The sequence below is a fragment of the Comamonas sp. JNW genome (genome assembly GCF_003105075.1).
Lineage (GTDB): Bacteria > Pseudomonadota > Gammaproteobacteria > Burkholderiales > Burkholderiaceae_C > Comamonas > Comamonas squillarum.
Window position 1 is genome coordinate 111,844 of sequence record NZ_QETI01000008.1, and the last position, 56,040, is coordinate 167,883.

At 63.4% G+C, this 56,040-nt stretch carries 53 protein-coding genes and 2 tRNA genes (1 of these 55 only partly in view); 41 read left to right on the top strand and 14 right to left on the bottom strand.

Annotated elements, in window-relative coordinates; all coding sequences use genetic code 11:
• Window positions 1–40: 40 nt before the first annotated feature.
• Complete coding sequence (locus DCO45_RS13365) at window positions 41–388, top strand: FHA domain-containing protein (protein ID WP_116926303.1); 348 nt, start codon at window positions 41–43, stop codon at window positions 386–388.
• A gap of 36 nt (window positions 389–424) precedes the next feature.
• On the opposite strand, the gene queA is transcribed toward DCO45_RS13365, so the two are convergent.
• Window positions 425–1,570, bottom strand: a complete 1,146-nt coding sequence (gene queA / locus DCO45_RS13370) for a tRNA preQ1(34) S-adenosylmethionine ribosyltransferase-isomerase QueA (protein ID WP_116926304.1) — start codon at window positions 1,568–1,570, stop codon at window positions 425–427.
• 179 nt (window positions 1,571–1,749) lie between these two features.
• Between queA and DCO45_RS13375 the strand changes: the two genes are divergently transcribed.
• From DCO45_RS13375 to DCO45_RS13400, 6 genes are all read left to right on the top strand, one after another.
• Window positions 1,750–3,285, top strand: coding sequence for a glycine betaine ABC transporter substrate-binding protein (locus DCO45_RS13375; protein WP_232539460.1), 1,536 nt, complete (start codon window positions 1,750–1,752; stop codon window positions 3,283–3,285).
• 87 nt (window positions 3,286–3,372) lie between these two features.
• Window positions 3,373–5,595 carry an ATP-dependent DNA helicase RecG gene (recG, locus tag DCO45_RS13380; RefSeq protein ID WP_116926397.1) on the top strand — a complete coding sequence of 741 codons (2,223 nt, stop codon included), beginning with the start codon at window positions 3,373–3,375 and terminating at the stop codon, window positions 5,593–5,595.
• A gap of 502 nt (window positions 5,596–6,097) precedes the next feature.
• Window positions 6,098–7,066, top strand: a complete 969-nt coding sequence (locus DCO45_RS13385) for a LysR substrate-binding domain-containing protein (RefSeq protein WP_021028298.1) — start codon at window positions 6,098–6,100, stop codon at window positions 7,064–7,066.
• 193 nt (window positions 7,067–7,259) lie between these two features.
• Complete coding sequence (locus tag DCO45_RS13390; protein WP_165841198.1) at window positions 7,260–8,060, top strand: phosphatase PAP2 family protein; 801 nt, start codon at window positions 7,260–7,262, stop codon at window positions 8,058–8,060.
• Between the two features lie 46 nt (window positions 8,061–8,106).
• A complete protein-coding gene (gene ubiA, locus DCO45_RS13395) occupies window positions 8,107–8,991 on the top strand; it encodes a 4-hydroxybenzoate octaprenyltransferase (protein WP_116926307.1) in 885 nt (294 codons plus the stop codon).
• A gap of 129 nt (window positions 8,992–9,120) precedes the next feature.
• Window positions 9,121–14,205, top strand: a complete 5,085-nt coding sequence (locus tag DCO45_RS13400; RefSeq protein WP_116926308.1) for an ExeM/NucH family extracellular endonuclease — start codon at window positions 9,121–9,123, stop codon at window positions 14,203–14,205.
• Between the two features lie 253 nt (window positions 14,206–14,458).
• Here the strand turns inward: DCO45_RS13400 and DCO45_RS13405 are convergent, their stop codons facing one another.
• The 3 genes from DCO45_RS13405 to DCO45_RS13415 form a co-directional block, all read right to left on the bottom strand.
• Window positions 14,459–15,739, bottom strand: a complete 1,281-nt coding sequence (locus DCO45_RS13405) for an aspartate carbamoyltransferase (protein ID WP_021028302.1) — start codon at window positions 15,737–15,739, stop codon at window positions 14,459–14,461.
• Between the two features lie 298 nt (window positions 15,740–16,037).
• Window positions 16,038–16,871: a pyrroline-5-carboxylate reductase gene (gene proC, locus DCO45_RS13410; RefSeq protein WP_116926398.1), complete on the bottom strand. Its 834-nt coding sequence runs from the start codon at window positions 16,869–16,871 to the stop codon at window positions 16,038–16,040.
• Between the two features lie 138 nt (window positions 16,872–17,009).
• A complete protein-coding gene (locus tag DCO45_RS13415) occupies window positions 17,010–18,284 on the bottom strand; it encodes an esterase-like activity of phytase family protein (RefSeq protein ID WP_116926309.1) in 1,275 nt (424 codons plus the stop codon).
• Window positions 18,285–18,430: 146 nt separating this feature from the next.
• Here DCO45_RS13415 and aqpZ point away from each other — a divergent pair, with 146 nt between their 5' ends.
• Window positions 18,431–19,132, top strand: a complete 702-nt coding sequence (gene aqpZ / locus DCO45_RS13420; RefSeq protein ID WP_021028304.1) for an aquaporin Z — start codon at window positions 18,431–18,433, stop codon at window positions 19,130–19,132.
• 68 nt (window positions 19,133–19,200) lie between these two features.
• Here aqpZ and glpK read toward each other — a convergent pair whose 3' ends face one another.
• Window positions 19,201–20,694 (bottom strand): glycerol kinase GlpK, encoded by a 1,494-nt coding sequence (glpK, locus tag DCO45_RS13425; protein WP_116926310.1) that lies wholly within the window; start codon window positions 20,692–20,694, stop codon window positions 19,201–19,203.
• Between the two features lie 68 nt (window positions 20,695–20,762).
• Window positions 20,763–21,536, bottom strand: a complete 774-nt coding sequence (locus tag DCO45_RS13430) for a DeoR/GlpR family DNA-binding transcription regulator (protein WP_116926311.1) — start codon at window positions 21,534–21,536, stop codon at window positions 20,763–20,765.
• Between the two features lie 346 nt (window positions 21,537–21,882).
• Between DCO45_RS13430 and DCO45_RS13435 the strand changes: the two genes are divergently transcribed.
• The 20 genes from DCO45_RS13435 (at window position 21,883) to DCO45_RS13530 (ending at window position 32,999) form a co-directional block, all read left to right on the top strand.
• The gene (locus DCO45_RS13435) at window positions 21,883–23,481 is read left to right on the top strand and encodes a glycerol-3-phosphate dehydrogenase/oxidase (RefSeq protein ID WP_116926312.1); all 1,599 of its coding nucleotides are present in this window, start codon (window positions 21,883–21,885) and stop codon (window positions 23,479–23,481) included.
• Between the two features lie 226 nt (window positions 23,482–23,707).
• Window positions 23,708–24,076, top strand: a complete 369-nt coding sequence (gene rplN / locus DCO45_RS13440) for a 50S ribosomal protein L14 (RefSeq protein WP_027016133.1) — start codon at window positions 23,708–23,710, stop codon at window positions 24,074–24,076.
• 12 nt (window positions 24,077–24,088) lie between these two features.
• Window positions 24,089–24,406: a 50S ribosomal protein L24 gene (rplX, locus tag DCO45_RS13445; RefSeq protein ID WP_021028307.1), complete on the top strand. Its 318-nt coding sequence runs from the start codon at window positions 24,089–24,091 to the stop codon at window positions 24,404–24,406.
• A gap of 10 nt (window positions 24,407–24,416) precedes the next feature.
• A complete protein-coding gene (gene rplE / locus DCO45_RS13450; RefSeq protein ID WP_021028308.1) occupies window positions 24,417–24,965 on the top strand; it encodes a 50S ribosomal protein L5 in 549 nt (182 codons plus the stop codon).
• Between the two features lie 8 nt (window positions 24,966–24,973).
• Window positions 24,974–25,279 carry a 30S ribosomal protein S14 gene (gene rpsN / locus DCO45_RS13455; protein WP_021028309.1) on the top strand — a complete coding sequence of 102 codons (306 nt, stop codon included), beginning with the start codon at window positions 24,974–24,976 and terminating at the stop codon, window positions 25,277–25,279.
• A gap of 18 nt (window positions 25,280–25,297) precedes the next feature.
• Complete coding sequence (gene rpsH / locus DCO45_RS13460; protein ID WP_021028310.1) at window positions 25,298–25,693, top strand: 30S ribosomal protein S8; 396 nt, start codon at window positions 25,298–25,300, stop codon at window positions 25,691–25,693.
• Between the two features lie 26 nt (window positions 25,694–25,719).
• A complete protein-coding gene (rplF, locus tag DCO45_RS13465) occupies window positions 25,720–26,253 on the top strand; it encodes a 50S ribosomal protein L6 (RefSeq protein ID WP_116926313.1) in 534 nt (177 codons plus the stop codon).
• 11 nt (window positions 26,254–26,264) lie between these two features.
• Window positions 26,265–26,630 (top strand): 50S ribosomal protein L18, encoded by a 366-nt coding sequence (gene rplR, locus DCO45_RS13470; RefSeq protein WP_021028312.1) that lies wholly within the window; start codon window positions 26,265–26,267, stop codon window positions 26,628–26,630.
• Between the two features lie 15 nt (window positions 26,631–26,645).
• Complete coding sequence (gene rpsE, locus DCO45_RS13475) at window positions 26,646–27,164, top strand: 30S ribosomal protein S5 (protein ID WP_027011217.1); 519 nt, start codon at window positions 26,646–26,648, stop codon at window positions 27,162–27,164.
• A gap of 11 nt (window positions 27,165–27,175) precedes the next feature.
• Window positions 27,176–27,358, top strand: a complete 183-nt coding sequence (gene rpmD / locus DCO45_RS13480; RefSeq protein ID WP_021028314.1) for a 50S ribosomal protein L30 — start codon at window positions 27,176–27,178, stop codon at window positions 27,356–27,358.
• A gap of 11 nt (window positions 27,359–27,369) precedes the next feature.
• On the top strand, window positions 27,370–27,801 hold the full coding sequence (gene rplO, locus DCO45_RS13485; RefSeq protein WP_027011218.1) for a 50S ribosomal protein L15: 432 nt from the start codon (window positions 27,370–27,372) through the stop codon (window positions 27,799–27,801).
• A gap of 21 nt (window positions 27,802–27,822) precedes the next feature.
• Entirely contained in the window at window positions 27,823–29,142 is a 1,320-nt protein-coding gene (gene secY, locus DCO45_RS13490; RefSeq protein WP_021028316.1) for a preprotein translocase subunit SecY, read from the top strand.
• Window positions 29,143–29,235: 93 nt separating this feature from the next.
• Window positions 29,236–29,349 carry a 50S ribosomal protein L36 gene (gene rpmJ / locus DCO45_RS13495; protein WP_003050535.1) on the top strand — a complete coding sequence of 38 codons (114 nt, stop codon included), beginning with the start codon at window positions 29,236–29,238 and terminating at the stop codon, window positions 29,347–29,349.
• A gap of 22 nt (window positions 29,350–29,371) precedes the next feature.
• Window positions 29,372–29,737 (top strand): 30S ribosomal protein S13, encoded by a 366-nt coding sequence (gene rpsM / locus DCO45_RS13500; RefSeq protein ID WP_021028317.1) that lies wholly within the window; start codon window positions 29,372–29,374, stop codon window positions 29,735–29,737.
• Window positions 29,738–29,755: 18 nt separating this feature from the next.
• Entirely contained in the window at window positions 29,756–30,157 is a 402-nt protein-coding gene (gene rpsK / locus DCO45_RS13505) for a 30S ribosomal protein S11 (protein ID WP_021028318.1), read from the top strand.
• An 82-nt stretch (window positions 30,158–30,239) separates the two neighbouring features.
• On the top strand, window positions 30,240–30,863 hold the full coding sequence (rpsD, locus tag DCO45_RS13510) for a 30S ribosomal protein S4 (RefSeq protein WP_021028319.1): 624 nt from the start codon (window positions 30,240–30,242) through the stop codon (window positions 30,861–30,863).
• Between the two features lie 119 nt (window positions 30,864–30,982).
• Complete coding sequence (gene rpoA / locus DCO45_RS13515) at window positions 30,983–31,978, top strand: DNA-directed RNA polymerase subunit alpha (protein ID WP_116926314.1); 996 nt, start codon at window positions 30,983–30,985, stop codon at window positions 31,976–31,978.
• 104 nt (window positions 31,979–32,082) lie between these two features.
• On the top strand, window positions 32,083–32,469 hold the full coding sequence (rplQ, locus tag DCO45_RS13520; RefSeq protein WP_021028321.1) for a 50S ribosomal protein L17: 387 nt from the start codon (window positions 32,083–32,085) through the stop codon (window positions 32,467–32,469).
• 167 nt (window positions 32,470–32,636) lie between these two features.
• A tRNA-Met gene (locus tag DCO45_RS13525) sits at window positions 32,637–32,713 on the top strand.
• 209 nt (window positions 32,714–32,922) lie between these two features.
• Window positions 32,923–32,999: transfer RNA gene (locus tag DCO45_RS13530), tRNA-Met, on the top strand.
• Window positions 33,000–33,153: 154 nt separating this feature from the next.
• On the opposite strand, the gene DCO45_RS13535 is transcribed toward DCO45_RS13530, so the two are convergent.
• Window positions 33,154–33,567 (bottom strand): VOC family protein, encoded by a 414-nt coding sequence (locus tag DCO45_RS13535; protein WP_116926315.1) that lies wholly within the window; start codon window positions 33,565–33,567, stop codon window positions 33,154–33,156.
• A 154-nt stretch (window positions 33,568–33,721) separates the two neighbouring features.
• Here DCO45_RS13535 and DCO45_RS13540 point away from each other — a divergent pair, with 154 nt between their 5' ends.
• Together DCO45_RS13540 and DCO45_RS13545 are read left to right on the top strand one after the other, a co-directional pair.
• Window positions 33,722–34,660, top strand: coding sequence for a PhaM family polyhydroxyalkanoate granule multifunctional regulatory protein (locus DCO45_RS13540; RefSeq protein ID WP_116926316.1), 939 nt, complete (start codon window positions 33,722–33,724; stop codon window positions 34,658–34,660).
• Between the two features lie 112 nt (window positions 34,661–34,772).
• Entirely contained in the window at window positions 34,773–35,993 is a 1,221-nt protein-coding gene (locus DCO45_RS13545) for an FIST N-terminal domain-containing protein (RefSeq protein WP_232539459.1), read from the top strand.
• Here the strand turns inward: DCO45_RS13545 and DCO45_RS13550 are convergent.
• The gene (locus DCO45_RS13550; RefSeq protein ID WP_116926318.1) at window positions 35,990–36,742 is read right to left on the bottom strand and encodes a helix-turn-helix transcriptional regulator; all 753 of its coding nucleotides are present in this window, start codon (window positions 36,740–36,742) and stop codon (window positions 35,990–35,992) included. The genes DCO45_RS13545 and DCO45_RS13550 overlap by 4 nt on opposite strands.
• A 91-nt stretch (window positions 36,743–36,833) precedes the next feature.
• Here DCO45_RS13550 and DCO45_RS13555 point away from each other — a divergent pair, with 91 nt between their 5' ends.
• Genes DCO45_RS13555 through DCO45_RS13565 form a run of 3 tightly spaced genes read left to right on the top strand, consistent with a single transcriptional unit; the run spans window position 36,834 to window position 40,042 of the window.
• Complete coding sequence (locus tag DCO45_RS13555; RefSeq protein ID WP_133248159.1) at window positions 36,834–37,688, top strand: hypothetical protein; 855 nt, start codon at window positions 36,834–36,836, stop codon at window positions 37,686–37,688.
• A 55-nt stretch (window positions 37,689–37,743) separates the two neighbouring features.
• Window positions 37,744–39,720, top strand: coding sequence for an MFS transporter (locus DCO45_RS13560; protein WP_116926320.1), 1,977 nt, complete (start codon window positions 37,744–37,746; stop codon window positions 39,718–39,720).
• A gap of 28 nt (window positions 39,721–39,748) precedes the next feature.
• Window positions 39,749–40,042, top strand: a complete 294-nt coding sequence (locus tag DCO45_RS13565) for a DUF333 domain-containing protein (protein WP_165841199.1) — start codon at window positions 39,749–39,751, stop codon at window positions 40,040–40,042.
• Between the two features lie 98 nt (window positions 40,043–40,140).
• On the opposite strand, the gene DCO45_RS13570 is transcribed toward DCO45_RS13565, so the two are convergent.
• From DCO45_RS13570 to mdeB, 3 genes are all read right to left on the bottom strand, one after another.
• Window positions 40,141–41,049 (bottom strand): dienelactone hydrolase family protein, encoded by a 909-nt coding sequence (locus DCO45_RS13570; protein WP_116926322.1) that lies wholly within the window; start codon window positions 41,047–41,049, stop codon window positions 40,141–40,143.
• Between the two features lie 151 nt (window positions 41,050–41,200).
• Window positions 41,201–42,343, bottom strand: a complete 1,143-nt coding sequence (locus DCO45_RS13575) for an ABC transporter substrate-binding protein (protein WP_232539710.1) — start codon at window positions 42,341–42,343, stop codon at window positions 41,201–41,203.
• A gap of 318 nt (window positions 42,344–42,661) precedes the next feature.
• Complete coding sequence (mdeB, locus tag DCO45_RS13580; protein ID WP_116926323.1) at window positions 42,662–45,301, bottom strand: alpha-ketoglutarate dehydrogenase; 2,640 nt, start codon at window positions 45,299–45,301, stop codon at window positions 42,662–42,664.
• Between the two features lie 226 nt (window positions 45,302–45,527).
• Between mdeB and DCO45_RS13585 the strand changes: the two genes are divergently transcribed.
• The 3 genes from DCO45_RS13585 to DCO45_RS13595 are packed head-to-tail and all read left to right on the top strand — an operon-like array spanning window position 45,528 to window position 47,346.
• The gene (locus DCO45_RS13585) at window positions 45,528–46,028 is read left to right on the top strand and encodes a YiaA/YiaB family inner membrane protein (RefSeq protein WP_116926324.1); all 501 of its coding nucleotides are present in this window, start codon (window positions 45,528–45,530) and stop codon (window positions 46,026–46,028) included.
• 38 nt (window positions 46,029–46,066) lie between these two features.
• Window positions 46,067–46,543 (top strand): hypothetical protein, encoded by a 477-nt coding sequence (locus DCO45_RS13590; RefSeq protein WP_116926325.1) that lies wholly within the window; start codon window positions 46,067–46,069, stop codon window positions 46,541–46,543.
• A gap of 17 nt (window positions 46,544–46,560) precedes the next feature.
• Window positions 46,561–47,346, top strand: coding sequence for a DUF2145 domain-containing protein (locus DCO45_RS13595; protein WP_232539458.1), 786 nt, complete (start codon window positions 46,561–46,563; stop codon window positions 47,344–47,346).
• On the opposite strand, the gene DCO45_RS13600 is transcribed toward DCO45_RS13595, so the two are convergent.
• Both DCO45_RS13600 and tgt read right to left on the bottom strand, forming a co-directional pair.
• The gene (locus DCO45_RS13600) at window positions 47,343–48,764 is read right to left on the bottom strand and encodes a GGDEF domain-containing protein (RefSeq protein ID WP_116926326.1); all 1,422 of its coding nucleotides are present in this window, start codon (window positions 48,762–48,764) and stop codon (window positions 47,343–47,345) included. The genes DCO45_RS13595 and DCO45_RS13600 overlap by 4 nt on opposite strands.
• A gap of 368 nt (window positions 48,765–49,132) precedes the next feature.
• Window positions 49,133–50,305, bottom strand: a complete 1,173-nt coding sequence (gene tgt / locus DCO45_RS13605) for a tRNA guanosine(34) transglycosylase Tgt (protein ID WP_116926327.1) — start codon at window positions 50,303–50,305, stop codon at window positions 49,133–49,135.
• Window positions 50,306–50,430: 125 nt separating this feature from the next.
• Between tgt and DCO45_RS13610 the strand changes: the two genes are divergently transcribed.
• Window positions 50,431–50,916 carry a universal stress protein gene (locus DCO45_RS13610; RefSeq protein WP_021029012.1) on the top strand — a complete coding sequence of 162 codons (486 nt, stop codon included), beginning with the start codon at window positions 50,431–50,433 and terminating at the stop codon, window positions 50,914–50,916.
• Window positions 50,917–50,996: 80 nt separating this feature from the next.
• Here the strand turns inward: DCO45_RS13610 and DCO45_RS13615 are convergent, their stop codons facing one another.
• On the bottom strand, window positions 50,997–51,479 hold the full coding sequence (locus DCO45_RS13615; protein ID WP_243419357.1) for a MarR family transcriptional regulator: 483 nt from the start codon (window positions 51,477–51,479) through the stop codon (window positions 50,997–50,999).
• A 167-nt stretch (window positions 51,480–51,646) separates the two neighbouring features.
• Here DCO45_RS13615 and DCO45_RS13620 point away from each other — a divergent pair, with 167 nt between their 5' ends.
• The 4 genes in view from DCO45_RS13620 to DCO45_RS13635 are tightly spaced (at most 23 nt apart) and all read left to right on the top strand, a layout consistent with a single transcriptional unit that may run on beyond the window.
• A complete protein-coding gene (locus tag DCO45_RS13620; RefSeq protein WP_116926400.1) occupies window positions 51,647–53,974 on the top strand; it encodes a bifunctional salicylyl-CoA 5-hydroxylase/oxidoreductase in 2,328 nt (775 codons plus the stop codon).
• A gap of 12 nt (window positions 53,975–53,986) precedes the next feature.
• A complete protein-coding gene (locus tag DCO45_RS13625) occupies window positions 53,987–54,760 on the top strand; it encodes an SDR family NAD(P)-dependent oxidoreductase (RefSeq protein ID WP_116926329.1) in 774 nt (257 codons plus the stop codon).
• 23 nt (window positions 54,761–54,783) lie between these two features.
• Window positions 54,784–55,638, top strand: a complete 855-nt coding sequence (locus DCO45_RS13630; protein WP_116926401.1) for an enoyl-CoA hydratase family protein — start codon at window positions 54,784–54,786, stop codon at window positions 55,636–55,638.
• A gap of 1 nt (window position 55,639) precedes the next feature.
• On the top strand, window positions 55,640–56,040 hold the 5' portion of the coding sequence (locus DCO45_RS13635; RefSeq protein ID WP_116926330.1) for an acyl-CoA dehydrogenase family protein. The gene runs 775 nt beyond the window's last position; 401 of the gene's 1,176 nt are visible here — the first part of the coding sequence; the start codon lies at window positions 55,640–55,642; its stop codon lies beyond the right edge, outside the window.

The following is a 56,040-nucleotide window of genomic DNA, read 5'->3' on the forward strand; positions in this document are numbered from 1 at the left end:
GCATGCCACCTTGCAACGGCAACCACAGAAGGCACCTGCGATGGCAAAAGATATTCTGGTCAAGGACAAGAAGCGACTGAGCCTGCACACCTGGAGCGTGGAGGAGGGCTTCTCGACCATTGGCCGCGACCCCGGCAGCCGCTTTATGCTGGACCACCCCAGTGTGAGCCGCAGTCACGGCGCGTTTTTTCTGCGCGAACGCGCCGGCGTGCTGACCATCGAGGACCATGGCAGTACCAATGGCACCTTGGTCAACGGCGTGCCGGTCAAACGCAAGATTCTCTTCGCCGGCGATGTGGTGCAGATCGGCGATTTCCAGCTCTATATCCTGCAGGGATCGGCCGCGCAGGGGCAGCCCGGGCCTGCGCTGGGCAGTGGCCGGGCTTGAGTCGGCCTGGGCCCGGCTGGAGCCTGGCCATGGGCGTCAGAACGCAGCAGGCAGCTGCTCGGTGGCCGCGTCGGCCGCGGCCGGCTCCTTTTGGCGCTGCAGCAGCATCGAGTCACCATAGCTGAAGAAGCGGTACTGCTGCGCAATCGCGTGCTGGTACAGGCCCATGATGTGCTCGTAGCCGGCAAAGGCGCTGACCAGCATCATCAGGCTGCTCTTGGGCAGGTGGAAGTTGGTGACCAGCATGTCGACCACGCGGAACGGGAAGCCGGGCGTGATGAAGATATTGGTGTCGTCCGAGAGCTGGCCGGTGCGGGCCCAGGACTCCAGGGTGCGCACCGTGGTGGTGCCTACCGCGATGACCCGGCCACCGCGCAGGCGGCAACGCTCCAGCGCCGCCAGGGTGGGCAGTGGAATGTTGTACCACTCGCTGTGCATCTGGTGGTCTTTGAGGTTCTCGGTCTTGACCGGCTGGAAAGTGCCTGCGCCCACATGCAAGGTGACGCTGGCGCGCTCCACGCCCTTGGCCTCCAGGGCCGCCAGCACCTTCTCGTCAAAGTGCAGCGCGGCGGTGGGGGCGGCCACGGCGCCGGGGTTCTTGGCAAACACGGTCTGGTAGCGCTGCTCGTCCTCGGCCTGGTTGGGATCCTGGCCGGTCTGCTGCTCGCGCTCTATATAAGGGGGCAGGGGGATGTGGCCGTGCTGCTGCATCAGCTCCCAGGGCGATTCGCCGTTGGGGCCGCTCAGGCGCAGGCGAAACAGTGCGCCCATCTCGTTGGGCCAGCGGCCCAGCAAGGTGGCGTCAAAGCCGCCGGCCTTCTTGCCGCCCATCATGTGCAGCACGCCGCCCACGGCCGGCTTTTTGCTGACCTTCATGTGCGCGACGACTTCGTTGTCCTGCAGCACGCGCTCGATCAGCAGCTCGATCTTGCCGCCGCTGGACTTCTCGCCAAAGATGCGCGCCTTGATCACCTCGGTGTCGTTGAAGACCAACAGATCACCGGCCTGCAGCAGATCGGGCAGCTCGTGGAAGCGGCGGTCCACCAGGCCGGGCTCGCGCGCATCCAGCAGGCGGGAGCCGCTGCGCTCGGCAGCCGGGTGTTGGGCAATCAGTGCTTCTGGTAGCTCGAAATCGAAATCGCTCAGTTGAAAAGTGCGGCGGGCACCGGAGAAGGCAGTCATCGTTGGCTCATGCAGGCGGAACACACCCGCAGCTCACAGGGATCAAAACAAGGGGGCGATTGTGCCACTGTGGCAGAGGCGCAGCAGGCTGCGCGGGCTTGGGGCCGTTGGTGGTGGCCTCCTACGTGGCTGGGCGATGCGCTTGCTATAGTGGCCCGATGCAACGTCTTTGCCACTTGATGACCTTAGCGCTGGTCTGGGTTCTGGGCATCCTCGCGGCACCGGCTGCCGGGGCCGCGCAGGAGGAGAGCCTGCGCGTGGGCTCCAAGCGTTTTACCGAATCCTATGTGCTGGCCGAGATCATGGCCCAGCAGGCCCAGGCCGCTGGCGTCCAGACCCAGGTACGCCAGGGCTTGGGCAATACTGCCATCGTCTACGAGGCGCTGCGCTCCGGCCAGATCGATGTCTATGCCGAGTACAGCGGCACCATTGCGCTGGAGATTGCCAAGCATGCCAAGGGTAGCGACCTGGCGTCGCTGAACGAAGCGCTGGCGCCGCTGGGCCTGGCGGTGGGTGTGCCCTTGGGCTTTAACGACGGCTATGCGCTGGCGATGCGCCGCAAGCAGGCCGAGGAGCTGGGCATCCGAAGCTTGAGCGACCTGGCGCGCCACAGTCAGCTGCGCTATGGCCTGTCCAACGAATTCATTGGCCGGGGTGACGGCTGGCCGGGCCTGGCCCAGCGCTACCGCCTGCAGGCCAAGCCCCAGGGGCTGGACCATGGCCTCGCTTATGAGGCCATCACGCAGCAGCACATCGATGTGATGGATATCTACACCACCGATGCCAAGATCGACCATTTGGGCCTCTTGGTGCTGGAGGACGACCTGGCGTACTTTCCGCGCTATGACGCGCTGCTGCTCTACCGCCAGGAGCTGCCCCAGCAAAAGCCGGTGGCCTGGGCCGCGCTGCAAAAGCTGCAGGGCCGGATCAGCGAAGAGGCGATGATCGGCATGAATGCCCAGGCGGAGCTGCAGGGCCAGGGCTTCGCCGAGATTGCCAAGCAGTTTCTGGCAGGTGGGGCGCCGCAAGCGGCTGGCGCTACCTCGGCCGATGCCAAAGCCGCTGGCCAGCCCAGTTTTGCTGCGCGGCTGTGGACGCGTCTGGTGGCCCCCGATCTGTGGCGGTTGACGGCGCAGCATCTGGCGCTGGTGCTCATTTCGGTAGGGGTGGCGGCGCTGATGGCGGTGCCCGCCGGCATTGTGCTGTTTCCGCATGCACGCTCGCGCGCGTTGGCGCTGGGCGCGGCTGGGGTGCTGCAGACAATTCCGTCGCTGGCGCTGCTGGCGGTGTTGATTGCCTGGTTTGGCGTGATCGGGCGGCTGCCGGCGCTGGTGGCACTGACGGCTTATTCGATCTTGCCGATTTTGAGCAACACCTGCGCGGGCTTGGCGGAGGTATCGCCGGGTTTGCGCAGCGCGGGCTCGGCCCTGGGCATGACACGGCCGCAGCGCATGCGCTGGGTGGAGCTGCCGATTGCAATGCCCACGGTGGTGGCGGGTATCCGCACCGCCTGCGCGATCGGCATTGGCACGGCCACGATTGCGGCTTTCATTGGTGCAGGTGGCCTGGGCGAGCGCATTGTGACCGGTCTGGCCTTGAACGACAGCGCGTTGATGATGGCTGGCGCCTTGCCCGCTGCGGCGCTGGCGCTGCTGTCTGAGCTGGTGTTCGAGCTCTGGGAGCGCTATCTGCGGCGCCGTCGCGTGCGGCGCTGATGCTGCGGGCGGCCTGCAGAGGCACTGTCTTTTTAACCAGTCGTGCGGCAAAGCATGCCAGAATGCAGCATTGCTGAAACTGCCTCCATGTCCGCTGCCACGCCCGCCAACTCCGCTGATGATGCCGCGCCCGCCAAGGGGCGTAAGCCTGGCCGGCCGCGCAAGGTAACGGGCGCGACGCCTGAGGTGGCGCCTGCAGCCAGCGCCGCCAAGAGTCCTGCCAAGAACCCGGCCCAGCAAGCGCTGACCAAGTTGGGGCTGACGCGCGACATCGATCTGGCCCTGCACCTGCCGCTGCGCTACGAGGACGAGACGCGCATCATTGCGCTGCGCAATGCGCGTGACGGCGAGGTCGCGCAGATCGAGGCGACGGTGGTGTCGGCCGATGTGCAGCTGCGCCCGCGCAGGCAGTTGGTGGTTCGGGTGGAGGACGCCCATGGCGACCCCTGCGAACTGCGCTTTTTCAGCTTCTACCCCTCGCACCAAAAGACCATGGCCGTGGGCACTACCTTGCGCATCCGTGGCGAGGTCAAGGGGGGCTTTTGGGGCCGGCAAATGCTGCATCCGGCCTTTCGCCTGGCCGGTGGCGAGCTGCCTCAGTCGCTGACGCCCGTCTATCCCACCACGGCAGGGCTGCCCCAGCCCTATCTGCGCCGCGCGGTGATCAGCGGCGTGCAGCGCGCCGACCTGAGCGAGACCCTGCCGCCCGGTCTGGACCTGCCCTACGCCCGCTACCAGGGTGAGGGCGGCCTGGGCCGGGCCTACACCTTGCGCGAGGCGCTACATTTTTTGCACCACCCCACGCCCGATGTGGCGCTGGCAACGCTGGAGGACCATAGCCACCCGGCCTGGCAGCGCCTCAAGGCCGAAGAGCTGCTGGCCCAGCAGCTGTCGCAACTGACGGCCAAGCGCGAGCGCGACCGCCTGCGCGCACCGGCGCTGGCGGCGCAGCGCATGGCTGATGGCAGCCTGAACCTGCATGAGCAGTTTCTGGCCGCGCTGCCCTTTGCGCTGACCGGGGCGCAGCGCCGGGTCTGCGAGGAAATCGCCCGCGACCTGGGGCGCAACATACCGATGCACCGCTTGCTGCAAGGCGATGTGGGCTCGGGCAAGACCATTGTGGCGGCGCTGTCGGCGGTGATCGCCATCGATGCGGGCTGGCAGTGCGCGCTGATGGCGCCCACCGAAATCCTGGCCGAGCAGCATTTTGCCAAGCTGGTGGGCTGGCTCGAGCCCCTGCTCGCGCCGCGCGGCCTCAAGGTGGCCTGGCTGGCCGGTGCGCAAAAGAAAAAACAGCGCACCGAGATGCTGGCCCTGGTCGAGAGCGGCGAGGCCGCGCTGGTGGTGGGCACGCATGCCGTCATCCAGGACCAGGTGCAGTTCCAAAAGCTGGGGCTGGCCGTCATCGACGAGCAGCACCGCTTTGGTGTGGCCCAGCGCCTGGCGCTGCGGCAAAAGCTGCTGTCCACCGGCATGGAGCCGCATATGCTGATGATGAGCGCCACGCCCATCCCGCGCACCTTGGCGATGAGCTATTACGCCGACCTGGATGTCTCCACCATCGATGAGCTGCCCCCGGGCCGCACGCCGGTGGTCACCAAGCTGATCAGCGACAGCCGGCGCGATGAGGTGGTCTCGCGCATTGCCGACCAGATTGCCCAGGGGCGCCAGGTCTACTGGGTCTGCCCCTTGATCGAGGAGAGCGAGGCGCTGGACCTGTCCAATGCCACTGCGACCCATACCGACCTGAGCGAGGCGCTGCCCGGGGTCATGGTGGGTCTCTTGCATTCGCGCATGCCGACCGCCGAGAAAAAAGCCGTCATGGCTTTGTTCAGCGAAGGCGTGATGGGCGTGCTGGTCTCCACCACGGTGATTGAGGTGGGCGTCGATGTGCCCAATGCCAGCCTGATGGTGATCGAACATGCCGAGCGTTTTGGCCTGAGCCAGCTGCACCAGCTGCGCGGGCGGGTGGGGCGAGGCGCTGCCGCATCGGCCTGTGTGCTGCTGTACGCGGTGGGGGACAACGGCAAACTGGGCGAAACGGCCAAAGAGCGCCTGCGGGCGATGGCCGAAACCTCGGATGGTTTCGAGATTGCCCGGCGCGATCTGGAAATCCGGGGGCCGGGCGAGTTTCTGGGCGCACGCCAGTCAGGCGCCCCGTTGCTGCGTTTTGCCGATCTGGAGGCCGACAAGCATTTGTTGGAATGGGCGCGGGAGCTGGCGCCGCATATGCTGGACCGCTGGCCGGATCTGGCGGCCAGCCATGTGCTGCGCTGGTTAGGCGGCAAGGCCGAGTACCTCAAAGCTTGAAAACGGGTACATAGCTACCAGTTACGCTGCATGGCAGCATTGCAAACAAGATTCAAAAGTTGCGAAAACACGACGAAATTTAGGTAAATATTGATTGATTCGTGCTATGAGTGCTGCGCAAAATGATGATGGTGTTGCGTGAATAGAGGATGTTAAACGTATCCTGTAACTGGATTTATGGCGTATCTCGGCGTCAAAAACCGCAAATATGTCTTATGAAACAGGGAGGTAGCGAAGCAAGTAGGTGCATGACTATGTAGCATTATGTAAATGCCGGCATCCATATTTACCTACGTGAGCAGTGAGCAAGCGCTTGCATTTGACGCATAATAGATTAATGCTATTTTTGTTGTCGCTCATTGGTACCCATGGTGCTCTGGAATAGAGTACAACTCATAGCTTGCGGTTCTGATGAAACACAGTGTGGCACTTTGTCCTCTTGGCGCTCTAGCCAGGCGGTGCACAGGCCATGCACAATACGCGATTCGCACTAAAAACTGACATGACACTTACAGAGCTCAAATATATTGTTGCTGTCGCCCGTGAAAGGCATTTCGGCCGCGCCGCTGATGCCTGCTACGTGTCGCAACCTACCTTGTCTGTCGCCATCAAAAAGCTGGAGGAAGAACTCGAGGTCAAGCTGTTTGAACGCAGTGCCTCGGAAGTGTCGGTCACCAGTCTGGGTGACCAGATCGTGCGCCAGGCGCAAATCGTGCTGGACCAGGCTGCCGCGATCAAGGAAATTGCCAAGCGCGGCAAGGACCCGCTCGCCGGTGTGCTGACCCTGGGTGTGATCTATACCATCGGCCCCTATCTGCTGCCCGAGCTGGTGCGCCAGTCGATCGAGCGCACGCCGCAGATGCCGTTGATGATCAACGAGAACATGACCGCCAAGCTGCTGGAAATGCTGCGTACCGGTGAGATCGACTGCGCCATCGTGGCCGAGCCCTTCCCCGATACCGGTCTGGCCATGGCACCGCTGTATGACGAGCCCTTCTTTGCGGCCGTGCCCAGCGTGCACCCGCTGGCTACGCGTGACAGCATCTCGGCCAGCGAGCTGAAGAACGAAACCATGCTGCTGTTGGGCGCTGGTCACTGCTTCCGTGACCATGTGCTCGAAGTCTGTCCCGAGTTCGCGCGCTACTCCAGCAACACCGAAGGCATCCGCCGCACCTTTGAAGGCTCGTCGCTCGAGACCATCAAGCACATGGTGGCTGCCGGCATGGGTGTGACCTTGGTGCCGCGTCTGTCGGTGCCCAAGGATGCGCTGGAAAAGGGTGTGCGCCGCCGCAAGTCGGACGAGACCCATATCCGCTACATTCCGCTGACCGACGAGATCAACGACGAAGCACCCAAGCGCCGCGTGGTGCTGGTGTGGCGCCGCAGCTTCACCCGCTACGAAGCCATTGCCGCGCTGCGCAATGCCATCTTTGCCTGCAACCTGCCAGGCGTGACCATGCTGCAAGCCTAAACCGCGCTGCACGGTTTCTTTTGGACCCCATGCATGGCATGCCTGCATGGGGTTTTGTATTTTCTGGGGTGTTGTGAACGTGTTGTCTGTGTTGTTGCCGCTTCGGTGGCTGTTGTCGTTGGCCGCTGGCCGGGGCCTGTGCCGCCAGGGTCTGTGCTTGGCTGCTCTGATGCTTTTCGGTGCCGAGCAAACAATGGCCCAGAGCAGTCAGCTGCCTGGGGGATCGGGCATCGTCTTTCAAGGCTTGGCGATGTTGGATGCCTGGATGCCGGCGCTGCTCGTCACCTGGTTGCTTGCAGGGGCGCTGGTTCGGCGCTGGCTGCCGCGCAGGCAGGCCGCCGTGCTGTATGCCGCCAAGCGGCCTGTGGCGATGCCGCTGGGCGTGGCAGCGGGCTGCTTGCTGGTGTTTGCGATGCTCGCCTGGGTGGTGGTCTACCCGGAGCATGCCGGCCATGCCCGCTTGATGGCGGCCGATGCGGGGGCCCAGCAATGGGCGCAAGACCATGTCTCGGCGCCGGTGCGTGAGGTTTTGCATGTGCTGACCGCTGCGGGCGATGTGCGCTGGCTGGCGGTCATGGTGCTGCTGGTGGCGGGCTGGTTGGCGCTGGGCGCGCAGTGGCAGGCCTTGTGGGCCTGGGTGTTTTTCATCGGCCTCAATGGCCTGGCGGTGCGCCTTTTGAAAAACCTGCTGGACCGCGCCCGCCCCGAGGTGCTCCATGAGATGCTGACATCGGGCGCCAGTTTCCCCAGTGGCCACACCTCGGGCGCTGTGGTGGTCTATGGCCTGCTGTGGCTGGCGCTGCGCGGCCGCCTCTCGCCGACGGCGAGCCGGGCCTTGGCCTGGTTCTGCGCTCTGTTGGTCGCCACCATTGCGCTCAGCCGCATCCTGCTGCAGGCGCACTTTGCCAGCGATGTGCTCGCTGGCGCGCTGCTGGGCCTGGCCTGGTGCGCGCTGGCGGCCCTGGTGCTGGGGTGGGGCGGGCGCCAAAATTGACAAAGACAGGGCACAGGGTAGACCTGTGACGCTATGCTTGCCCCCTATGTCTGCTGCTGCCCATCCCTCCATCTCGCTGTCTGAGCGCTTTGCGCTGTACCTGGATCTGATCCGCTTCAACCGCCCTGCCGGCTGGCTGGTGCTGGTCTGGCCCACCTTGGTGGCGCTGTGGGCCGCGTCGGGGGGCTTTCCGGGCTGGCACCTGGTGCTGGTGTTTGTGCTGGGCACTTTTCTGATGCGCAGCGCAGGCTGCTGCATCAATGACATTGCCGACCGCAAGTTCGACCGCCATGTCAAACGCACGGCGCAGCGCCCCATCACCACCGGCAAGATTTCGGTGTTCGAGGCGGCGATGGTCGGCGTGGTGCTGACCCTGCTGTCGCTGGCGCTGGTGTTGACCACGCGCTGGGAAGCGGTGGCCTGGTCGGTGCCTGCCGTGCTGTTCACCATCCTCTACCCCTTTACCAAGCGTTTTTTTGCCATGCCCCAGGCTTTCTTGGGCATTGCCTTCAACTTTGGCGTGCTGATTGCGTTTGCCGCCGTGCAAGGCCAGGTGCCGTTGATGGCCTGGCTCTTGTGGCTGGCCAATATGTGCATGGTGCTGGCCTATGACACCGAGTACGCGATGGTCGACCGCGACGACGATCTGAAAATTGGCATGAAGACCTCGGCCATCACCTTGGGCCGTTTTGATGTCGCCGCCATCATGGCTTTCTTTGTGGTCTGCCTGGGCCTGACGGTGCTGGCGCTGGCACCCTTGCAGCTGGCCTGGCCCTGGTGGCTGGGCGTGGCTGTAGCCGCCGCGCAGATGCTGTGGCACTACAGCCTGATCCGCCAGCGCACGCGCGAAGGCTGTTTTACCGCCTTCAGCAAAAGCCACTGGATCGGTGTGAGCCTGTTTGCTGGCGTGGCGCTTGCCTTTGCACTGTGACCTGGTTGTGACCGGGTGGTGACAAGGGCGGCGATGTCGGTTTTTGGGAACGCTTACAGTTTCTGACACGGAGCTTTCATCGCCAGCGGCGACAAAGAGAGGTTGTTTGCCACTTCCTCCTTAGCTGCCATGTTTGCTCTTCGCTCCATTTCCTCTGCATGCCGCGCCAGCGTGCGTGCATCCCAAGGCCTGTCGCTGGCCGCTGCCTTGCTGCTGGCTGCCAGCGTGCTGCCCGCTTCTGCCCAGACCACGCTTGCCGCTGGCGAAGTGGCGGTGGTCGGTTTTGCGTCGGATACGCCCGATGCCGTCAGCCTGGTGCTGCTGCGCAACATCGAAGCGGGCACCGAGATCCGTGTGACCGACAACGGCTGGACCAATGCCGGCGCGTTTCGCAGCGGCGAGGGTGTGCTGGTGTGGCAAGCGACGGAGGACCTGCCTGCGGGCACCATCGTCAAGATCGGCGCCGCAGATACCAAGACCCCCACGGCCAACTACGGTAGCGTTACCGCCACGGGCAGCTTCAACTTGGCCGCTGGTGGTGACAGCGTGCTGGTCTACCAGGGCTCTGAGGCCACCCCACGGTTCCTGTATGCGCTCAACAATGTGACCGCTGGCACCTGGGACAGCAACGCCAGCAACTCCAATACCTCGGCCTTGCCACCTGGCTTGGTCAATGGCGGCACGGCCATTGCGCTGGTCAAGCAAAACAATTTTGCGTATGACGGCGCCAAGGGCGTCACCGAAGGCACGGCCGCAGAGCTGCTGTCGGCCATCAGCACCGCTGCCAACTGGACGGGCAACGGCACGGCGCCCACGGCGATGACCGTGGTGGATCCGGATGCCGGCGAGACCGCGACCTTCACCCCGCTGCCCACGACCACGGCCGGCAGCTCGGACGCCTCCGCCGGCATTGCACTCGACGCCAGCTACATGGTGGTGGGTGACGACGAAGGCAATGTGCTGCGCGTCTACCCCCGTGGTGGCGGTGTGGCGATCAAGGAATGGGAATTTGGCAGCCTGCTGGGGCTGACCAAGGAGTTGGACCTGGAGGCCGGCACGCGCATCGGCAACACGCTGTATTTCACCGGCTCGCACAGCAACAAGTCTGATGGCAGCGAGGCGGATAACCGCGAGCACCTGTTTGCGGCGGATGTGTCGGGCACCGGCGCCAACACGGAATTTACCTTCAAGGGCTCGTACGGTGGTCTGGAGACGCAGCTGACCACCTGGGACCGCACCAATGCCCATGGCAAGGGCGCCAACTACTACGGCTTTGTGGCCTCGTCGGCTGACAAGGTGCCACCCGAGTCGGCTGCAGGTTTCTCGATCGAAGGCATGGCGGCCACCGCTGACGGCCAGCTGCTGCTGGGCTTCCGCGCGCCGCTGGCCAGCGCCCAGCTGCGCAACCGCGCGTTGATCATCCCGGTCACCAACCCGGCAGCCATGGTGGCGGGCACTGCGCCTGTGCTGGGCGCGCCCATCGAGCTGAACCTGTGCGGGCGCGGCATTCGCGACATGCAGCGTACCGATGACGGCAAGTTCCTGATCCTGGCCGGCCCTCCGGGCAAGGCCGATCCGGCTGTCAACACCAACTTTGCATTCTTTGTCTGGAATGGCCCGGGCACCAGCGACGTGCAGCAACTGGACAACGTACTGGACAACCTGCTGCGCACCACCGGTGGCAGCTTTGAGACCCTGGTCAGCCCCACCAGCACCGCACAAGGCACCACCGTGCAGCTGCTGCAGGACAATGGCGACACCATCTGGCCGGGCAAGGGCTCAGTCTCCAAGGACCTGCCTTTTGCAGACCAGCAGTTCCAGGGCAATACCGTCAAGCTCGGCGGCCCCGTCGCTGCCGACACCACCGCCCCCGTGCTGCAAAGCACCAGCCCCCTGCAAAACGCCGTGGAAGTGGGCAAGACGGCCGTGGTGCGCTTGCAGTTCAGCGAAACGGTGCAGCGCGGCAGCGGCAGCCTCTCGCTGCTGGAAGACGGTGCCGTGATCGCTACCGTGCCGATGACCGATGCGCAAGTGGCCATCAATGGCAGCGCGCTGAGCTTTACGCGCAGCGGCGGCTACCAGCCGGGCAAGCGCTACAGCCTGGTGCTGCCCGCCGGGGCGGTGCAGGACATGGCCGGCAACGCCTTGGCCGCGGAGCAGACGCTGAGCTTTACCGTCAGCAGCGCGGTGGCAGCCACGGCCAAGGTGCTGATCTCCGAGGTCAACTCCAATGCCGACGGCGGCGATTTCTTTGAGCTGTTCAACTACGGCACCAGCCCCGTGGATCTGAGCGGCTGGGGCTGGACTGACAGCAGCGGCGCGGTGCCCAGCGCCTTCCCCGCCGGCACCAGCTTGGCAGCGGGCGCACGTCTGGTGGTGCTCAATGAGACCACACCCGATGCCTTCCGTACCGCCTGGGGCTTGCAGGCCAGCACACCCGTCATCCTGGTCGCCGGACAAGGCCTGGGCAAGGGCGATGCCGTCTTGGTGTACGACGCCAATGGCTACGTGGCGGCCGCCATGAACTACGGCAGCAAGGCGCTGACGGCGACCGATGGCTCGACCGTGGCTCCTGCGAAGAACCCCAGCGGCACAGCCGTTTCCACCAGCGACCACGCCGGTGCGGCGGTGCGCAATGCGGGCACCACGGTCGGCAATGGTGTGTCGGCGGTATGGGATGGCAAGTCCACGTCCGAGCCGCGCTATACCGCTGCTGCGGTCGGCGTGCTCGACGGCTTTGCCCAGCCCTCGACGCCTGCCAATATCGGCTCGCCCGGTTTGGCGCAGAACCTGGCACCGGTGGCCACCACCCCGATCTCTGCGGTGCAGGGCGCAGGTGATGCCTCGCCCCTGGTGGGCCAGAGCGTGACGGTGCGCGGCATTGTGACCGCGTACCTGCCTGACCTCAGTGGCTTCTATATCCAGTCGCTGCCCGAAGACGACGACAACAATGTCGCCACCTCCGAGGCGGTGTTTGTCTACTACGGCAGCACGCCAATTGCCGGTCTGGGCGCCGACAGCGTGGGCCAGGCCGTGCAACTGACCGCCACGGTCAGCGAGTACAAGGGCCTGACCCAGCTGGGCGGCAGCATCCTGAACTTCAGCGTGCTCAATGGCGGCGCCAAGCAGGCGCTGCCTGCGCTGGTGGAGCTGAGCCTGCCCATGCCCGCCTATGCCAACTGGGAGCGCTACGAAGGCATGCGCGTGCGCATCACCGGCAGCACCGGCCCACTGGTCGTGACGGACAACTACTACCTGGGCCGCTATGGCATGGTCACGCTGAGTGACAAGGAAAAGCTGGTGCAGTACACCGAGCTGAATGCGCCCGACATCAATGGCAACAAGGCCTATCTGGAGACGGTCAAGCGCAGCCAGATCATTCTGGACGATGGCAGCAGCAAGCAAAACCCGGCCACCGTGCTGGGCCGCAATGGCCAGGACCTGAGCGCCAGCAACAGCTTGCGTGCGGGAGACAGCACGCCAGCGATTGAAGGCATTCTGGACCACTTCATCGATACGGCTGCGGGCGAGCACCAGACCAGCTACCGGGTGCAGCCGCTGCAAAAGCCGGTCTTCAGCGGTGCCGCGCGCCCCACGGTGGCCGACCTGCAGCAAGCGGTGGGCAGCCCGACGGTCAAGATCGCTTCGGCCAACGTGCTGAATTTCTTCAGCACCCTGGGCACAGCTAAATTTACCAACCCCTACGGCGATTCGCTCGAAGGCCGGGGTGCGGACAATGCCGAGGAACTGACGCGCCAGACCGACAAGATCGTCAGCAATCTGCTGGGGCTGGATGCCGACGTCTACGGCCTGATGGAAATCCAGAACAACGGCTTTGAGACCACCAGCGCCTTGGCGGCGCTGACCCGGGCCCTCAACGCCCAGCATGGCAGCGATGTCTATGACTACGTGAAGGGGCCCTTCCATGCCGGTGGCGGCAAAACGGCAGTCGCTGCAGGCCATGATGCGATCACTGTCGCGGTCATCTACCGCAAGGACCGTGTGACCCCCGTGGGTGTGCCGGCCGTGCCCGATGAGGCGCAGTACGATGCCTTCAACGCCACCTATGGCAACCGCGTGCCCCTGGCCCAGACCTTCGAGAAGACGCTCGCTGGCGGCGGCAAGGACCAGTTCACCGTGGTGGTCAACCACTTGAAGTCCAAGGGAAGTGTCAACGATCCCGACATCGGCGACGGCCAGGGCGCCAACAACCAGTCGCGCAAGCGTGCCGTCGAGCAGCTGCAAGCCTGGCTGCAAGGCAACCCGACGCAAGCGGGCAATGGCAAGAATGTGCTGATGGGTGACTTCAACGCCTATGCCAAGGAAGACCCGATCTCCTTCCTGGAAGGCCATGGCTACCAGAAGCTGGGCGCGGGGCAGTACTCGTACAGCTTCCAGACGCTGTGGGGCTCGCTCGACCATGTGCTGGTCAGCTCGGCGCTCTCCAGCCAGGTGGGAAATGTGGTCAAGTGGCAGATCAATGCGGAAGAGCCGCCGGTCATCGACTACAACACCAACTTCAAGAGCGCCGCGCAAGTCACCTCGTTCTACGCGGCCGATGCCTACCGCTCCAGCGACCACAACCCGATCGTGCTGGGCCTGAACCTGGAAGGCACGCCCGTCGACCCCGATCCGGAGCAGAACTTTGAGGTCGAGCTGCCCGCTGCTGGCGGTGGCGGCAGCGCTGCGGTGCAGTGGACCAGCGCGGACGCCTGCCGCCTGGCGCAAGCGCCGGTCGCTGTTTCGGCTGCCTCGCTGGGCGCCTTGCCCCAAGGCCTGAGCGTTCCCTACGGCGCCCTGCAGTGGACGGCCACGGGCTGCGCGATGGGCGGCAATGGCACGATGAGCATCAGCTACCCCGCAGCCCTGCCCGCCAACGCCAAGTACTGGAAGTTCGGTCCCACCAAGGCCAACACCACGCCGCATTGGTACAACCTGCCATCGGCCGTGAACGGCAATACGCTGACCGTGCAGATCGTCGATGGTGGTGATGGGGATGACGACATGGTCGCCAACGGCCAGATCGCCGATCCCGGTGGTGCTGGCTGGCTGGCCGATGTGCCGGTTGACCCAGGCACTCCCGTCGACCCGGGCACGCCTGGCGCAGGCAGCGCTGTGCCGGTGCCGGCCTTGGGTCTGTGGAGCCTGCTGAGCCTGAGCGGCTTGCTGGGTCTGCTCGCTGCGGGCCGGCGCCGCCTCGGTCTGGGCCGCTAAGCGCAACCAGCCCTTGCGGCTCAGGGCCGCAGGGGCCTGACACTTCTGTCCAGGACTTGCTTGCAAGTCCTTTTTTCATGCCGGGCTGAGCGTAGTGGAGAGACGAAAAATGCACTACACGCAGACAAAAAAGCGGCCATCGATAGATGGCCGCTAACACTGGAGTCGCAGGAAAAAAACGTTAATTCTTTCGAAGCAAGTAGTGGGCGCTTCGAAAAAATGTCTCAAATCATGGTGTTGTGTAAGGCAGAGTTTAATCCAAAGTATCAAACACTGCATCATCCGGGCCTACAAAAGCCGGAGAACGCCAGGTGACATCGCGCAAATTGCGGGCAATCTGGCTCTCGACACCCATCAAAACGGCAAACAAAGCCATGCGCACAGGGATGCCATTGTCGGTCTGGCGGAAGATGGCCAGGCGCGGGTCCAGGTTCAGATCGGTGGACAGATCGTTGGCGCCGGCGCGGGCATCGCGCGGCAGCGGGTGCATGATGATGGTGTCGGGCTTGCAGACCGCATCGACCAGCGATTTCTGCACCTGGAACTCGGGCGTATAGCCCTCGATGTTCTCACCGGCAAAGCGCTCTTTCTGGATGCGCGTGGCGTAGACCACATCGGCGCCCTTGAGGTCTTGCAGCGAGGTCGAGACCTCCACCACATGGCCATTGGTCGAGGCCAGCTCGATCAGGTAGGCGGGCATCTCCAGCGAGCTGGGCGAGATCAGCGTGAACTTCATGCCCTTGTACAGCGACAGCAGGCGGATCAGCGAATGCACGGTGCGGCCGTACTTCAGATCGCCCACCATCGCGATATGGGCGCCATCCATCAGCTTGCCCAGGCGCGAGAACTCACGCTGGATGGTGTACATGTCCAAGATCGCCTGGCTGGGGTGCTCGCCGGGGCCGTCGCCGGCATTGATCACAGGGATGTTCGTCGCGCGTGCGAACTCGGCCACCGAGCCTTGCTCGGGGTGGCGGATGACGAGCGCATCGACATAGCCGGCCATCACGCGGCTGGTGTCATAGATGGATTCGCCCTTGGCCATCGACGAGAAGGTAAAGCCGGTGGTGTCGCAGACCGAGCCGCCCAGGCGGCTGAAGGCGGCGCCAAAGCTCACGCGGGTGCGGGTGCTGGCTTCAAAGAACAGGCTGCCCATGACGGCGCCTTCGAGCACGCGGCAGACCTTGTGGCGGCGCGCAATGGGCTGCATCACATCGGCGATGCGGAACAATTCTTCCAGGCTTTCGCGCTCGAGCTGGGCCACCGACAGCAGCTGTGGCCGGCCATCGGCCGACATGCGCTCGGCCAGCGGGCGGTGGTGCTTCTGGGCGTCGTGTCCCTCGGCTTCGCGAAACAGGATCTCGGAGACAAACTTCTGCGCCATATCTGGCATGGCGCGGGCTTCGCCCGAGGCCTCGGGCAACAGCCAGGTGTCCAAGGTGCGGCGGCGCACGCCCAGGCGCTCGGCAAAAGCGTCGCGCGTCAAGTTCAAACGGCGCATTGCGTCGCGAAGAAAATCCTGTTGGCTGTCCATGACCTGGCTCCGTGCAAAGGTGTGAATGCGGCCGGATTATACGCTTTGCGTTTGACTTCTGTGTGAAATATACGCAATGCGTTGCTGCATTTCTGCAAAGTTGCTGGCGCGGTGGGGCGCACCGGTATTTGGCTGGAGACTGCCGCTGCAGGAGTTTGAGAGTCTGTTCTCCTCGGACCGCGACAGTGTCTTTGCGGGATGGGATGCTAGGCGCAGTGCGCAGCCAATAGCCAGCTATTGGCAAGCGCTGCAACAACGCAGACCGCCCCTGCCCGGGCGGCCGCAAAGGCGCTGGCTCTTAGCCGCCGAACTCATCGCCCAGGGCCTTGGCGCGGCGCTCGGCGGCATGCATGGCGCCGATGAAGTGGGCCGCGATATCGGCAGCCCGCATGTGCTCCAGCGCAGCAAAGGTGGTGCCGCCCTTGCTGGTGACGCGCTCACGCAGCACCGAGGGGGCTTCGCCCGACTGCGCAGCCAGGGCCGATGCGCCGCTGAAGGTGCCAATGGCCAGCTGCAGCGCCTGCTCGGCGGGCAGACCCATCTCCACACCGGCTTGCTGCATGGCTTCGAGAAAATAGAACACATACGCAGGGCCCGATCCCGACAGGGCGGTGACCGCGTCGAGCTGCGACTCCTGCTGCACCCAGACCAGCTGACCGGTGGTGGTGATGATCTGCTCGGCCAGCTGCTGCTGGGCAGCACTCACCTGCGGGCGCGCAAACAGCCCCGTCATGCCCTGGCCGACGAGGGCCGGCGTATTGGGCATGGCGCGCACGATCTGGTCATTGCCCAGCCACTGGGCAATGCTGTCGCTGCGGATGCCGGCGGCCACGCTCAGGTGCAGCGCATGGCGGCTGTGGTCGGCGACCGCGGCAGCGGCCTGGGCAAAGGTTTGCGGCTTGACGGCCCAGACAACGACCTGGGCCTGCGCCAGGCTGCTGTCAGCGGTGGGCAGCGCGTTGATGCCAAATTGCTGCTGCAGCACTTGGCGCTGGGGCTCGTAGGGCTCGACCACCTGGATGCGGTCTTGGGGCAGGCCCTGGCGGATCAGGCCGCCGATGATGGCGCTGGCCATGTTGCCGCCGCCGATAAAGGCGATGGCGGGAAATTGGGACAGATCGGTAGTGGACATGGCGGCAGGTGCAAACAAAGAGAAAAGGGGGCAAAACCAGCGCGTGCTGCTGTGGCTGCCACTATAGCGGCGGCCTGCGCAAAGCTCAAACCGCTGGCGCGGCAAGCCATGCGGGGCGCACAGGTTTTGCTATCAATTTCAATTGCGATGCGATTGGCCGGCGTGGCCGGATGTATTGCCCGATGCGCTGGCGCAGGCCGGTGTCTCGACCAGCGCCAAAAACTGCGTGACCTGGGCCGGGTTGAAGTTGTTGTCGCTGACCAGCAGCAGCACGCGCTCGCCGCTGGCCAGGCGCGGGCCCCAGGTCATGCCTTCGAGGTTGTCCACGGTGCGCAGGCCCAGTTGCGCAAAATCCAGCAGCAACTCCTTGTGGGCGGGGGTGTATGCCGCGTCCTGCAGCGCATCGATGGCCAAGGTGTCGCTGGCCTCCTGGGTGTTGATGCGGTAGAGGCGTGCAGAAAAGCCTGCGCCCAGCACATAGGCGCGCTCGAGCACCAGCAGGTGGTCGGGTCCATCGGCCAGGATCTCGCTGACGCCGTTGATGGCAATGAGCGGCAGCAGCAGGTTGTCCTTGGGTAGCGCGTCGGGGATGTAGGCGATCTGGCGCACAGGCTGCTGGCTGGCCAGGTCATACTGGGTGATGCGCAGCGGCCCGCCAATCTGGCCCCGGCGCGGCAGCGGGCCGTCCTGGCGCAAGGCGCCTTCCATGGCCAACCACAGGCTGCGCTGGTCGTCGCTGATCGCGATGCCCTCCAAGGTCATATTGTTGCGCGGGCCCCGGCCGGTTGCGGGCTGCAGCGGGCCTTGCAGCAGCGCGGGCAGGGGCCAGGTTTTTTGCCAACTGCCATCGAGCCCGGCTTGCTGCAACGCGGGGCCAAAGCCGCGTGCAAAGTCGCCTTCGCTGCTCCAGACCACGCTGCGCCCGCCGGGCAGCAGCCGCAGCGCTTCGGGGTCGGGCACGGCCGTGTCCGCTGCCGCCGTGCGGCTGCTGGGGTAGGGCGTGCCTGACGGTGTCTGCAGGTACTGCTGGCCGGTGATGCTGACCTGCTGCAGGCCGCTGGCGTTGTAGCGGATACGGGCCTGGTACCAGCGGGCGCTGTCCTTGGCCGAGCGGTCGTCACTCACCAGGTAATAGCTGTCATCGGCAGGGTTGTAATCGATGGACGAGAGCCCGCCGATGGGCGTGCCGGCCCAGCTGGTATCGAGCGGCCAACGCTGCTCGCCGAGCAGTTGCAAGGCCGGGCTGCCGGCGGCATGGCAGGCGAGGGTGGCGGCAGGCTTAGTAGTAGGCAGTGAAGCCGGTTCTTGTGCAGGCTCCGGAGAGGTCTTGCAGCCCGCCAAAAGCAGCGCAACGGAGAGCGACAGCGCGTTGAGTAGGCCAAACGAATAATGTATTTGAATATTGATTTTCATAGCATTTTCGGCAAGTGTAGCGCGCTTGTTGCACCGGCAATTGTTGACATTTTCAAACGCCGCTCGCTCCTTATCATCTCGGCTACTAGGGCTCGCCTGTGTGTGCGTTGCATGCCGCGGGTCTGACTGATGAAGGGGTAAGAGAGATGACATCCAACCTGCAAAAATGGTCGGCGGAATGCCTGGGTACGTTCTGGCTGACGTTTGGCGGCTGTGGCAGCGCGGTGCTGGCTGCGGCCTTCCCGGAAGTGGGGATTGGCCTCCTGGGTGTGTCCCTGGCCTTTGGCCTGACGGTGCTGACCGGCGCCTATGCCTTTGGCCCGATCTCGGGCGGCCATTTCAACCCGGCCGTCTCGGTCGGCTTGACGGTGGCCGGGCGCTTCAAGGCCTCGGACCTGCCGGGCTACATCATTGCCCAGGTGCTGGGCGCGATCGTGGCGGCCGGCCTGCTGTACCTGATTGCCAGCGGCAAGGCAGGCGCGCAGGTCACGGACCTGGCCACCAATGGCTTTGGTGAGCATTCGCCAGGCAAGTTCTCGATGCTGGCGGCGCTGCTGACCGAGGTGGTGCTGACCGCGGTCTTCCTGCTGGTGATCCTGGGCTCGACCACGAAGAAGGCGGCCGTGGGCTTTGCCGGCATGAGCATTGGCCTGTGCCTGACCTTGATCCACCTGATCTCGATCCCCGTGACCAATACCTCGGTGAATCCTGCACGCAGCACCGGTCCTGCGCTGTTTGGCCCCGCCATTGCGTTGGAGCAGCTGTGGCTGTTCTGGCTGGCGCCGATTGTGGGTGCCGTGATCGGTGCGCTGATCCACCGCGCCTTGCTGCGTGGCGACGAGGAATAAGCGGATCCCATTGAAGGCATAGACAACAACAGGGGCTGCGGCCCCTGTTCTCGTTTGGGAAAAGTCGCTTAGCGCGCCATCGTCTGGCGCACCGCCTGCTCCCAGCGCGCCATCAGCGCATCAGCACGCGCCTTGTCCTGTGTGGGTGTAAAGCGGCGCTCGGCCTTCCACAGCGCCGACAGCTCTTCGCTGCTGTGGTAGATGCCCGTGGTCAGGCCTGCCAGGTAGGCAGCACCCAAGGCGGTGGTCTCCACGCAGGCCGGGCGCACCACCGGAATGCCCAGCAAATCGGCCTGGAACTGCATCAGCAGGTTGTTGACACTGGCGCCGCCATCCACGCGCAATTCCGTCACCGGCTGGCCACCGTTGGCGACGGCATCGAGGCTCATGGCCTGCAGCAGCGCGGCGCTTTGGTAGGCAATGGATTCCAGCGCAGCCCGCGCAATATGGGCCACCGTGGTGCCCCGCGTCAGGCCGGTGATGGTGCCCCGGGCATCGGCATCCCAGTAGGGCGCGCCCAGGCCGGTGAAGGCGGGCACCATCATCACGCCGCCGCTGTCGGGCACGCTCTCGGCCAACTGCTGCACCTGGCCGCTGTGTTCAATGGCGCGCAGGCCATCGCGCAGCCACTGCACGACGGCGCCGCCGACAAAGACGCTGCCTTCGAGCGCATACTGCGGGGTGGTGTCGGTCTGCGCGGCGCTGGTGGTCAGCAGGCCATTGCGTGAGGGGTGGAACTGCGCTCCGGTGTGCATCAGCATGAAGCAGCCGGTGCCGTAGGTGTTCTTGGCCATGCCCGGCGCAAAGCAGGCCTGGCCAAACAGCGCGCTTTGCTGGTCGCCGGCCATGCCGCCGATGTGGATGGCAGCGCCCAGCACCTGCGCGGCGGTATCGCCAAAATGGCTGGCCGAGGGCTGCACCTCGGGCATCAGCGAGCGCGGGATGTTCAGCAGGTCCAGCAGCTCCTGGTCCCAGGTATTGCTGTGTACGTTGAACAGCATGGTGCGGCTGGCGTTGCTCACATCGGTGACATGGCGCTGGCCCTGGGTCAGCTGCCAGACCAGCCAGGTATCGACCGTGCCAAAGGCCAGTTCACCGCGCTCGGCAGCGGCGCGTGCGCCCGGCACATGGTCGAGCAGCCACTGCAGCTTGGTGCCCGAGAAATAGGCATCGACCAGCAGGCCTGTTTTTTCCTGGATCAGCGCGGCATGGCCGTCGGCGCGCAACTGGGCGCAGACGGGCTCGGCGCGGCGGTCCTGCCAGACCAGCGCGTTGTGGATGGGTTGGCCGGTCTTGCGGTTCCAGACGATGGTGGTCTCGCGCTGGTTGGTGATGCCCAGGCTGGTGACCTGGCTGGCGCTGATGCCGGCGGTAGTCAAAGCCTCCTGCGCCGTAGCCAACTGCGTGCCCCAGATCTGCATTGGGTCGTGTTCCACATGGCCGGGGCGGGGATAGATTTGCGGCAGCTCGCGCTGCGCCTGGGCCACGATGGCGCCCTGGCGGTCAAACACAATGGTGCGGGAGCTGGAGGTGCCCTGGTCCAGAGCGAGCAGATAGGTCATGTCTCAAGGCCGGTCTGAGCCGGTATTTCAATCAAATCAACAAAGGGCAGGCGGGCTGTACCCGGCTGTCAAGCGACGGTGCAGTGCACATGGGCTTCCTGCAGCAGCCGGGGGAAGGGGTCGGGCGGCGGGGCATCGGTAAACAGCCGGTCAATGCGCGAGAGCGGGCCCACCTCGACCATCGCCGGGCGGCCAAACTTGCTGTGGTCGGCCGCCATCCAGACCTCGCGTGCCTGGTCCATGATGGTCTGGGCCACTTTCACTTCGCGGAAGTCATAGTCGCGCAGGCTGCCGTCCGATTCAATGCCGGAAATACCGATGAGCGCAATATCGACGCGGAACTGGCGGATGAAGTCCACCGCAGCCTCGCCGATGATGCCCCGGTCGCGGCCGCGCACCACGCCGCCGGCGACGATCACTTCGCAATCCGCATTGCTGCTCAAGGTGGCGGCCACATTGAGGTTGTTGGTGATGATGCGCAGCCCCCGGTGCTGCATCAGCGCGCGGGCAATCGCCTCGGTCGTGGTGCCGATGTTCAGGATCAGCGAGCAGTTGTGTGGCACCTGGGCGGCCACGGCCTGGGCAATGCGGGTCTTGCCGTCGGCATTGAGCGCTTCGCGCTGCTGGTGGGCGAGATTTTCTGTGGTGGAGTTGGGCACGCGCACGCCGCCATGAAAGCGCGTGAGCACCCCGGCTTCGGACAGCCGCTGCACATCGCGGCGCACGGTCTGCAGCGTCACACCCAGGAAGGCGGCCAGCTCCTCGACGGTGGCCGAGCTGCGGCGCTGCACCTCTTGCAAGAGCAGCAGTTGGCGAGGGTTGCTGTTGTAGAGCTCCGTCATGGCGTGGATCTGAAACGAATGAAAACGAAAACTCCCGCCAATATAGTGCAAAACGCAACAGTGCAGCAGGCAGGAGGTGGCGTGCCGCACCGGGCGGTCCCCGCATCAGCCATGGCTGGCGGGTGGTTTTGTCATCAGATTGGCATGCCAGGCTGGCATGCTGCGCCGCTGAGATCTTGGGCTTCGCCAACGGCAAATTTGCCAATAACGAACAAAAAAGATCAAAAACGAATAAAATTCAGAGACAAAAGCGCAAAAGCGAATCTCGCTTCCAGGCTTTGGCACTTTGCGGCGATCCTGGCTAGGCCGGCGCGCCGCAACCCTCAGACCTTTCTTTCTACTTCGCATGTCCACTGCTGCTGCACCGCTGTCTGTTCACCGTACTGATTTGCTGGCCCGCCTGGGCGCCACGCCGGTATTTGATCTGGTGGTGGTCGGGGGCGGGGCCACGGGCCTGGGCGTGGCGCTCGATGCGGCCGCGCGCGGCTTCAAGGTGGCGCTGCTCGAAGCGATGGACTTTGCCAAGGGCACCTCGTCGCGCGCCACCAAGCTGGTGCATGGCGGCGTGCGCTATCTGGCACAGGGCAATATTTCGCTGGTGCGCGAGGCTCTGCATGAGCGCACCACCTTGCTCAACAACGCGCCGCATATCGCCCAGCCGCTGGCCTTTGTGATGCCGTCCTACAAGATGCTGGACACGCCGTTCTATGGCATCGGCCTCAAGATGTACGACGCGCTGGCGGGCAAGGCGGGTCTGGGCTCGACACAGTTTCTCTCGGCTGGCGCCACGCGCCGGCTGCTGCCCACGGTGCAAGACAAGGGTTTGAAGGGCGGCGTCAAATACTGGGATGGCCAGTTCGACGACGCCCGCCTGGCGATTGCGCTGGCCCGCACGGCCGCTGCCAAGGGGGCCTTGCTGGTCAACTACTGCCCGGTGACGGAGCTGATCCAGGAGGAGGGCCGGGTCGCAGGCGTGGTCTGCAAGGATGCCGAGTCTGGCCAGCGCTACACGGTGCGTGCGCGCTGCGTGGTCAACGCCACGGGCCCCTGGGTGGACCACCTGCGCCAGCAGGATGCCGAGATGATGGGCAAGCCCGTCAAGCCCATGGTGGCGCCCAGCCAGGGCGTGCACCTGGTGGTGGACCGCGATTTCCTGCCCTCGGACCATGCCCTGCTCGTGCCCAAGACGGCCGACGGCCGGGTGCTGTTTGCGGTGCCATGGCTGGGCAAGGTGATTCTGGGCACGACCGATACCCCGCGCCATGACCTGGCGCGCGAGCCCCGTCCGTTTGAGGAAGAGCTGAACTTCATCCTGAGCGAGGCGGGCAAGTACCTCAGCCGCGCCCCCACGATGGCCGATGTGCGCAGCATGTGGGCCGGGCTGCGTCCGCTGGTCAAGCCGCAAGACGACGATGGCGAAAACACCAAGGGTATCAGCCGTGAGCACACGGTGCTGACCAGCAAGTCCGGCATGGTGACGGTGACCGGCGGAAAGTGGACCACCTACCGCGCGATGGCCGAGGACGTGCTCAATGCCTGCTTCGATGCCCAGCGCCTGCCGCGCAAGCCCGGTGGCGTGACCGTGAAGCTGCCGCTGGTGGGGACACCCGCATCGGGCCGCGCCCAGCACAGCATGCACATGGCCCAAGGCATGCACTCCTATGGCAGCGAGGCTGAGTTTGTGGCCACCTTGCCAGGCGCCGACGTCTGGCTGGCCAATGGCCTGAGCGAAGCCATGGTGCGTTTTGCTGCGCGCTATGAATATGCGCGCACTGTCGAAGACGTGCTCGCCCGCCGCAGCCGCCTGCTCTTCTTGGATGCCCGCCTGGCCGCCAAGCTGGCCCCGCGCGTGGCCGAGATCTTGCAGGAAGAATTGGGGTCGGATACGGCTCTGACCGCTTTCCTGGTGCTGGCGCAGCAGTACGCCGGCGAAAAAGTGGCGTAAAAATACAAATTTACCGCTGGTTTGGGTGCGCGCCCTTGACGAGGTGTGCTAGCTCTGACACAATAGAGGGCTTCGCGTTTAATGCGCGAGGTTTCTGCCCAGGAGAAGCATCGTAAATGGTTGCGGTGTGGACGACGGGCCCAAGACTGACTGGCTGCTTGGCTGTCCATGAGGATTAATTCTTATTGGGCTGTCTGGTCTGCTGGTGCAAGTTGGGAATATTGAAATGATCCAGACAGAATCTCGACTCGAGGTTGCCGACAATACCGGCGCGAAGTCTGTCCAGTGCATCAAAGTGCTGGGTGGTTCGCACCGTCGCTATGCGAGCGTTGGTGACATTATCAAGGTGAGCGTGAAAGAAGCTGCTCCACGTGGCCGCGTCAAAAAAGGCGAGGTTTACAGTGCTGTGGTGGTGCGTACCGCAAAGGGTATTCGCCGTGCTGACGGTTCGCTCGTCAAATTCGATGGCAACGCTGCTGTGTTGCTCAACGCCAAGCTGGAGCCTATCGGCACCCGCATCTTTGGCCCCGTGACCCGTGAACTGCGTACCGAAAAGTTCATGAAGATCGTGTCGCTGGCCCCCGAAGTTCTCTAAAGGAATAGCACTATGAACAAGATTCGCAAGGGCGACGAAGTTATCGTGCTGACCGGCCGTGACAAGGGCAAGCGTGGCACCGTGACCCTGCGTGCGGACGACTCCCACCTGGTGATCGAAGGCATCAACATGGTGAAGAAGCACGTCAAGCCAAACCCCATGAAGGGCACCAACGGCGGTATCGTGGAAAAGGCTATGCCTATCCACCAATCCAACGTGGCTATCTTCAATGCGGCAACCGGCAAGGCTGATCGCGTGGGCATCAAGGTGAACGCCGACGGCGCACGTGTTCGCGTGTTCAAGTCCAATGGCGCTGAAATCGCAGCCTAAGGAGTAAGACATGGCAAACGTTGCACGACTGCAAAAACAATTCCGTGAGCAAATCGCTCCCGAACTGATGAAGAAGTTCGGCTACACCTCCTCGATGGAAGTGCCTCGCCTGACGAAGATCACCCTGAACATGGGTGTGAGCGAAGCCGTCTCCGACAAGAAGGTGATGGACAACGCCGTGGCTGACCTGACCAAGATTGCTGGTCAAAAGCCTGTGGTGACCAAGGCCAAGAAGGCTATCGCTGGTTTCAAGATCCGCGAAGGCCAAGCTATCGGCTGCATGGTGACCCTGCGTGGCGTTCAGATGTATGAATTCCTGGACCGTTTCGTCACCGTGGCTCTGCCCCGCGTGCGTGACTTCCGTGGTATTTCTGGCCGCGCCTTTGATGGCCGTGGCAACTACAACATCGGCGTCAAAGAACAAATCATCTTCCCTGAAATTGAGTACGACAAAGTCGACGCACTGCGTGGTCTCAATATCAGCATTACGACGACTGCGAAGAATGACGACGAGTGCAAGGCACTGTTGCAGGCTTTCCGCTTCCCGTTCAAGAACTGAGGTGATGCATGGCTAAACAAGCACTGATCCAACGCGAACTGAAGCGTGAAAAGCTGGCTGCCAAGTACGCAGCCAAGTATGCAGAACTGAAGGCCATCGCCGGCGACGCCAAGCGTTCCGACGAAGAGCGTGATGCAGCCCGTCTGGGCCTGCAAAAGCTGCCTCGCAATGCAAACCCCACTCGTCAACGTGCACGTTGCGAAATCACGGGTCGTCCCCGTGGCACTTTCCGTCAATTCGGTCTGGGCCGCGCCAAGATTCGTGAACTGGCATTCGTCGGCGCCATCCCAGGCGTGACCAAGGCCAGCTGGTAAGCAGTCAGGAGATTAAACATGAGCATGAGTGATCCAATCGCTGACTTGCTGACCCGTATCCGTAACGCACAAATGGTGTCCAAAGCCACCGTGCTGGTTCCTTCCTCCAAAGTGAAGGTTGCCATCGCACAGGTTTTGAAGGACGAGGGTTACATCGATGGCTTCGAAGTGAAGACCGAAGATGGCAAGTCTGAACTCGCAATTACCTTGAAGTACTACGCTGGTCGTCCAGTGATCGAGCGTATCGAGCGCGTGAGCCGTCCTGGCCTGCGTGTGTACAAGGGCTGCACTGCAATTCCTCAAGTCCAAAACGGCCTGGGTGTTGCAATCGTGACCACGCCTAAGGGTGTGATGACCGATCGTAAAGCGCGCGCTGCCGGTGTCGGCGGTGAAGTGCTTTGCTATGTGGCTTAACGCGGCATTGAAGGAGAAATACTGACATGTCCCGTGTAGCAAAAATGCCTGTGAGCATCCCCCAAGGTGTGGATGTCTCCATCAAGGAAGACCAAATCAGCGTCAAGGGCGCAGGCGGCACGCTGCTGCTGACCCCCAACGCCCTGGTCAAGGTTTCCAACAACGACGGTAAGCTGGCTTTCGAGCCGGTGAATGACTCCCGTGAAGCCAATGCCATGAGCGGCACCATGCGTCAGCTGGTGAACAACATGGTGGTTGGTGTGAGCAAGGGCTTCGAGAAGAAGCTGTCTCTCGTCGGCGTGGGTTACAAGGCCGCTGCCTCTGGCAGCAAGCTGAACCTGAGCGTTGGTTATTCCCACCCAGTCAACTTTGAAATGCCTGCCGGCATCTCCGTGGCCACCCCTACCCCTACGGAAGTGGTGATCAAGGGTGCTGACCGCCAACGCGTGGGTCAGCTGGCAGCCGAGATTCGTGCCGTTCGTCCTCCCGAGCCTTACAAGGGCAAGGGCATCCGTTATGCGGATGAGAAGGTCACGATCAAAGAGACTAAGAAGAAATAAGGAGCTGCATCATGTTGAACAAGAAACAGCAGCGTCTTCGTCGTTCCCTGCAAACCCGTATCCGCATTGCCAACCAAGGCGTTGCGCGTTTGACGGTGAACCGTACGAACCTCCATATCTATGCCACGATCATTTCCGGCGACGGCACCAAGGTGATTGCAACCGCATCTACGGCAGAAGCCGAAGTGCGCAGCAACCTGGGCGCAGCTGGCAAGGGTGGCAACACCGCCGCAGCTACTCTCATCGGCAAGCGCATCGCTGAAAAGGCGAAGGCAGCTGGCGTTGAGAAGGTTGCATTCGACCGTGCAGGTTTTGCCTACCACGGCCGCGTCAAGGCTCTGGCTGATGCAGCCCGCGAAGCCGGCCTGCAGTTCTAAGCGGAGTGGATAGAAATGGCTAAATTTTCCCCCAAGGTGCAAGACCAGGCGAATGACGACGGTTTGCGCGAAAAAATGATCGCGGTCAACCGCGTCACCAAGGTTGTGAAGGGTGGTCGTATTCTCGGCTTCGCTGCACTGACCGTGGTTGGCGATGGTGACGGCCGTGTTGGCATGGGCAAGGGCAAGTCCAAGGAAGTGCCTGCTGCCGTGCAGAAGGCTATGGAAGAAGCCCGTCGCAACATGATCAAGGTTTCGTTGAAGAACGGCACCCTGCATCACAAAGTGATGGGTCACCATGGCGCTGCCAACGTGATGTTGGCTCCTGCCCCCAAGGGTACCGGTATCATCGCCGGCGGCCCCATGCGCGCCGTCTTCGAAGTTCTGGGTATCACCGATATCGTGGCCAAGAGCCATGGTTCGTCGAATCCCTACAACATGGTTCGCGCCACTTTCGACGCTTTGAACAACTCCACGACCCCTGCGGAAGTGGCTGCAAAGCGTGGCAAGTCGGTTGAAGACCTGTTCGTCTGATCGGAGTCACTATGACAACGCAACAAACTGTGAAGGTCCAACTGGTGCGTAGCCCGATTGGTACCAAAGAAGACCACCGCGCCACCGTGCGTGGTCTGGGTCTGCGCAAGCTGAACAGCATCAGCGAACTGAAGGACACCCCCGAAGTGCGCGGTATGATTAACAAGATCGCCTACCTGGTGAAGGTTCTCTGAAAGGATTGATGATGGAACTCAATAGCATCAAGCCTGCAGCAGGTGCCAAGCACGCCAAGCGTCGCGTGGGTCGCGGTATCGGTTCGGGTCTGGGTAAGACCGCCGGCCGTGGTCACAAGGGTCAAAAGTCGCGTTCGGGTGGCTACCATAAGGTAGGCTTCGAAGGCGGTCAAATGCCTTTGCAGCGTCGCCTGCCCAAGCGCGGTTTCAAGTCCACCACGTTGAAGTTCAACGCCGAAGTCTCCCTGGCCGCTCTCGAGCTGCTGGGCGCTGCGGATGTGGATCTGGCAGTGCTCAAGCAAGCCGGTCTGGTTGGCCAACGCGCCAAGGTCGTCAAGGTGATCAACACGGGTGCTCTGTCCAAGGCTGTCAAGCTGAACGGCATCGGCGCCACCGCTGGTGCCAAGGCTGCGATCGAAGCTGCTGGCGGTAGCGTCGCCTAACCCTTTCTGAAAGATTCATCAGTGGCTACGAACACCGCAACTATTGCAAAGACCGGTAAATACGGCGATCTGCGTCGTCGTTTGGTTTTTCTGTTGCTGGCGCTGATCGTCTACCGCATCGGAGCTCATATTCCGGTGCCTGGTATCGATCCCAACCAGTTGCAGCAGCTGTTCAATAGCCAACAGGGTGGCATTCTCAACCTGTTCAACATGTTCTCGGGCGGAGCGCTCTCGCGCTTCACCGTGTTTGCACTGGGGATCATGCCGTACATCTCGGCATCGATCATCATGCAATTGATGACCTACGTCGTCCCGACATTCGAACAGATGAAGAAGGAAGGCGAAGCCGGCCGTCGCAAGATTACCCAGTACACCCGTTACGGTGCATTGGCGCTTGCGCTGTTCCAGTCGCTCGGCATTGCCGTGGCGCTGGAAGGCACTGCCGGTTTGGTCCTCAGCCCTGGTTTCGGGTTCCGTCTTACCGCCGTGGTCAGCTTGACCGCCGGTACGATGTTCCTGATGTGGCTGGGTGAACAGATCACCGAGCGTGGTTTGGGCAACGGGATCTCGATCCTGATTTTCGCCGGTATTGCTGCGGGTCTGCCCAGCTCCATCGGTGGATTGCTCGAATTGGTGCGTACTGGTGCGATGAGCATCATTGCCGCGATCTTCATTGTTCTCGTAGTGGCAGCCGTGACGTACTTCGTCGTGTTTGTCGAGCGTGGACAGCGCAAGATCCTGGTGAACTACGCGCGCCGTCAGGTTGGAAACAAGGTGTATGGTGGTCAGTCATCGCACTTGCCACTGAAGCTGAATATGGCTGGTGTGATTCCGCCCATCTTCGCTTCGTCGATCATCTTGCTGCCTGCCACTGTTGTGAACTGGTTCAGCGCTGGCGAATCGATGCGTTGGCTCAAGGACATTGCTAGCACGCTGACTCCTGGTCAGCCCATCTATGTGATGTTCTATGCCGCAGCGATCATCTTTTTCTGCTTCTTCTATACGGCCTTGGTTTTCAACAGCCGCGAAACGGCCGATAACCTGAAGAAGAGTGGTGCCTTTATTCCCGGGATTCGACCAGGGGATCAGACAGCACGTTATATTGATAAGATTTTGGTGCGTTTGACGCTTGCGGGTGCTGTTTACATCACCTTCGTGTGTCTGCTGCCAGAGTTCTTGATCCTGAAGTACAACGTTCCGTTCTATTTCGGTGGCACTTCCTTGTTGATCATCGTCGTGGTGACCATGGACTTCATGTCCCAGGTCCAGAACTACATGATGTCTCAGCAGTATGAGTCGCTTCTGAAGAAGGCGAACTTCAAGGCCTCAGCCAAAAACTGAGATCGACAGGAAAGTGTGCCCTCCAGTCTGTTCGGGCTAAATATTTGAAATGCCGTCACAGACTGGAGCGGATGGAAGTTTTAGGAGAATGAAATGAGAGTTTCAGCTTCGGTAAAGAAGATTTGCCGTAACTGCAAGATCATCCGTCGCAAGGGTGTCGTACGCGTGATCTGCACCGACCAGCGCCATAAGCAGCGCCAAGGTTAATCTAAAGTATTAGAGGACACAAATGGCACGTATTGCTGGTATTAACATCCCTCCGCACAAGCATGCGGAGATCGGCCTGACCGCTATCTATGGCATCGGTCGCACCACCGCTCGCAAGATCTGCGAAGCCGCTGGTATCGACTACGCCAAGAAAGTCAAGGACTTCACGGACGCTGATCTGGAAAAGATCCGCGACGCAATCGCTCACCTGACCCTGGAAGGTGACCTGCGCCGTGAAACCACGATGAACATCAAGCGTTTGATGGACATCGGCTGCTACCGCGGTTTCCGTCATCGTCGTGGTCTGCCCATGCGTGGTCAGCGTACCCGCACCAATGCCCGTACCCGCAAGGGTCCGCGCAAAGGCGCAGCGGCTTTGAAGAAATAAAGAGATTGAAGGTACATAATGGCTAAGTCTCAGAACAACGCAGCTGCACGTGTACGTAAGAAAGTTCGCAAGAACATTTCTGACGGCATTGCACACGTTCACGCTTCGTTCAACAACACCATCATCACGATCACCGACCGCCAAGGCAACTCGTTGTCTTGGGCTTCGTCCGGTGGCCAGGGTTTCAAGGGCTCGCGCAAGTCGACGCCTTTCGCAGCCCAGGTTGCTTCCGAAGTGGCCGGCCGTGCTGCCATGGAACAGGGCATCAAGAACCTGGACGTCGAGATCAAGGGCCCAGGCCCAGGTCGCGAGTCTTCGGTGCGTGCTCTGGGTGCACTGGGCATCCGCATCACGTCGATCTCCGACGTGACGCCAGTCCCGCACAACGGCTGCCGCCCTCAAAAGCGTCGTCGTATCTAACTCACCATAAGCCCACCGCCGCCAGTGCATGGTGCTCTGGCGGCTCCCGCATTTATGCGGTAGCTGAAAAAAGGATATTCAAGTGGCACGTTTTATTGGCCCTAAGGGCAAACTTTCCCGCCGCGAAGGCGTAGACCTGTTCCTGAAGAGCGCACGTCGCTCGATCGCGGACAAGGTCAAGCTGGACACCAAGCCAGGTCAACACGGCCGTACCTCCGGCACGCGTACCTCGGACTACGGTCTGCAACTGCGTGAAAAGCAAAAGGTCAAGCGCACCTACGGTGTGCTGGAGAAGCAATTCCGCCGTTACTTCGCTGAAGCTGATCGTCGCCGTGGCAACACCGGCGCGAACCTGCTGAGCCTGCTGGAAAGCCGTCTGGACAACGTGGTGTATCGCATGGGCTTTGGCTCGACCCGCTCCGAAGCGCGTCAGCTGGTGTCCCACAAGGCCATCACCGTGAACGGTCAATCCGTCAACATTCCTTCCTACTCGGTGAAGGAGGGCGACGTGGTGGCGGTGCGCGAAAAGTCGAAGAAGCAAGCCCGTATCGTTGAGTCGCTGCAACTGGCTGGTCAAGTGGGCTTCCCCGCTTGGGTGGACGTGTCGGCTGACAAGGCTGAAGGCGTCTTCAAGAAGTCTCCAGACCGCGATGAATTCGGTGCTGACATCAACGAATCGCTGATCGTCGAATTGTATTCTCGTTAATTTCACGGTCGTTTTCGACTGCGAAAGTGTATCCGTTCCAGAACCGCGAGGCATCGCGGTTCTGGTGCTTCACCAGCCTTACCGGTGTAACGAGCCGGGGGTATTGAGAGGAAGTTTGCATGCAGACCAATTTGCTGAAACCCAAGACAATTAACGTAGAACAGCTGGGCCACAATCGCGCCAAGGTAGAGCTGGAGCCGTTTGAACGCGGCTACGGGCACACGCTGGGCAATGCGCTGCGTCGTGTTCTGCTGTCCTCGATGGTGGGTTATGCAGCGACGGAAGTGACCATTGCAGGTGTGCTGCACGAGTACTCGTCTATCGACGGCGTCCAGGAAGATGTGGTCAACATCTTGCTGAACCTCAAGGGCGTGGTGTTCAAGCTCCACAACCGTGACGAAGTGACGCTGAGCCTGCGCAAGGATGGCGAAGGCGTGGTGACGGCTGCTGACATTCAGACGCCTCACGATGTAGAAATCATCAACCCTGATCATATCATCGCCAACCTGTCGCAAGGCGGCAAGCTGGACATGCAGATCAAGGTGGAAAAAGGCCGTGGCTATGTGCCCGGTAACGTGCGCCGCTACGGTGACGAGTCGACCAAGTCGATCGGCCGCATTGTGCTGGACGCATCGTTCTCGCCGATCAAGCGCGTTAGCTACACGGTCGAATCCGCCCGTGTGGAGCAGCGTACCGATCTGGACAAGCTGGTTCTCGAGATCGAAACCAACGGTGCCATCGCTGCAGAAGATGCAGTGCGCTCGTCGGCCAAGATCCTGGTGGAGCAACTTGCCGTGTTTGCGCAGCTCGAAGGCGGCGCATTGGATGTGTTCGACCAGCCAGGTGGCCAGGCGCGCAACAACGCCACGTTCGATCCGATCCTGCTGCGTCCTGTGGACGAGCTGGAACTGACCGTGCGTTCTGCCAACTGCTTGAAGGCCGAGAACATCTACTACATCGGTGACCTGATCCAGCGCACCGAAAATGAGTTGCTCAAGACCCCGAATCTGGGTCGCAAGTCGCTCAACGAGATCAAGGAAGTGTTGGCTTCCCGTGGTCTGACCCTGGGTATGAAGCTTGAAAACTGGCCACCAGCCGGTTTGGAAAAGCGTTAAGTTATAATGGAGAGCTCTCCCAATGGTGGGGGAGCTCAATCGTAGTGCGTCGAACAGTACCTGATACGGCTGTTTGATTGAATCAATCTAAAAGGAAAAGCACCATGCGTCACGGACACGGCCTCCGCAAACTGAACCGCACCTCGTCTCACCGTAAGGCGATGCTGCAAAACATGATGAATTCGCTCATCGAGCACGAAGCCATCAAGACCACCGTTCCTAAAGCCAAGGAACTGCGCAAGGTGATCGAGCCCATGATCACGCTGGCCAAGGTGGACACCGTGGCTAACCGCCGTCTGGCTTTTGACCGTCTGCGCAGCCGCGACAGCGTCACCAAGCTGTTCAACGTGCTGGGTCCTCGCTCGGCCAACCGTCCAGGCGGCTACACCCGTATCCTGAAGATGGGTTTCCGCGTGGGCGACAACGCGCCTATGGCCTATGTTGAACTGGTGGACCGCGCTGAAGAAGCCGGTGATGCCGCAGCAGAATAAGCCCTCTGCAGGTTCCGACTGAAAAAGCCCACTTCGGTGGGCTTTTTCTATGGCGCTGCGCCTTTGCCGATCGCTGCAAGCAGCGCTTGAGGCCCTCATTCCACAAATAGTTTTCCAAATGATGACAAAGCGCTTCGCATTAAGGAAAACCCGAGCTATAATGCAAGTGCGCGATGGAGCAGTCTGGTAGCTCGTTGGGCTCATAACCCAAAGGTCGGAGGTTCAAATCCTTCTCGCGCAACCAGAACATCAAAAGCCAGCTTTCGAGCTGGCTTTTTTGTGCCTAGCTGCCGGGCAGCACCGTTGCGGACTGGGCTGGTCAGCCTGAAAAGTGGGCCGGTAAGGCCGCCGCTTTGATCCCGCCAAGATTGCTATAAAAGTCGAAGCGCAAAAAATATACGCTAAAAGCGCATTCGTCCAAAATGCAGTACCAAAGTCGCGCTATAATTGCGGTGCGCGATGGAGCAGTCTGGTAGCTCGTTGGGCTCATAACCCAAAGGTCGGAGGTTCAAATCCTTCTCGCGCAACCAGAACACCAAAAGCCAGCTTTCGAGCTGGCTTTTTTGTGCCCGTTTCTCAAGTACCGATGGACACCAAGTCTGATCGCTGCGCTAGCCACCACAGGCAGGGCGGCAGCAGCGCTTGCCCCGCCTCAGATGCTCCTGGCGGGGCCACAGCGCCCCATCAATGCGCGTACAACTGCGCCAGCGAGCGAAAGCCTTTGACCTCGATCGGGTTGCCGCTCGGGTCGTAGAAGAACATCGTCCATTGCTCGCCGGGCTCGCCTTCAAAGCGCACCTGGGGCTCGAGCACAAAGCGTGTGTTGGCGGCGCGCAGGCGCTCGGCCAGCTGCTTCCAGTCCTCGAGTTTCAGCACCAGACCGAAGTGCGGCATCGGCACCTTGTGGTTGCCCACCAGGCCGGTATTGCTGGTCTCAAAGGGTTTGCCCAGGTGGCAGGAGATCTGGTGGCCAAAGAAATCAAAGTCCACCCAGCTGTCGGTGCTGCGGCCTTCGGCGCAGCCGAGCGTGTCGCGGTAGAAGTGGCGTGCAGCATCCAGGTCGTGCACATGGAAGGCGAGATGGAAAAGGCTCTGCATGGTGGCGGGCTCAAAAAGGCAGGTTGCAAGGGTGGTCGTACGCAGCCGCAAGCGATTTATCACATAGGCAGGGGCTGCACAATCCGCTAAGCTGTGCAGCATACACCCTGGCATTGCACACGCGGCCAACGGCCCAACTCCTGGAGACAACACCATGCAAGACTCCGCCCCGTCATTCAACCCCTTTGCCCCCGGCTTTGATTTTCTGCAAAAGCTCGCAGCGGGCGGTAGCTCCAAGCCTTCTGCGGCCTTTGCGCAATGGCAGGAATGGGTGGCGCCGACGATGAATGTGCCGGACCTGGAAAAGCGCATTCAGGAGCTCAAGACCGTGCTGTTCTGGCTGGAGCAGAACCAGCGGGCGCTGGCCGCCACCATCCAGGCGATGGAAGTGCAGAAGATGACCTTGTCGGCCTTGCAGACGATGAATGTGCCGGTAGAGAACTGGGCCAGCACCATGGTGCAAAGCTGGCAGCAGTTTGCCCAGAGCACGGCTGCGCAGGCGCAACAAGCGGCAGCGGTGGCGCCAACAACCACCGAGACGCCCAGCCCCGCCCCTGCAACCACACCCGCGCCCGCGCCCGCACCGGCCGCTGCCGCAACAGAACAGCCCGAGAAATCTGAACAGGCCAGTGCCGCCGCCGCTTCGGCGACCGACCCCATGCAGTGGTGGGGCGCGCTGACCCAGCAGTTCCAGCACATCGCCCAGCAGGCTGTGCAGGATGTCACCGAGCAGGCGATGGTCCATGCAGCCAGTACCCAACGGGCGGCAGCCTCCGCTGCGCAGGCGGTGCGCAGCACAGCCCAGGAGATGGCCGAAGCCGGCAAGGCGGCGGCCAAGGCCGCGATGGGCCAGCAGACATCGGCCAAGCGCAGCGCTGCTGCGGCAGGCCGCAGCAAGGCTGCCACAGCAGCTGGTCAGAAGACCAGGAGCGGGCCGCAGGCTGGCGCAGGAAGCGGCTCCAGCAAGCCAGCACCCCGCAAGGCGACACCGTCCAAAGGCGCAGGCTCCGCCAACGGCGCCCGCCAAGCCGCCCCAAGCAAGGTCGCCTCACGGAACGCCGCGCCCCGCAAGCCTTCCTCCGGCCAGCGTTGAGCCAGCAAGAACGCTTGAGTGATCGTGATTTTTTAGCGCGGGACTGGGCCGGCAGCCGCGCAGCAGCAGGTTGTTGACAATGGCAGGCACAAAGCTTTTTCCCTATGGTCATGTGACCCATCCCGACTGGCGGATGGCTGTGGCGCTGGTGGTGGCGCAACTGAGAGGCCGCATGGCCCAGGCGGGCTATGCCAGCGCGCCCAACCTCGGCCTGGTGTATTTTACGGATGCCTTTGCACGCCATGCGCCGCAGTTGCTGGAGGCCTTGCAGGACGAGTTTCCGCAGATCGGCGACTGGAGCGGCTCGGTCGGCGTTGGCGTGATGGCCTCGCATGCCGAGTACCTGAACGAGCCGGCGCTGTCGGTCATGCTGCTGGAGCTGCCTGCCCATTCCTACCGCCTGTTCTCAGGCATTGCGCCGCTGCCGGTGGCGCCTACATCGCCCTGGGACCGCGCGCTGGTGCATGCCGATGCGGGCCTGCCGGATTTTGCAGAACTGCTCGAAGAGCTGGCCGCGCGCACGCGCGCTGGCAGCGTGCTGGGCGGCCTCAATTCCGAGGCGGTAGCGCCGCTGCAACTGGCCTGGAGCAAGGCGCTGGGCCCCAGTCACAACGGGGTGCTGCGCGGTGGGCTTTCGGGCCTGGCGTTCTCTGCCGATGCCGGCGTGGTGCAAGAGCTGACCCAGGGCTGCCAGGTGATGGGTGCGCGCATGCGCATCACCGCAATGCAAGGCCATGTGGTGCTGGCTTTGGATGGCCGGCCCGCGCTCGATGTGCTTGAGGAGCTGATGCCGGTGCGGCTGGATGCGGACCCCGAGCGGGCCACCCGCACGATGCGCCATATCCATGCCGCGCTGGAGCCGCATGCGCCCGAATCGGCTGTGCATGCCGGGCAGCTGGGCCCGGAGGCGCGCGTGGTGCCGCTGGTGGGCGTGGACATGGTCAGCCGGGGCATTGTGCTGTCAGAGCAGGCGCAGCCCCAGCAGTACCTGTGCTTTTGCCAGCGCAACCTGTCGGCGGCCCGCGCCGATTTGCTGCGCATGTGTGCCGAGCTGCAAGAGTCGCTGTCCCCCGCCGAGGCGCAGACCGGCCTGCCGCTGGGCGATAGCGCCCTGGGTGATGCGGCGGCCGGCCGCCGCATTGCGGGGGCCGTCTACATCAGCTGCGCGCAGCGGGCGAGCCCCTATTTCGGCGTGCCTGGTGCCGAGCTGGAGCTGATCCACCATGTGCTGGGCGATATCCCGCTGGTGGGCTTTTTCAGCCAGGGCGAGATTGCCGGCCAGCAGCTGCACCGCTATGCCGGTGCGCTGATGCTGTTTACCCAGGCGGCTTAACGATTGCCACCCGGCTGCAGGCGCCGCATTTCGGTAAACACCGACAGCTCCCAACTGCGCATCGCCAGCAGCAGGGTATAGCCTTCGCGCTCCTTCTCGGGCAGGCGCTGGTCGGTCAGGTGCTGCTGGGCAAAATCCTGGGCCACGCGCTGCAGGCGCTCCAAAAAGGCGGGGGCCAAGGTGCGGCTGATGGCGCCATGCACGAGCATCAAACCCTCTCCGGATTTGTCGAACGTGCCCGAGAAATAGTCGTGCACCGCGTTCTCGCGAAAATACTCCATCACCGGGCCATGCGGGCGCCAGCGGAAGGTCTTGGCCAGCTTGAGCCGGTAGCGGTTCATCGGGCGCAGCTCGATGATGCCGATGCGGTCGAGCTGCGCCAGGTACTTGATGCCCTCGGCCTCGCTCAAGCGGTAGGTGGCCAGCACCTGCTCCAGCGTCCACTGGCTGAGCACGCAGATGGCCATCAGCAGCAGCTTCTTGTCTGCCACCACCGCCTGCTCCTGCTGCTGCGTCAGCTCCTTGATCAGCGGCTGGTTGTCGGCCACGCGGCGTGCCAGGTCGGCAAAATCGAGGCGCAGCACATGGCAGATGGCATCGATGCGCGACAGCGGCATGTCGCCCTTGGCCAGCATGCGCTTGACGCTGGACTCGGCCATGCCCAGCGCCTCGGCCAGGTCTGCATAGGTCATTTGTGCGGCTTTTAGCTCTTTTTTCAATGCCAGTACCAGATCGGCGGTGGTGCTCATGGGTATCGTCCTGTCATACTTTGGGTGCCATCATAGGGGATCGCGCCGGGATTGCGAGACGCTCTGGCGCGCCAGCGGCACAGTGCAGGTCATGACTGATACCTCCCAACCTCCAAGCCCCCGCAGCCTGGCTGCGGAATGCGTGCTTTACGCCTTCTATGCCGCCATGCTGGCCCTTGCCTGCCTGGGGCCCTATGTGCCGCAGGCGGCCCATTACCATGACTTCGCCGATCAGCGCCCGCTGCTGGGCCTGGCCAACGCGGCCGATGTACTGAGCAATCTGCCGTTCCTGCTGGTCGGCATCTGGGGCTTGTTGGCGAGTGTCAAAACACCCGCTGACACCTTGCGATCCCAAGGCGCGCAGCCCTGGTTGCTGCTGGTGTTTGGCGGTTTGGTGCTGACTGCCGTCGGTTCGTCCTACTACCACCTGCTGCCCGGCGATGTGCGTGTCTTCTGGGACCGCATGGGCATGGTGCCGGTGTTTGCCGGTGTGCTGGGCCTGGCGCTGCAGTCGCAGCTGAATGCCCGCGCCGCCTGGCTGACAGCACTCGCCGTGCTGCTGGGCGGGCCACTGGCGCTGTGGATCTGGTTGCAGACCGGGCAGCTGCTGCCCTGGGCCGTGTTGCAGGGCGCTGGCATGGTACTGCTGGTGGTAGTGGCGCTGTGGCAGCAGCGCAGCCCGCCGGCCGCGCCACTTATCCGCTGGCCCCTGGCGGCCGTTGTGGCCTGGTATGCGCTGGCCAAGCTGTTCGAGCTGGGCGATGCCGCCGTCTGGGCCGGCAGCGGCCATCTGGTGGCCGGCCATGCGCTCAAGCACCTGGCCGCTGCGCTTGCGCTGGTGCCACTGTTGCGAACGGCGCTGCAAGCGCGCCAACTGGCGTGCCCAAACCGCGCGTCCGCAGGCACAATCGGGGACGGCGCGCTGGGGGCAGTGCGTTTGCGCTGAATGCCCGGTACCGACCACCCCCACCGCCCTTGATCCGCCAGGAGATGCTTGTTCCATGAACCGTCCACATGCCCCGTCTGTGCCTGCCTTCGATGCGCCAGACCACCCCAACCAGTTTGCCTTGCTGGGCCAGCGCCGCTTTGCCCCCTTCTTCTGGACCCAGTTTGCCGGGGCCGCCAACGACAACCTGTTCAAGTTCGCCTTCACCGTCATGGTGACCTACCAGCTGCAGGTGGCCTGGATGCCGCCTGCCATGGCCGGCCTGGTGATCGGGGCCTTGTTCATCCTGCCTTTTCTGTTGTTCTCGGCGACCTCGGGGCAGCTGACCGACAAGTACGAAAAGCACCGCATGATCCGCTTCGTCAAGGACCTGGAGATTGGCGTGATGCTGATCGCTGGTGTGGGCTTCTGGATCGAGAGCCCGGCTGTGCTGCTGGGCTGCGTGTTCTTGATGGGCCTGCATTCCACGCTGTTCGGGCCGGTGAAGTTTGCCTACCTGCCCCAGGTGCTGCGCGACGATGAGCTGACCGGCGGCAATGGCATGGTCGAGATGGGCACCTTTGTCGCCATCTTGCTGGGCAATGTGGTGGGTGGGCTGCTGGTGGCTCTGCCCGGCATCGGCCATGCCGCGGTGGGCGTGGCCTGCCTGGGCCTGGCGGTGGTGGGTCGCCTCACCGCGCAAGGCGTGCCGGTGGTGCCGGCCACCGACCCGGGCCTCCAGATCAACTGGAACCCGGTGAGCGAGACCTGGCGCAACCTGAAGTTGGCGCATGGCAATGTGGTGGTGTTCCGCTCGCTGCTGGGCATCAGCTGGATGTGGTTCTTTGGCGCGGTGTTTCTGAGCCAGTTCCCCAGCTTTGCCAAGGAGGTGCTGCATGGCAATGAGCATGTCGCTTCGCTGCTGCTGGTGGTGTTTTCCATCGGTATCGGCCTGGGTTCGCTGCTGTGCGAGGTGCTCTCGCGCCGCCAGGTGGAGATTGGCCTGGTGCCCATTGGCACCATCGGCATGAGCGTGTTTGCGATTGACCTGTACTTTGCCTCGCGCGGCCTGGCGCAGCCGGCCCAGGCCTGGACGGCACTGGGCTTCATCAGCCAGCCGGCGCACTGGCGCGTGATGGCCGATCTGGCGCTGCTGTCGCTGTTTGCGGGCCTGTACAGCGTGCCCATGTATGCGCTGATCCAGCTGCGCAGCCAGCCCACGCACCGCGCCCGCATCATTGCGGCCAACAATATCTTGAATGCGCTGTTCATGATTGCCAGCTCGGTGATCGCTGGCGCCTTGCTGGGCGCGGGCTTCACGGTGCCGCAGATTTTCCTGTTCACCGGCATTGCCAATGCGATTGTCGCCACCTACATCTTCTTGCTGGTGCCTGAATACCTGCTGCGCTGCATTGCCTGGCTGGTCACCAACCTGGTCTACCGCTTTCGCGTGCAGGGCGCGCAGCACATCCCCACCAGCGGGCCGGCGCTGCTGACCTGCAACCATGTGAGCTTTGTCGACCCCATTTTAATGATGGCCGCCAGCCCGCGCCCGATCTACTTTGTGATGGACTACCGCATCTTCCGCACGCCCCTGCTGGGCTGGCTGTTCCGCCTGTGCAAAGCCATTCCGGTGGCGCCCCGCAGCGAAGACCCTGCCGTCTACGAGGCCGCCTTTGCACGCGCCGCGCAGGTGCTGCGCGAGGGCGATCTGCTGGCTATCTTTCCCGAGGGCGGCATCACCCGCGACGGCGAGCTGCAGGCCTTCAAGGGCGGTGTGATGAAGATCCTGGAGCAGGCCCGAGCCGATGGGCTGGACGTGCCCGTGGTGCCGATGGCACTGACCAACCTCTGGGGGTCGTTTTTCAGCCGCATCGAGCCCCAAGGCGCGATGACCCGGCCGTTCCGTCGAGGCTTGTTCAACCGCGTGACCTTGCGCATTGGAGCGGCCAGCCCGGCTGCCGAGTGCTCTGCCGAGCAACTGCGCCAGCGCGTGGGCGAGCTGCTGGACCAGGAGGGCGGCCATGGCAGTGGCTCGCCCGCTTTGGGATAATGCAGGCTGGACAACGAATGGCTTTGTGATGACCTCTTTATCGATTCTGTGCAAAAGCGTGGCAGCCCTGGTGGCCGTGTCCGCCCTGGCCGCCTGCAGCAGCTCTTCGGGCCTCAAGCCGCTGCGTGACCCCGACGAGAAGGAAGCCACCTCCTACGCCACCACCTATGCCGGCCCGCGCAGCCCTGCATCGGCCTACTGCGTGCAGATGGGCGGCGCCTTGCTCAACACGCCCAAGGGCAAGAACACGGTGTGCAAATTCCCCGACGGCAAGGAAATGGACCCCTGGGACCTGTTCTGGCGCGACAACCCGATGAACTGAGGACCGCAAGGTGACTATAAAAAACCCTGCCAGCGCATGGTGCGCTGGCAGGGTTTTGTCTTGCGGAGCCTGTGGCGGGCTAGGCGGGGCTCAGGGGTTTAGATGACGCCATGCGTCTTGAACCAGTCCTGCATGCGCTTCCAGCCGTCATCTGCCGCATCCTTGCGGTAGCTGGGGCGGTAGTCGGCATGGAAGGCGTGGCCCGCTTCGGGATAGACATGAAAGCTCGATGCCGCAGCGGCGGCATTGCCTGCGGCACCGGCCTTTTGCAGGCTTTGCTTCATGGCCTCCACGGACTCAAGCGGAATCCCCTGATCCTTGCCGCCGTAGAGGCCGAGCACGGGGGCCTTGAGCGCGCTGCTGAGGTCAATCGGGTGCTTGGGCTGCAACTCGCTGGCAGCGCCTTGCAGGCGGCCATACCAGGCAACACCGGCCTTGACCTTGCCGGTGGCGGCATACAGCCAGGTGATGCGGCCACCCCAGCAAAAACCGGTGATGCCGGCGCGGCTGGTGTCACCACCATTGTCCTTGGCCCAGGCCAGGGCGGCGTCCAGGTCCTTGATGACCTGGGCATCGGGCACCTTGCTGACCAGCTCGCTTTGCAGCTGGCTGATCTCGGTGTACTTGCGTGGGTCGCCCTGGCGCGCAAACAGCTCGGGCGCAATGGCCAGGTAGCCCAACTGGGCCAGGCGGCGGCAGGTGTCGGCGATGTAGTCGTGCACGCCAAAGATTTCCTGGATCACCAGCACCACCGGCAGGTGGGTCTTGCCAGCAGGCGCTGCGCGGTAGGCGCTGACCTGGAAGCCGTCAACCGTGTACTGGATCGTGCCGGCCGTCAGACCGGTATCGGGGGTCTTGATGGCGGTTTGCGCCATCACTGGCACCGCTGCTGCGGCGTAGCCTACGCCCAGCGCCATTTGCAGGGCGCTGCGGCGGGTGCTGCCGGCCAAGGTGGCGCGGCCCGGGAGAAGGGAGTCGAAATCGGCATTGCTGGGAGTCTGGGACATAGGATTTCCTTTTCTGCGGATGGCAGGCCCATTATGGGGGACGATAAAAAACAGCCCGTGACAAGGTGGCTGGCGCGCCGGCGCCGCCGTGTTCATGCAAGAAAAATGCCTGGCATCGCCAGGCATCGTGGTGGTGGTGGCTGGGCTCAGATCACTTCCACAGCGCGCACTTGGTTTCTTCCTTGGTCGTGAACACCTCGTCACCCGGCAGCTTCTTGACGATCTTGTAGTAGTCCCAGGTGCCCTTGGATTCCTGCGGGGTCTTGACCTGGACCAGGTACATGTCGTGGATGTAGCTGCCGTCGGCGCGCAAGGTGCCCGAGCCAAAGAAGTCGTCCATCTTCATGCCGCGCCAGGTCTCCATCACCTTGTCGGCATCGGTGGTGCCGGCGGCCTGCACGGCCTTGAGGTAGTTCATCGTGGCCGAGTAGTCGGCGGCCTGGATTTCGGTGGGGCGGCGCTGGGTTTTCTTCATGTAGGCGTCCGCGAACTTGCGCGTTGCGTCGTTCATGTCCCAGTACCAGCTGGTGACGAACTGCATGCCGGCGGTGTTCTTCAGGCCCAGACTGTGGATGTCGCTGTAGAAGACGAGCAGCGGCGCGATTTTCATCGACTTGTCGATGCCGAATTCCTTGGCCGCCTTGATGGCGTTGATGGTGTCGCCGCCGGCATTGGCCAGCGCCAGCACCTGGGCCTTGGAGCTTTGCGCCTGCAGCAGGAAGGACGAGAAGTCGGAGGCATTGAGCGGATGGCGCACGGCCGCAGCCACGGCGCCGCCCTTGGCCTTGACGACCTTGGTGGCATCGGCTTCCATCGCATGGCCAAAGGCATAGTCGGCGGTCAGAAAGAACCAGTTCTTGCCGCCGTTGTCGACAATGGCGCCGGCCGCACCCTTGGACAGCGCCACGGTGTCATAGGCATAGTGCACGGTGTAGGGCGTGCAGGCCTCGTTGGTCAGCGCCGAGGTGCCCGCGCCATTGTTGATCATCACGCGCTTTTTCTCATCGGCCACCTTGGCCAGCGCCAGCGCCGTGCCCGAGTTGGTGCCGCTGAAGATCATCGTCAGGTTCTGCGTGTCGATCCACTCGCGCGCCTTGCTGGCGGCGATATCGGCCTTGTTCTGGTGGTCAACGACCAGCATTTCGATCGGCTTGCCCAGCACCTTGCCGCCAAAGTCGTCAATCGCCATCTGGATGGCGGTGGCGCCACCCTTGCCTTCGAGGTCGGCATACAGGCTCGACAGGTCGGAGATATAGCCGATCTTGACCTTGTCCTGTGCATGGGCCGTGCCCATGGCGGCGGTCAAGCCCAGCAGTCCCAAGGTGGCCAAGGCTTGCGCCAGGCGAGTGCGTTGCATAGTTGCTCCTAATGTTTATGGTGTTGTCTCGATGCGGCAGCCGCATGGACCCGATACTGGCATGCACAGCGCTGGGTGGTATTGGGACAATTACTGCGCTGCACCGGGTGCCTTCTTCGGCAGAGCTTCCCTAAAAATAGCTGCCCGTGCTTGTCAGAAAAGCACGGTCAGCTATCAAATCAGGAGTTGTGCGCCCGGCTGGGCGCTTGTGCACAGTGGCTTGGCTTTTTTGCGCACCCCCTTTTAAGCAGGTGCTCAGGTCTGTTGGCTGCGCAGATAGGTCTGCACGATGGCGGCGGCATCGACGGCGAAATGCTGGCGCAGCGCCGCGCGCGAATCGCTGCGGCCAAAGCCGTCCGTCCCCAACGTGTAGTAATGCTGGCGCGGCAGGCCACGGTCGTCGGTGGGCAGGTAAGCGCGCACCAGCTCGGGCAAGGCGCGCACATAGTCGCTGGCGGCAATGATGGGGCCTTGCGAGGACGCCAGTTGCTGCGCAAACCAGCTGGGGGCGCTGGCCTTGCCTGCGCGCCAGAGCTCCAGCTGGGCCTCGCCATCGCGGGCCAGCTCGGCATAGCTGGTGACGCTCCAGACATCGGCAGCGACGCGGTGCTCGCGCTCCAGAATGGCAGCGGCCTTGAGCACCTCGCCCATGATCGCGCCACTGCCCAGCAGCTGCACCCGGCGCGGGCTGTGCGCAGAGCCGGCCTGCAGCCGGTACATGCCGCGGATAACCCCTTCATGGGCCTCAGGCGGCAGGCTGGGGTTGGCCACGTTTTCGTTGGTGACGGTGATGTAGAAGAACTCGTCGCGCTGCTCTTGCAACATGCGCTGCATGCCATGGTCGATGATGACGGCCAGCTCGCCAGCAAAGGCGGGGTCGTAGCTCTTGCAGTTGGGCACGGTGGAGGCGCTCAGCAAGCTGCTGCCGTCCTGGTGCTGCAGGCCTTCGCCGCCCAAGGTGGTGCGCCCGGAGGTGGCGCCGATCAAAAAGCCGCGTGCGCGCTGGTCGGCAGCGGCCCAGATCAAATCGCCCACACGCTGGAAGCCGAACATGCTGTAGAAGATGAAAAACGGCAGCATGGCGGCGCCATGGGTGCTGTAGCTGGTGGCGGCCGCCGTCCAGGACGACAGTGCGCCCGCTTCGCTGATGCCTTCTTCCAGGATCTGGCCGCTGCTCGCTTCGCGGTAGAGCAGCATCGAGGCGTTGTCCTCGGGTTGGTAGAGCTGGCCAAAAGGCGCGTAGATGCCCACCTGGCGGAACAGCCCGGCCATGCCAAAGGTGCGCGCCTCATCGGCCACGATGGGCACGATGCGCGGGCCCAGGGTCGGGTCCTTGAGCAGGTTGCCCAGCTGGCGCACAAAGGCCATCGTGGTGCTCATCGGTTTGCCCTCGGCCTGCAGCGCAAAGCCGGCCGTCACCTGCAGATCGGGCACGGCCACCGGCATGGCCTGGCCTTTGCGCGCCGGCAAAAAGCCGCCCAGAGCTTGGCGGCGCGCCAGCAGATAGCGCATCTCGGCACTGCCATCGGCGGGCTTGAGAAAGGCGGCCGAGGTGGCTTGCGCATCGCTCAGCGGCAGGTTGAAGCGGTCGCGGAAGGCCAGCAGGTCCTCGGCGCCCAGCTTTTTTTGCTGGTGCGAGGTCATGCGGCCCTGGCCGATGCTGCCCATGCCATAGCCCTTCATCGTCTTGGCCAGCACCACGGTGGGTTGGCCGCTGTGCGCAGCGGCGCTGGCAAAGGCGGCGTGGATCTTGACCGGGTCATGGCCACCGCGGCGCAGGCGGTCGATGTCGCTGTCCGACAGGTGGGCGACCAAAGCCGCTAGCTCGGGGCTCTGGTTGAAGAAATGTTCGCGGTTGAAGGCGCCATCGTTGGCCGACAGGGTCTGGAACTCACCATCGACCGTGTGCGCAAACGTGCGCGCCAGCACATGGCTGTGGTCGCGCGCCAAGAGCGGATCCCACTCCGAGCCCCAGAGGCACTTGACGACGTTCCAGCCCGCGCCGCTAAAGAGCGCCTCGAGCTCATCGATGATGCGGCCATTGCCGCGCACCGGGCCGTCGAGCCGCTGCAGGTTGCAGTTGATGACGAAGATGCAGTTGTCCAGCCCCTCGCGTGCGGCCAGGGTGAGGGCGGCGATGGATTCGGGCTCGTCCATTTCGCCATCGCCAAAAAAGCCCCAGACCTTGCGGCCTGCGGTATCGGCCAGGCCCCGGTCGGCCAGGTAGCGCATGAAGCGCGCCTGGTAGATCGCATTGATCGGTCCGATGCCCATCGAGCCGGTGGGGAACTGCCAGAACTCGGGCATCAGGTAGGGGTGCGGGTAGGAGCACAGCCCCTGGATGCCCTGGCTGGCGGCCACCAGCTCCTGACGGTAATGGGCCAGGTTCTCTTCGCCCAGGCGCCCTTCGAGAAAGGCGCGCGCATAGACGCCGGGCGAGGAGTGGGGCTGGAAGTACACCAGGTCAGCGGCCTGGTGGCCATCATCGGCGCGGAAGAAATGGTTGAAGCCAGTCTCGAACAGATCGGCCGCCGAGGCATAGCTGGCGATGTGGCCGCCCAGCTCGCCATGCGCGGCATTGGCGCGCACCACCATCGCCAGCGCGTTCCAGCGCAGGATGGCCGAGAGCTTTTTCTCCAGCGCCACATCGCCGGGGTAGGGCGGCTGCTCATCCACCGTGACCGTGTTGATGTAGGGCGTGTTGCCCGAGGGCTTCCATGCCACATGGCGCTTGCGGGCATGGGCCAGCAGCGCATCGAGCAGCGCACCAGCCTGCTCCTTGCCCTGCGCCGAGCCATAGGCCGCCAGCATTCCATCGAAGGCATCGCACCACTCGGCCAGTTCGGCCGGGTCAGCTTGCGGGGTGGCGGGCACATGGTGGGGCGGCTGGCGCACGGTGGTCTCCTGTCTGGTTCTAGGTGTGAATGCTTGGGATCATGCCATGGAAGCGTCGCCCAGGCGCGAGGCCCCGCGACAACGGCAGCGCCTTGAAAGTATTGCCTCGCGATACCTGATTCTTTGAAAACTGCTACCGGCATTAAAAGGGGATGCTGGCGCAGCTGCTTGCCCGCATCATCGCAGCGTGTTCAACCAAAGCGGGGCCCTGTTGCTCCGACCCACCATGTCTCCATTCTCCAATCCTGTTCAGCGTGACACCCGTGCCTGGCAATACCAGGTATGGATCTCGTTTGGTATTGCGGTCTCGATGTGCGCGATCGGCCTGGCCTGGCTGCCAGGGCAACACCTGGAGCAGGCATTCATGGTGATGGGCTATATGTTCTGCCTGTCGGCCGCCTTTGTGCTGGCCAAGTTTGTGCGGGATAAGCAAGCGGGCAGCAGCCAGGCAGCTGGCGACACACCCATGTGGCGCTTTGTGGTCTGGGGCGGATTTGCGATCGCGATGGGGCTGACCGGCTGGGGTTTGCTCAGCATGGACATCAACCCGACCTACAAGGCCTTCTTGGGCGTGAGCTGGATGTACATGATCACCACCGCCTTCACCCTGGCCAAGATGCTGCGCGACAAGCATGAGTCGGACCTGGCCACCGCCATCCACCAGGCCCGCAGCATGCGCAGTGCGCCCCGCGAGCATGACGTGGGCCACCCGCAGGAGCGCGTGTGAGCGCCCATCGGATGATGCAGCCAACACGGGAGCAGCATATGTTCAGTCTTACTTGCAGCAAATGGCAGCGCCGCGCTTCTGCCACTCTGGCCAGCGCCGCCCTGGTGCTGGGTTTGGCCACCGCACCGGCGGCCCAGGCGCAAAGCGATGCGTCCCTGATGCTCTCGGCGCTGCCGATTGCCTCGGTGGTCGTGGGCACGGCGGCCTCGGTGGGGGCGTCGGCCACCGTTGTCTCCATTCCGGTGGCACTGTCGGTCGATGGGGCCCAGCTCATCGTCAAGGGCGTGCAGGCCTCGGCCAAGGGCACGGTCTGGTTGCTGGAGAGCGCATCGGACGGCGCGGCGGCCAGCATTGAACTGTCGGCCGGCGCCCTGGGCGCCAGCGCCGCCGGTGTCGGCACGGCCATCCTCGTCAGCGTGGTGGGCACGGGCGTGCTGCTGTCGGCCGCTGGCGAGGTGATCGCCTTTATCCCCAATGCGATCGGCAAAGCGCTGCTCTACAACGAGCGCCTGTGATGACCAAGGAGATGGCCATGTTGAAACCTCTGCGCCTGGGCCTGCTGGCCGCCGCACTGCTGGCCGCCACGGGCGCCCAGGCCGGCCGCAGCTGCGAGCCGCAAAAGCCCACGCTGGATAGCGTGCGCCAAAGCCTGAACCTGGCACAGAACGTTGCTCAGGCGCTGGATGCCAGCGGTGCGCAGGTCGTGTTGCTGGGCCGCCAGGGGCAGGATTTGCGCAAGTACCAGCTGCAGTTCTCGCACATGGGCTGGGCCTACAAGTCGGCCACCGGTGCCTGGCGTGTGGTGCACAAGCTCAATGACTGCGGCACCGCCGCCTCCCATGTCTACCGCCAGGGGCTGGGCGAGTTCTTTCTGGACGATATGTGGCGCTACCAGGCGGTGGTGGTGGTGCCGGCCAAGGAGGTGCAGCAAAAGCTGCTGCTGGCGTTGTCGGCCAACGCGCAGCCCTTGCAGCTGCACGAGCCGCGCTACAGCATGCTGGCCTATCCCTGGAGCCAGCGCTACCAGCAAAGCAACCAGTGGGCGCTGGAGACCCTGGCCCAGGCGCTGGCGCCGCAGACTGTGCATGACCGGGGCCAGGCGCAGGCCTGGTTGCAGCTGCAGGGCTACCAGCCCAGCGACTTGCGCATTGGTGCGATGACCCGGCTGGGCGGCCGCATGACGCGCGCCAACATTGCCTTTGACGACCACCCGCCGGAAAAGCGCTTTGCCGGCCACATTGAAACGGCGACAGTGGATTCGGCGTTGGCGTTTTTGCAGAGGAGCGGCTTGGCGTCGGCGCCGGTGCTGCTGCGTTAAGCCGCAGAGAGCGGCGCCGTCCAGACCGCGCAGTCGCGGCCCTGGGCCTTGGCTTGGTAAAGGGCCAGGTCCGCTTCACGCAGCAGGTCTTCGAGGCTGTCGCCGTGCTGCAGTGTTTGCTTGTAGGCCAGGCCGATGCTAAGCGTGGCCTGCAGCGGCTCGTGGTGCGCCGTCAGAAAGCGGCCGCTGCGCACGGTATGGCAGAGGCGCTCGGCAATGGCGGTGGCGTCTTCAAAGCTGATATGGGGTAGCACCACGGCGAACTCTTCGCCACCGATGCGGCCGAGCACATCCTGCGGGCGCAGCGATTCGGTCAGCACCTGGCTGACATCGCGCAGCAGACGGTCGCCACTGGCATGGCCGTGGTTGTCGTTGACGCGCTTGAAATGGTCCAGGTCCAGCATCAGCACCGCCGCCGAACTGCCTTCATGGGTCAGGCGCTTGAGCAGCGCATGGCTGGCCTGCACAAAGCCATTGCGGCTGAGCACATCGGTCAGGCTGTCGTGGTGGGCCTGGTAGCGCATTCGGTGCAAGAGCTCGGCGCGTGCGGCGTGCGAGCCCGCCACCGACAGCGGCCCCAGGATCAGCATCGTGATGCCCAGGCGCAGACTGGCCACATCGAGCACATTGGCCGGGATAAAGCCCACGATGTTGGAGATCACGATCACCTTGGTCACAAACACCACCATGGTGATGATGGCGGTGGTCAGGATGCGGTAGGACAGCGCGCACCACAGCAGCGCGGGCAGCGAGAACACCAGCGAGCCGACCTTGTTGCCCACCATGTAGCTGGTCATCTCCAGGCCGACCACGGCCAGCGCGGGCAGCAGTTTCAAGGCCCAGGATTGGCGCTCTTGCTTTGCGCCGCTGCTGCGTGCCGAGGGCAGCGCCAGCAGGAACGGCAGCAGCACCATCGCGTTCATCCATTCGCCGGTCCACCACATCAGCAGCCCCTGGCGCATCGACAGATCAAAGGCCCAGGCGCTGATGGGCCCGCCAATGGCCGCCGATACCAGCGATGCCATGCCGCTGGCAAAGAACACCAGCAAGGCGGAATACTGGCCCTCCATCTGCAGATCGCGCTGGGATTGCCGGCGCAAGAACAGCCAGCCGCAGGCGGCGCCGCACAGGTTGGCGGTGGTAAAGCCCAGGGACAGCCACAAGGAGGTACCGGTGATCAGATCGGCCAGCACAAAGCTGGCAAAAAGGGCAGCGAGCCCCACAGGCCGCATCAGGCGCGGGTAGCGCAGCAACAGCACCAGCACGATCTGGTTGGCAGGCCAGAACACCGAGAGGTAGCCGAGCGGTCGCAGCAAGATGCCCACCATCGCCGCTGCAAACACCGCCAAGCTGGCGCAGAGCAGCAAGCGACCGCTATGGGGTTGCTCCAAGGGATGGACGGACGACGCGGTCGGCATGGGAATGAGGGAGGATGGGCGAAATATACCCGCTCACCTGCCAAGCCATGGGCCCGACCCCGTGGGCCAGTCACGCATTGGCAGGCGGGCAATTGCAGCCGCAAGGTCGCGGCAGACTGAAGTTTTTATGAGCTAATAAACTCATTCATTTACTGTTGCTTCCAAAAAAGGAGCTAACAATTCATGCCAGTGGCGCCAATATCAGGAACATGCAGCTGATGACTGGTGCTGTGGTGGCCGCTGGATGGGGCTTGGCAGTGGGCGCTCAGCACAAGATGGCCCTGTCTCGTACTTTACGTTGGGGCTGTCAAGCGTGGCGGGGCATTGTCTCGTGGCCCCCACGCTTTGCCGCGCAGAGGGCCTGGCACTCAGATACCGCGTGCCCGGTCCGACTTGAACTGGGCGCGGAACTGGGCAAAGTGGCCAGCATCGAGCGACTGGCGCACCTCCTGCATCAGGTTCAGGTAGTAGTGCAGGTTGTGGATGGTGGTCAGCATGGGGCCCAGCATCTCACCGCAGCGGTCCAGGTGGTGCAGGTAGGCGCGGCTGAAGCCCTCGCGCCCGCCGTTGTCCCAGCTCACCCCGCTCTTGCCGGCGCAGGCGTGGCAGGTGCAGGAGGTGTCGATGGGCTGGTGGTCGGTCTTGTGGCGGGCGTTGCGGATCTTCAGGTCGCCATAGCGGGTGAAGATGGTGCCGTTGCGCGCATTGCGCGTGGGCATCACGCAGTCGAACATGTCCACGCCATCGGCCACACCCTGCACCAGGTCCTCGGGCGTGCCCACGCCCATCAGGTAGCGCGGCTTGTGGGCTGGCAGCAGGTGGGGCGTGTGCTGCATGATGTCCAGCATCTCGTCCTTGGGCTCGCCCACCGAGACGCCGCCTACCGCATAACCGGGGAAATCGATCTCCAGCAGGCCTTGCAGCGATTCCTCGCGCAGGTGCTTGAACATGCCGCCCTGCACGATGCCGAACAAGGCATTGGGGTTGTCCAGGCGCTCGAACTCTTCCTTGGAGCGCTTGGCCCAGCGGCGGCTCATCTCCATCGATTTGCGCGCTTCTGCCTCGGTGGTCTTCTTGCCGTTGGTCTCGTACGGCGTGCACTCGTCGAGCTGCATGACGATGTCCGAGTTCAGAATCGTCTGGATCTGCATGCTGACCTCGGGCGACATGAACAGCTTGTCGCCATTGACCGGGCTTTGGAAATGCACGCCTTCTTCGGTGATCTTGCGCATCGCGCCCAGCGACCAGACCTGAAAGCCGCCCGAGTCGGTCAGGATGGGTTTGTCCCATTTCTCGAAACCGTGCAGGCCGCCAAAGCTTTTCATCACATCCAGCCCCGGGCGCATCCACAGGTGGAAGGTATTGCCCAGAATGATCTGGGCACCCATTTCTTCGAGGCTGCGCGGCATCACGCCCTTGACAGTGCCATAGGTGCCCACGGGCATGAAGATGGGGGTCTGCACCACGCCATGGTTGAGCGTGAGCGTGCCACGGCGTGCGTGGCTGGTGGGATCGGTTTTGAGAAGGTCGAACTGCAGCATAACCGGGCATTTTCGCAGATGTGCGGTAGTTGACGGCGCGGCGGGTTTCGCAGGCTCGTCTCTGACACAGGGGCTGCCGGCAGATCGCTACACTGGTCTTATCTTTCACTGCCAAGGAGAAGCCCATGCTCAACATCATGATCGCCGTCGACGGATCGCCCAACTCGCTGCAGGCGGTGCAGCACGGCGTGCAGCTGGTGCAGCAGGGCTTGCGCGCCCATGTGGTGGTCGCCCATGTGCAAAAGGAGGCCAGCTTTCTGGAGCTGGCTACGCAGGATTCGGAGCTGATCGCCAACGCCAGCCTGGAGGCGGGCATGGACCTGGTTGCTCCGGCGCTGGACATGCTGCGCCTGGCCGGTGTGTCGTATGAGGTGGAGATCCGCCTGGGCGATATCTACGCGAGCCTGCTCGACATCGCAGAGGAGAAGGGCTGCGGCTTGATCGTGCTCGGTGCCACCGGCGAGAGCATGCTGGGCAGCATTCTGATCGGCTCGGTCTCGCGCGAGGTGGCGCGCCACAGCAAGGTGCCGACCACCATCGTCAAGATGCCCGAGGTGCTGGAGGCCGATGAGGCAGATGGCGACCTGAGCCAGGCCGATACCGCGATGTAATTCCCCAAGAGGGCCAGAGACGTCTGAGAGCCTGCCGGACCAGCGCGTCCGCAGGCTCTTTGTCATTTTTGGGGCGGTACTCAGTCGGCAACCTGCTCCACCCGCTGGCCCACAATCTGCCGCAGCACGCCCAGCTGCTCATACAGCTCACGCGCGGCATCTGCGCCCAGCGGTGCGAGCAAATGCTCCAGCCACTGCTCATGCGCCTTGGCCATGGCGCTGAACTGCTTTTTGCCGCTGCGCGTCAGGCGCACCGTCATCGACCGCCGGTCCTCGTCATCGGCCACCCGCTCCACCCAGCCTTCTGCCACCAGCTGGTCCGTCAGACCGGTGATATTGCCACCGGTGACCATCAGGTACTCGGACAGCGTCTTCATGCGCAAACCCTTGGGGAAGCGGCTGAGCTGGGCCAGGTAGTCAAAGCGCGGCAAGGTGGTGGCGAACTGGGTGCGCAGCTTGCTGCGAATCACCTGTTCGATCTGCGTGCTGCAGGTCATCAGCCGCAGCCACAGGCGCACGGCCTGGTGTTCGTCATGGGCGAGGCCGGCCTCGCGGCCAGCCATGCCGCCACCGGAATCGGAGGGGGAGTTGCAGAGGGTTTGCATGTCAGCCATGGCGCCCATGGTGCAGTACCGCAGGGGGCTCCAGTGATAGGGTATGTGCGTATTTTAGTGAATTATTTATGCATCAATAATTTAGTTATAAAGTATTTTTCAGGATGGTCCTGGCCATGAAAATTGTCTGCATCGGCGGCGGCCCCGCCGGCTTGTATTTCGCGCTGCTGATGAAGCAGATGGACCCCGCGCATGACGTGACCGTGGTCGAGCGCAACAAGCCCTATGACACCTTTGGCTGGGGCGTGGTGTTCTCTGACGCGACGATGGACAACATGCGCGAATGGGACCCGGCGACGGCTGCGCAGATCGAAGCGGCCTTCAACCACTGGGACGATATCGAGCTGCTGTTCAAGGGGCGCAAGATCCGCTCGGGCGGCCATGGCTTTGTCGGCATTGGCCGCAAGCATTTGCTCAACATTCTGCAGGCACGTTGCGAGCAGCTGGGTGTCCAGCTCGTGTTCGAGACCGATGTGCAGTCCGACGAGGACTATGCCGATGCCGACCTCATCATCGCCAGCGATGGTGTGAACTCGCGCATCCGCAGCAAATATGCCGAGGTCTTCAAGCCCGATATCGTCACCCGCCCCAACCGCTTTATTTGGCTGGGCGCCAACAAGGTCTACGAGGCCTTTACCTTTGACTTTGTGCGCACCGAGCACGGCTGGTTCCAGGCCCATATCTACCAGTTCGATGACAAGACCTCGACCTTCATCGTCGAGACCACCGAAGAGACCTGGAAGGCCTGCGGCCTGGACACGGCCGACCAGGCGCAGTCGATTGCCTTTTGCGAGGAGCTGTTTGCCGACAACCTGCAAGGCGCGCGGCTGATGACCAATGCGCGCCATCTGCGCGGCTCGGCCTGGATCAATTTTCAGCGCGTGGTCTGCGACCAGTGGTGGCTGCAAAACGCCAAGGGCAGCCATGTGGTGCTGATGGGCGACGCGGTGCACACGGCGCATTTCGCAATTGGCTCGGGCACCAAGCTGGCCATTGAGGATGCGATCGAGCTGGCGCGGCAGTTCCAGCAGCTGGGCGATGGCAAGGCGCAGATCCCGGCGGTGCTGCAGGCCTACCAGGCGCTGCGCCGGGTGGAGACCTTGCGCATCCAGAATGCCGCCTGGAACGCGATGGAGTGGTTCGAGGTCTGCGGCAAGCGCTACTGCGACCAGCTCGAACCCGAGCAGTTCATGTACTCGATGCTGACACGCAGCCAGCGCATCAGCCATGAGAACCTGCGCCTGCGCGATGCCGCCTGGCTGGGCGGCTATGAGGCCTGGTTGGCCGCGCAAAACGGGGTGGAGGTGCAGGGCAAGGCGCCGCCGCCGATGTTCCTGCCCTATACCCTGCGCGGCCTGACCTTGAAGAACCGCATCGTCGTCTCTCCGATGGCGCAGTACTCGGCGGTGGATGGCGTGCCCGGCGACTACCACCTGGTGCACCTGGGCGCGCGGGCCATGGGTGGCGCCGGTCTGGTGTTTGCCGAGATGGCCTGCGTCAGCCCAGAAGGCCGCATCACCCCCGGCTGCCCCGGCACCTACAGCCAGGCACAAAAGCAGGCCTGGCAGCGCATCAGCGACTGGATCCACACCCACAGCGATGCCAAGTTTGCGATGCAGATCGGCCATGCCGGAGCGAAAGCCTCCACCCGCCTGGCCTGGGAGGGCACGGACCTGCCGCTCGCCGAGGGCAACTGGCCCATCATCTCGGCCTCGCCCCAGCAGTACCTGGAAGGCGTGAGCCAGATCTCGCAGGCGATGAGCCTGGCCCAGATGGACGAGGTCAAGCAGCAGTTTGTACACGCCGCCCAGATGGCTGCCGAGGTGGGTGCCGATTGGCTGGAGCTGCACTGCGCCCATGGCTATCTGCTGTCCAGTTTTATTTCGCCGTTGACCAACCAGCGGGGTGATGCCTATGGCGGCAGCCTGGAAAACCGCCTGCGCTACCCGCTGGAGGTGTTCCGGGCCGTGCGCGCCGTCTGGCCGCAGGAGCGGCCGATGTCGGTGCGCATCTCCGCCCATGACTGGGTGCCCGGCGGCATCACGCCGGATGACGCGGTAGAGATTGCCAAGGCCTTCAAGGCCGCAGGCGCGGACCTGATCGACTGCTCGTCCGGTCAGGTCAGCAAGCAGGAGAAGCCGGTCTATGGCCGCATGTTCCAGACCCCGTTTGCCGACCGCATCCGCCAGGAGGCGGGTATTGCGACGATGGCCGTGGGCGCGATCAGCGAGGCCGACCATGCGAACTCCATCATTGCCGCCGGCCGTGCCGATCTCTGTGCTGTCGCCCGCCCCCACCTGGCCAACCCGGCCTGGACCCTGACCGAGGCGGCCAAGATTGGCTACACCGCCATTGCCTGGCCCAAGCCTTACTTTGCCGGCAAGCGCCAGATGGAGAGCCTGTTCGAGCGCGAGAAGGCCCAGCAAGCGGCCGCCGGCCATTGAGGAGCGCTGCCGATGTCAAGCAAGAGCTTTGAAGGACAGCATGCACTGGTAACCGGCGCCGGCCAGGGCATTGGCGAGGCGATTGCGCGCCAGCTGCTGGCGCAGGGCGCCCGGGTGACGGTGCTGGGCCGCCGGCCCGAGCCGCTGCAACAACTGGTGGATGCCCACCCAGGCCAGTGCCAGCGGGTGCTGGCCGATGTGGCGCAAGGGCCTGAAGTGGTCGCAGCCTTTGCGCAGGCTGTCGCCGCCTTTGGCGATATCCAGATACTGGTGAACAACGCCGGCCAGGCGCAGAGCGCGCCCTTTATGAAGACCGATGCCCAGCTGTGGTCGCAGATGCTGGCGGTGAACCTGACCGGCACGATGCTGTGCATGCAGCAGGTGCTGCCGGCGATGCAGGCGGCAGGCTATGGCCGCATCGTCAATGTGGCCAGCACCGCAGGCCTGACCGGCTACGCCTATGTATCGGCCTATGTGGCGGCCAAGCATGGTGTGGTGGGCCTGACCCGCGCGCTGGCGCTGGAAGTGGCAAGCCGGGGCATCACCGTGAATGCGGTGTGCCCGGGTTACACCGAAACCGACCTGGTCAAGACCAGCATCGACCGGGTGGTGGCCAAGACCGGCCGCAGCCCCGAGCAGGCCATGGCCGAATTTGTGCGCGACAACCCCCAGGGCCGCCTGGTGCAGCCCCAGGAGGTGGCCGATGCCGTCGTCTGGCTCTGCGGCAAGGGCGCTGGCGCGATGACCGGCCAGGCCATTGCGGTGGCTGGCGGCGAAGTGATGTGAACCCCGAATTTGTGGAGGCAGGCATGAGCGAATACACCATTGACCCCGCGCTGGTGGCGGGCAACCACCAGCAGCTGGCCGGCTACCAGGCCCGGCATTTTCTGTGGCAGGTCCATGCCGGCGTGGCAACGATCACGCTCAACCGGCCCGAGCGCAAGAATCCGCTGACCTTTGATTCCTATGCCGAGCTGCGCGACCTGTTCCACCGGCTGAAGTGGGCGCAGGATGTCAAGGCCGTGGTGCTGGTGGGCGCGGGCGGCAATTTCTGCTCCGGCGGCGATGTGCATGAAATCATCGGCCCGCTGGTGGCCCTCAAGGCCCCCGAGCTGCTGATGTTCACCCGCATGACCGGCGAGCTGATCAAGGCCATGCGGGCCTGCCCGCAACCCATCATTGCGGCGGTCGATGGCATCTGTGCCGGCGCCGGCGCCATCATGGCGATGGCCTCGGACATACGCCTGGGCACGGCGCGCAGCAAGACGGCGTTCCTGTTCAACCGCGTGGGCCTGGCCGGCTGCGACATGGGCGCCTGCGCCTTTTTGCCGCGCATCATCGGCCAGGGCCGGGCCAGCGAGCTGCTCTATACCGGCCGCAGCCTGGGCGGCGAAGAGGGCGAGCGCTGGGGCTTTTTCAACCGCCTGGCCGAGCCCGAAGCGCTGCTGGCGCAGGCCCAGCAGATGGCGGCTGACCTGGCCGCGGGCCCGAGCTTTGCCAATGGCATCACCAAGACCCAGCTGCACCAGGAATGGGCGATGACCATCGACCAGGCCATTGAGGCCGAGGCGCAGGCGCAGGCCATCTGCATGCTGACCGAAGACTTCAAGCGCGCCTACGAGGCCTTTGTGGCCAAGCAAAAGCCGCAATTCCAGGGGAACTGACATGGCTGACACCCGTTACCTGCAGTGGCCGTTTTTTGAGCCTCGCCACGCGCAGCTGGCGCAGACGCTCGATGCCTGGGCCGCCGAGCATGTCGCTCATGTGCACAGCAGCGACACCGACGGCGATTGCCGCGCGTTGGTCAAGGCGCTGGGCCAGGCGGGCTGGCTGCGCCATGCGGTGGCGGGCGAGGCGCATGGCGGCGTAGCCGCGCAAATCGACACCCGCGCCATCTGCCTGGTCCGCGAAACGCTGGCACGCCACAACGGTCTGGCCGACTTTGCCTTTGCGATGCAGGGGCTGGGCTCGGGCGCGATCAGCCTGGCGGGCACGGAGGCGCAGAAGGCGCGCTACCTGGGCCGGGTGGCCCGGGGCGAGGCCATTGCGGCCTTTGCGCTGTCCGA

Bases quoted from the DNA above. Each gene is read 5' to 3' on its own strand.
- DCO45_RS13435 (WP_116926312.1), top strand. From the start codon at position 21,883: ATGTCCACTGCTGCTGCACCGCTGTCTGTTCACCGTACTGATTTGCTG.
- glpK (WP_116926310.1), bottom strand. From the start codon at position 20,694: ATGACCTATCTGCTCGCTCTGGACCAGGGCACCTCCAGCTCCCGCACC.
- rplX (WP_021028307.1), top strand. From the start codon at position 24,089: ATGAACAAGATTCGCAAGGGCGACGAAGTTATCGTGCTGACCGGCCGT.
- DCO45_RS13565 (WP_165841199.1), top strand. From the start codon at position 39,749: ATGACCTCTTTATCGATTCTGTGCAAAAGCGTGGCAGCCCTGGTGGCC.
- rplE (WP_021028308.1), top strand. From the start codon at position 24,417: ATGGCAAACGTTGCACGACTGCAAAAACAATTCCGTGAGCAAATCGCT.
- rplN (WP_027016133.1), top strand. From the start codon at position 23,708: ATGATCCAGACAGAATCTCGACTCGAGGTTGCCGACAATACCGGCGCG.
- rplF (WP_116926313.1), top strand. From the start codon at position 25,720: ATGTCCCGTGTAGCAAAAATGCCTGTGAGCATCCCCCAAGGTGTGGAT.
- DCO45_RS13630 (WP_116926401.1), top strand. From the start codon at position 54,784: ATGAGCGAATACACCATTGACCCCGCGCTGGTGGCGGGCAACCACCAG.
- proC (WP_116926398.1), bottom strand. From the start codon at position 16,871: ATGTCCACTACCGATCTGTCCCAATTTCCCGCCATCGCCTTTATCGGC.
- rplR (WP_021028312.1), top strand. From the start codon at position 26,265: ATGTTGAACAAGAAACAGCAGCGTCTTCGTCGTTCCCTGCAAACCCGT.
- aqpZ (WP_021028304.1), top strand. From the start codon at position 18,431: ATGACATCCAACCTGCAAAAATGGTCGGCGGAATGCCTGGGTACGTTC.
- DCO45_RS13385 (WP_021028298.1), top strand. From the start codon at position 6,098: ATGACACTTACAGAGCTCAAATATATTGTTGCTGTCGCCCGTGAAAGG.
- DCO45_RS13415 (WP_116926309.1), bottom strand. From the start codon at position 18,284: ATGAAAATCAATATTCAAATACATTATTCGTTTGGCCTACTCAACGCG.
- DCO45_RS13610 (WP_021029012.1), top strand. From the start codon at position 50,431: ATGCTCAACATCATGATCGCCGTCGACGGATCGCCCAACTCGCTGCAG.
- recG (WP_116926397.1), top strand. From the start codon at position 3,373: ATGTCCGCTGCCACGCCCGCCAACTCCGCTGATGATGCCGCGCCCGCC.
- rpsE (WP_027011217.1), top strand. From the start codon at position 26,646: ATGGCTAAATTTTCCCCCAAGGTGCAAGACCAGGCGAATGACGACGGT.
- ubiA (WP_116926307.1), top strand. From the start codon at position 8,107: ATGTCTGCTGCTGCCCATCCCTCCATCTCGCTGTCTGAGCGCTTTGCG.
- DCO45_RS13600 (WP_116926326.1), bottom strand. From the start codon at position 48,764: ATGCCGACCGCGTCGTCCGTCCATCCCTTGGAGCAACCCCATAGCGGT.
- rplO (WP_027011218.1), top strand. From the start codon at position 27,370: ATGGAACTCAATAGCATCAAGCCTGCAGCAGGTGCCAAGCACGCCAAG.
- rpsH (WP_021028310.1), top strand. From the start codon at position 25,298: ATGAGCATGAGTGATCCAATCGCTGACTTGCTGACCCGTATCCGTAAC.
- DCO45_RS13535 (WP_116926315.1), bottom strand. From the start codon at position 33,567: ATGCAGAGCCTTTTCCATCTCGCCTTCCATGTGCACGACCTGGATGCT.
- DCO45_RS13575 (WP_232539710.1), bottom strand. From the start codon at position 42,343: ATGGGCACGGCCCATGCACAGGACAAGGTCAAGATCGGCTATATCTCC.
- DCO45_RS13430 (WP_116926311.1), bottom strand. From the start codon at position 21,536: ATGACGGAGCTCTACAACAGCAACCCTCGCCAACTGCTGCTCTTGCAA.
- DCO45_RS13390 (WP_165841198.1), top strand. From the start codon at position 7,260: ATGGCCCAGAGCAGTCAGCTGCCTGGGGGATCGGGCATCGTCTTTCAA.
- tgt (WP_116926327.1), bottom strand. From the start codon at position 50,305: ATGCTGCAGTTCGACCTTCTCAAAACCGATCCCACCAGCCACGCACGC.
- rpoA (WP_116926314.1), top strand. From the start codon at position 30,983: ATGCAGACCAATTTGCTGAAACCCAAGACAATTAACGTAGAACAGCTG.
- rpsN (WP_021028309.1), top strand. From the start codon at position 24,974: ATGGCTAAACAAGCACTGATCCAACGCGAACTGAAGCGTGAAAAGCTG.
- DCO45_RS13405 (WP_021028302.1), bottom strand. From the start codon at position 15,739: ATGGACAGCCAACAGGATTTTCTTCGCGACGCAATGCGCCGTTTGAAC.
- DCO45_RS13620 (WP_116926400.1), top strand. From the start codon at position 51,647: ATGAAAATTGTCTGCATCGGCGGCGGCCCCGCCGGCTTGTATTTCGCG.
- rpsM (WP_021028317.1), top strand. From the start codon at position 29,372: ATGGCACGTATTGCTGGTATTAACATCCCTCCGCACAAGCATGCGGAG.
- DCO45_RS13540 (WP_116926316.1), top strand. From the start codon at position 33,722: ATGCAAGACTCCGCCCCGTCATTCAACCCCTTTGCCCCCGGCTTTGAT.
- DCO45_RS13625 (WP_116926329.1), top strand. From the start codon at position 53,987: ATGTCAAGCAAGAGCTTTGAAGGACAGCATGCACTGGTAACCGGCGCC.
- rpmJ (WP_003050535.1), top strand. From the start codon at position 29,236: ATGAGAGTTTCAGCTTCGGTAAAGAAGATTTGCCGTAACTGCAAGATC.
- DCO45_RS13375 (WP_232539460.1), top strand. From the start codon at position 1,750: ATGACCTTAGCGCTGGTCTGGGTTCTGGGCATCCTCGCGGCACCGGCT.
- DCO45_RS13550 (WP_116926318.1), bottom strand. From the start codon at position 36,742: ATGAGCACCACCGCCGATCTGGTACTGGCATTGAAAAAAGAGCTAAAA.
- DCO45_RS13365 (WP_116926303.1), top strand. From the start codon at position 41: ATGGCAAAAGATATTCTGGTCAAGGACAAGAAGCGACTGAGCCTGCAC.
- DCO45_RS13585 (WP_116926324.1), top strand. From the start codon at position 45,528: ATGTCTCCATTCTCCAATCCTGTTCAGCGTGACACCCGTGCCTGGCAA.
- DCO45_RS13595 (WP_232539458.1), top strand. From the start codon at position 46,561: ATGTTGAAACCTCTGCGCCTGGGCCTGCTGGCCGCCGCACTGCTGGCC.
- rpsK (WP_021028318.1), top strand. From the start codon at position 29,756: ATGGCTAAGTCTCAGAACAACGCAGCTGCACGTGTACGTAAGAAAGTT.
- DCO45_RS13555 (WP_133248159.1), top strand. From the start codon at position 36,834: ATGACTGATACCTCCCAACCTCCAAGCCCCCGCAGCCTGGCTGCGGAA.
- DCO45_RS13560 (WP_116926320.1), top strand. From the start codon at position 37,744: ATGAACCGTCCACATGCCCCGTCTGTGCCTGCCTTCGATGCGCCAGAC.
- DCO45_RS13615 (WP_243419357.1), bottom strand. From the start codon at position 51,479: ATGGCTGGCCGCGAGGCCGGCCTCGCCCATGACGAACACCAGGCCGTG.
- rpmD (WP_021028314.1), top strand. From the start codon at position 27,176: ATGACAACGCAACAAACTGTGAAGGTCCAACTGGTGCGTAGCCCGATT.
- DCO45_RS13590 (WP_116926325.1), top strand. From the start codon at position 46,067: ATGTTCAGTCTTACTTGCAGCAAATGGCAGCGCCGCGCTTCTGCCACT.
- DCO45_RS13400 (WP_116926308.1), top strand. From the start codon at position 9,121: ATGTTTGCTCTTCGCTCCATTTCCTCTGCATGCCGCGCCAGCGTGCGT.
- queA (WP_116926304.1), bottom strand. From the start codon at position 1,570: ATGACTGCCTTCTCCGGTGCCCGCCGCACTTTTCAACTGAGCGATTTC.
- DCO45_RS13570 (WP_116926322.1), bottom strand. From the start codon at position 41,049: ATGTCCCAGACTCCCAGCAATGCCGATTTCGACTCCCTTCTCCCGGGC.
- rplQ (WP_021028321.1), top strand. From the start codon at position 32,083: ATGCGTCACGGACACGGCCTCCGCAAACTGAACCGCACCTCGTCTCAC.